Source organism: Mannheimia kashgarensis (assembly GCF_041807705.1).
Classification (GTDB): domain Bacteria; phylum Pseudomonadota; class Gammaproteobacteria; order Enterobacterales; family Pasteurellaceae; genus Mannheimia.
The window spans coordinates 1-46,348 of sequence record NZ_JBGTYY010000017.1; the positions used below are offsets into that span (position 1 = coordinate 1).

Consider the following 46,348-nt stretch of genomic DNA (forward strand, 5'->3'; position numbering starts at 1 on the left):
CAAATCAATCAAGCGACTGCTGTATTTGACGACACTTTAAAAAAGTTCAATGACATCAAAGGGATAGGTGCAATCACGAGTGCAACTTTGATGTCAATGCTCCCTGAACTCGGCAAGCTCAACCAAAAGCAAATCGCTTCACTGGTTGGTGTTGCCCCACACCCGAAAGAGAGCGGTAGCCAGAAATGGCATAGTCGCTGTTCGGGTGGGCGACAAGCGGTACGAAACGTATTTTATAATGCGGCGAATGTCGCCCGCCAACACGAACCGAAGTTCAAGGCATTTTATGAACGGCTGATTGCTCGTGGCAAACCGTTCAAAGTGGCGGTAAACGCCTGTATACGTAAGCTTTTAACCGTGATTAATGCCATCGTCCGTGATGGCTCACAGTGGAATGCTCACGCGGTTTAATTAACGAATTTGTATCTCGCCAAATATTTTGGGGGATACAGTTGCTACATTACATTATGCTTTCCAGTTCTCAGCTAAACCACGAGAGATACGACTTACACTACCTGCACCCTGTGCCAAGATTAAATCACCATCTTGGATAATTTGATCCAATACTTCGCCGAGCTGCTCGGTATCTGATACTAAAATCGGATCAACTTTGCCTAAATTACGGATTGAACGGGCTAGAGCTTTACTGTCTGCCCCAACAATCGGTGATTCACCAGCCGCATACACATCTAATAAAATCAACGCATCAACTTTAGAAAGCACTTGCACAAACTCATCGAATAAATCACGAGTACGAGAATAACGGTGAGGTTGGAATACCATCACGACACGTTTTCCTTCCCAGCCTTGACGAGCCGCTTGAATGGTTACATCAACTTCTGTTGGGTGATGACCATAATCATCAACTAACATAATTTTACCGTTCGGGCGAATAAATGAACCAAGCTGATCGAAACGGCGACCCGCCCCTTGGAAATCCGCAAGAGCGGCTAGAATGGCTTCGTTTTCAATCCCTTCCTCTTTAGCAACAGCCAGTGCCGCCGTTGCATTTAATGCATTATGAGTACCCGGCACATTGAGCAATACATCAATACGCTCCCCCGTTGGGCAAACAACGGTGTAATGCCCCTGAAAACCTGTTTGTTGATAATCTTCAATACGATAATCCGCTTTTTCACTAAAACCATAAGTAATCACTTGGCGACCAACGCGAGGGGCAATTTCCATTACAGTTTCATCATCTGCACACATCACAGCTAAACCGTAGAAGGGTAAGTTACGCAGAAAACGCACATAAGTATCTTTCATTTTTTCAAAATCGCCACCGTAAGTGTCCATATGATCTGGCTCAATATTCGTTACCACAGACACCATTGGCTGCAATTGTAAGAAAGAAGCATCACTCTCATCAGCTTCTGCAATTAAATAACGGCTTGCACCTAAATGAGCATTTTTGCCTGCTGATTTCACTAAACCACCATTTACAAAGGTTGGATCTAATTTTGCCTCTGTATAGATCATTGAAATCATTGCTGTTGTGGTTGTTTTACCGTGTGTACCCGCAATTGCAATGCCGTGTCTAAAACGCATAATTTCCGCTAACATTTCTGCACGACGAATCACAGGGGTTCTTGCCTCACGAGCCGCAATAATTTCCGGGTTAGTTTCATCAATTGCCGTTGAAACAACTACTACGCTTGCACCTGAAATATTTTCGGCTTGATGCCCGATGAACACTTTCGCCCCTGCTGACGATAAGCGTTGTGTTACAGCACCATCTGCAATATCTGAGCCTGAAATTTGGTAACCTTCGTTTAGTAATACTTCTGCAATACCACTCATGCCTGCACCGCCAATCCCAATGAAATGGATTTGGCTAACACGACGCATTTCCGGCACTAACTTTTTAACTTTATCTTGGAAATTTTTCATCTTTAATCCTATATGCTCTGCAAGCGGTCAAATTTTTTGAATCTTTTGCAAAAAAACGCAAAAATTTGACCGCTTGTAATCCAACTAATTTGCTTCTTGAATAATCACTTCCGCCACACGCTGTGCTGCAGTTGGTGTCGCTTTGGCTCTCGCTCGCATTGCCATATCAAGTAATTTCTGGCGATCAGCAACCAATAGCTGTAAAGCATTTAACAATGATTGAGAGTTGAAATCTTTCTGCTCAATAATCACGGCTGCTCCAGATTCCGCCAAGTAATTCGCATTTAAAAATTGTTGCCTATCTTTATGTTGGAACGGCACAAAAATAGCAGGTAAACCAACAGCAGCAATTTCGCAAACGGTTAAAGCCCCTGAACGGCAAATGACTAAATCTGCCCATTCGTAAGCCGCTTTCATATCATCAATAAACTCTGAAGCGATACCATTACCTGTTTGTTGGTAAACTTCTTCAATACCTGCTAAATTGCCTTTTCCAACCTGATGGCTGATAAACACATTATTACCCAACATTTTTGCCACTTCCGGCACAGTTTGGTTAATCACTCTTGCCCCTTGACTACCGCCCATCACTAAAATATTAATAGGATAACCACGCTCATTAAAGCGTTCGTTTGGCAAAGGCAAAACAGATAAATCTTCACGCACAGGGTTGCCCACTATTTCTGCATCTTTAAATGCAGTAGGAAACGCTTGCAGCACCTTACGAGCAATTTTTGAAAGCCATACATTCGTTAAACCAGCTACCGCATTTTGCTCGTGTAAAATGACTGGCACACCACATAATTTTGCTGCAATACCACCCGGCCCAGAAACATAACCTCCCATTCCTAGCACCGCATCAGGCTGATAATTTTTAATGATTTTACGAGCCTGCATTACCGCTTTAAAAATCGCAAAAGGAGCTTTTAGCAATGCCCCTAGACCTTTACCACGCAAGCCAGAAATTTCAATAAAATCAATGTCTATGCCGTGTTTTGGCACAAGAGTGGCTTCCATTCTATCTTTCGTGCCGAGCCAGCGAATTTGCCAACCTTGTTTTTGTAGCTCTCGTGCTACAGCTATTGCAGGAAAAACATGTCCTCCCGTTCCACCTGCCATCACTAATAATTTTTTAGCCATCTTTAACTCTTTTTGATAGGAAAACTCGTTATTTTACTTGATTTATCTCTATTTAAGGAAATACAAGCGGTTAAAATTTTGTATTTATTTACAATTTTTGAACCAACACAGCCTTTACTACACTGTTTTAATTTTAGCGTGCCCAATTCGTTCCGCTCTATTTTCGTGGTCTATTCGGAGTAATACCGCAATCGCAATCGACATAATCACTAAACTTGAACCACCATAGCTCACTAATGGGAAGGTTAAACCTTTAGTTGGTAGTAACCCTGATGCTACACCTAAATTTACAAAACCTTGTAAGAAGATCCAAATCGCAATACCAAATGCCATATAGCCTTTAAAACGTTCTTCTAAAATTAAAGACTCTTTACTGATTTTTAATGCTCTCATTGTAAGTAATACTAATAACAACACAATGCAAATAACACCGAAGAAACCAAATTCTTCTCCAACAACTGCCATCACAAAATCGGTATGAGCTTCAGGTAAATATTCTAATTTTTGTACTGAATTTCCTAAGCCTTGTCCCCAAAATTCGCCTTGTCCGAATGCCATTTGAGAATTAGAGAGCTGGAAGCCGTCTCCATACGCATCAGCAAACGGATCCATAAAGGAAGTAACACGCTTTAGACGATACTCTGAGGTTAAAATCAGCACCGCAAATAATACTGTTCCTACCACGCCTAAAAACATAAATTGCATAATTTTCGCTCCCACAATGAAAAGCATTGAGAAAGTGAGAACGAATAACACAAAGGTACTTCCCAAATCGGGCTGTAAAATTAAGAGAAAACCGAACACAAATAAGATAACCGCTGGTCGCCAGAAGCTAGCTTTCTCTTTACGGATTTCATCATATTTACGCACATAAAAACTGGCAAAATAACAAATTACCGCTAATTTCGCTAATTCCGCAGGCTGAAAGTTAAGGATACCCAACGGAATCCAACGCACCGCACCATTAATCGAACGCCCGAAAATCAATACGGCAATCAAAAAACTGATGGCGATAAAAAACAACGCTACATTATATTTTTCCCATTTTTCGACAGGAATTTGTACAAAAATATAGCAAAAAATAATGGAGGCAATGATATATAAACCATCACGAATAGCAAAATAGAATGGATCGTCATTAAGCCTTGTGCTCACAGGGATAGAAGCGGACGTAACCATCACAAATCCGATTACGAGTAACCCTAAAAATAACCAAATTAGGGTTCTGTCATAAAGCGAATTAGAAGGAGTTAGTTTGACCCATTTATCCCATTCTGTTTTAAATTTTTCTAACATTATGCATCTTGTCCTTGTGCCAACGAAACAAATACATCGCCACGTTGTTCAAAATTTTTAAACTGATCTAAGCTCGCACAAGCAGGAGAAAGTAAAACCATATCGCCTTTTTTAAGCTGTGGGTGAATAGCTGCAACCGCTTCTTGCATTGTTTCGACTAACACACTTTGGTCGCTTAACTTTGCTAATTCCTTGCCATCTTGCCCGAAACAGTAACAAACAATATTTGGCTTATTAATTAACGGCTTGAGTTCAGAAAAATCGGCTGCTTTGCCATCGCCACCGAGTAATAAATAAAGCGTACCGGCTACGCTTAGTCCATTTAATGCAGCGACTGTGCTCCCCACGTTGGTTGCTTTGGAATCATTAACCCAACGCACGCCATCATTTGTTGCAACTGCTTGGAAACGGTGAGGCAATCCACCATAAGTTTGTAGTGCTTTGACTATACCCTCACGTGGAACATTCGCCGCCTCTGCCAATGCCATTGCTGCAAGTGCGTTCATCTGATTATGGCGACCACTAATTAACATTTGGTTAGTATTAATAATGGCAGTATCACCTGCATAAAGCACACCATTACGCATTGTGTATTCTGCATTCTGCTCTGCAAAACGAATTAAATTTTTGACCGCTTGTTCAGGATAGGTTTGAGCATCTTCACCGTTTACGATGATGTTTTCCGCATTATCATAAATACGCAATTTGGCATTACGGTAATCGGCAATCGAGTCGTAGCGATCCATATGATCTTCGCTAATGTTTAAAATAGTAGCTGCTTTTGCTTTCAGTGAATGAGTGGTTTCAAGCTGGAAACTGGAAAGCTCTAACACAAAAAGATCATAATCTTCGTCTAATAAACTTAAAACAGGCACACCAATGTTGCCGCCCATTCCGACTTTCAAACCTGCTTGTTTTACCATTTCATTAGTTAAGGTGGTTACCGTGCTTTTTCCGTTTGAGCCAGTAATTGCAATAATCGGGGCTTTTGCTTCACGACAAAATAGTTCCACATCTCCCACCACTTCAACACCCGCTTGAATAGCTTGTTGGATTTCAGGTGTTGCAACCGCTAAACCCGGGCTAATCACAATTAAATCAGAGTTAAGCAACCATTCACTATTTAAACCACCTGTGTGTAACGGAATGTTTTTATCTAATTGATCTGCACCTGCAGGGTTTGCTCGAGTGTCAATAACTTGAACTTTAGCATTTCTTTTTACTAAGAAATCAGCACAAGACAATCCTGTTTTACCTAATCCGATGACTGTTACGATTTTATCTTGATATGGGTTTTGCATATTTTCTTCTCTCAATCTATGTTACTTTTCTTTGCCACAAAGCATTTATGTTTTGAACGTTGGCTATGCCAACGGCACGAAGTGTGAGCGTAGCGAATAAAGAAAAGTAACCAGAAGAAAGGCAACCTTACTTCGTTGCTATTCCTCACTTTGTTGAAATTTTCTTAACGAAAAATACCCCTGATGTTCGCTTCGCTCTCGCTCGGGATTATTTTTCTAAAAATTTCAAGTCGTTCGGGCAACTCAGAAGGGAAATAGCCATCTTTCTGAGTCAATTTATCTTGTTATTTAAATAGCATAAGGCACATTTATAAAATGCACCTTATTTATTATTTGAATTAACGCAGTTTCAATGTTACTAATCCTATTAATACTAACATTAGCGTAATAATCCAGAAACGGACAATCACTCGTGGTTCAGGCCAACCTTTTAATTCAAAGTGGTGGTGAATCGGCGCCATTCGGAAAATTCGTTTTTGTCGTAGCTTATAAGAACTAACCTGTAAAATAACCGAAAGGGCTTCAATCACAAACACACCGCCCATCACAACTAATAGTAATTCCTGGCGAACTAATACGGCGATAATGCCTAATGCTCCGCCTAATGAAAGTGAGCCTACATCGCCCATAAATACTTGAGCGGGATAAGTGTTATACCATAGGAAGCCTAAGCCAGCTCCAACAATTGCCGTACATAAAATTACTAATTCCGAGGTATTTGGAATAAATGGAATATGCAGATATTGTGCGAAATTGAAGTTACCTGTTGCCCACGCAATTAATGCAAACGCAGAGGCGACTAGAATAATTGGCATAATCGCTAAGCCGTCTAAACCGTCAGTTAAGTTTACCGCGTTACTTGTACCAACAATCACAAAATACGCTAAGATGATATAAAAGAGACCTAATTGTGGCATTACATCTTTAAAAAACGGCACAACTAATTGAGTTGCTGCCGTATCTTTACCTACTGCATACATACCCACTACTGCCACTAATGCGATGGCAGATAACCAAAAATATTTCCAACGGGCAATTAAACCATCGGTATTTTTGCGGGAAATTTTACGATAATCATCAACAAAGCCTACTACACCATAACCAAATAATACAAATAAGGTAAACCAAACATAAGAGTTACGCAGATCCGCCCAAAGCAATGTACTTACACCAATAGAAATCAGGATCATAATGCCACCCATTGTTGGTGTACCACGTTTTTTGAAATGGCTTTCAGGACCATCATTACGCACTTCCTGACCAAATTTTAAGATCTGTAAACGGCGAATCACCTTTGGACCGATCCAAAGCCCGATCCCCATTGCGGTTAATAACGCCATAATGGCACGGAAAGTGATATAAGAGACAACGTTAAACGCTGTGTTATATTGCACTAATATTTCTGCAAGCCAAACTAACATTGTTTAGTCCTTAAAAATAATAAAATTAAAAATGGATATTAAATTGTTTACAAAGCTCGGAAATCACAGTTTCCATTTTTTGGCTGCGAGAGCCTTTTGCTAATAATACAAGCGGTTGTTTTTCTTCGATTTTTTGCAAAATAATCGGCATTAAAAATTCAACCATTTGTTGTTTATCGGTAAAATGATGTTGTGGATTTTGGCTGATAACCGCACTCTCTTTGCCAAAACTTAAAATCAAATCCAGCTTCGCTTGTTGAGCAAAATCGGCTACGTCTTGGTGGCATTTGCCACTTTCTTCGCCTAATTCTGCCATATCACCTACCACAAAAATTCGGTAAGCAGGGTAGTTTTCCAGTACTGAAATAGCAGATCTCATCGAATCCACATTGGCATTGTAAGTATCATCAATAAACAAGCAGTATTCATTAATTTGTACAGGATACAAACGTCCTTTTACCATTGAACGTTGTTCAAGCCCTGCTTTAATTGCCTCTAAACTTGCTCCCACAGACATTGCAAGGGAGGTTGCCGCTAACGCATTACTTATATTATGGCTACCTAAATAAGGCAATTCGATCTCTATTTCACCTTGTGGTGTGTGGAGAGTAAAACGTGATCCATTTAGCAGTAATTCCACATCATCAGCCCAGTAATCAGCGTAAGAATCTGAGTCTGAGCCAACATAAGAGAAAGATTGGATTTCGTTTGAGCCAATCTCTTTCTGCCATTGCGGATAGTAAAAAGCTAAATTGATAATCGCTTTTCCACCTTCTTTTAAACCACGATAAATTTCGCCTTTTGCCTGTGCTACACCTTCGAGTGAGCCAAAACCCTCTAAGTGAGCGGCTGCAACATTATTTACCAAGCAAGCGTCAGGTTTAGCAATCTCGGTGGTATAAGCAATTTCACCAATATGATTAGCTCCCAGCTCAATCACCGCATATTTATGCTGTTCGGTTAAGCGAAGCAAGGTCATCGGTACACCTAAGTCATTGTTTAAATTGCCAAAAGTGTATAAAACCTCCTCTCCACAAGCGGTCATTTTTTGCAGAATTTTTGCTGTCATCTCTTTGACGGTTGTTTTACCTGAAGAGCCTGTCATCGCCACCGTTTTCGGATTCAGCTTTGCTTTTAACCACTTCGCTAATTTACCTAAAGCAAGACGAGTATCTGCTACCACAATTTGTGGCACGTTAATTTCACATTCACGCTCAACTACGACTGCCACACAGCCTTGAGTAACGGCATTCTCAAGATAGTGATGAGCATCAAAGTTTTCGCCTTTTAATGCAAAAAATAAGCCATTTTCAACCGCTTGTCGGGTGTCGGTACTGGTGGTTTCTACCACAGTTTCGCCATTGCCGATCAATTTGGCATTTAGGATTTCAGCAATTTGTTGGGTGGTTAGTTTTATCATTGATTTATCTTTTTCTTTATAAAATTAATTACGAGCATTTTGTATTTGTCACTTTCTTTGCTTCGCCAAAGAAAAGTGACAATTAAACAAGATATTTCCTTGCCGTTTCCTGATCCGAAAAATGCAACTTCTCCATCCCAATAATCTGATAATCTTCGTGGCCTTTGCCGGCGATTAAAATCACATCACTAGCTTTTGCTTGCTCAATAGCCACTTTAATTGCCTCTTCACGGTTATGGATAATTTGTTGTGGTTTATTAAAACCTTTCACAATATCCGCCATAATTTTTTGGTTATCTTCCGTTCTTGGGTTATCATCCGTTGCAATCACTTTATCGGCTAATTGTTCCGCAATCGCTGCCATTAGTGGGCGTTTGCCTGCATCACGATCGCCGCCGCAGCCGAAAATGCACCAAAGTTCGCCTTCGCAATGTAGGCGAGCAGCTTGGAGTGCTTTTTCTAGAGCATCAGGTGTGTGAGCATAATCTACAATCACCATTGGCTTATTTGGGCTTGTGATACATTCCATTCTGCCAGCCACACCAACTAATTGCGGGGCTGTTTTGATGAGTGCTTGAATATCAACACCTAAGGCAAGCAGTCCCGCAAAAGCCGTTAAAATATTGCTTACGTTGAAAGCCCCAATTAAGCGGCTGTGTAATTCACCATTTCCCCAGCTGGATTCAAATTCAATGGTTGCACCTTGTAGGGTAAATTTTACCGCAGTCGCTTTTACAAATTGTTGGTTCGTGCTGAAATTTGGATTGACACTTACCGCAACCGCATTAGGTAATTTACTAAGCCTTTCAGCCCCGATTTCATCATCAGCATTAATCACTTGAGCTTTTGTTTTAAGCTCACTGAACAAACGAAATTTCGCCTCTGCGTATTCTTCTATTGTATTGTGGTAATCGAGATGATCTCGGCTTAAGTTGGTAAACATCGCCAAATCAAACTCTAAGGCTTCAGCTCTAAATTGTGCTAAACCGTGAGAACTCACTTCCATCGCACAGAAATCTGCTCCAAGTTCTACAAAATCAGCAAGGTTACGTTGAATTTCAATGGCTGAACCTGTTGTGTTTACAGCTTCTTGTACCTTACCGTATAAACCATTGCCGATTGTTCCCATTACTGCCGATTTTCCACCCAATAAATTATGCCATTGAGCCAGCAGTTGAGCGGTGGTCGTCTTTCCATTTGTGCCGGTAATCCCTGCTAATACTAATTTCTGTGATGGATTATCGTAGAAAGCTCCGGCAATGGCAGATAGTACTTTTGGTAGCTGTGGAACATAAATAACTATGCAACAAGCGGTTGAATTTTCGTTACATTTTGCGATTTCACCATGCTCATTATCTGCTTCCGCTAAAACAATTTTCGCCCCTTTCTCAATCGCATTTGCAATAAATTTTCTACCATCAACTTGATGACCTTTAAGTGCAACAAATAAGTCACCTTGTTGCACTTGGCGGCTATCTAAAGTCATTTGCTTTAGCTCGATGAGTTCTTCAACCCACGCATTGAGTTGTGTAATGAAAGGAAGTAAACGTTTCATAGCTCACCTTAATTGATACTACGTTCTAATTTAATTTCACGCACGGCGCTTTGGGTGACTTCCGTTAGGTTATCCGGCTTAATATTACGCTGTTTGAGCGTATAGCCCATAATCCGAGAGAATAGCGGTGCTGATACAAAACCACCGTAGTAATTACCGCCTTTTGGTTCATTAATGAGTACTACCAAAGCAAAACGTGGATCGCTTGCTGGGGCGATACCTGCAGTATAAGCGATATATTTCTCCACATATTTGCCTTTTTCCAGCTTACGGGCTGTACCAGTTTTGATAGCAACACGGTAGCCATCAACCGCTGCACGATGTCCACCTTCACCTTTAGCTGCAACGCTTTCCATCATTTGCACGACATCACGGGTGGTTTTTTCAGGCAGAACACGTTCGCCAATTACAGGCGGATCAACTTTGGTAATAGACAGTGGGCGATAAATCCCAAAACTGCCTAAAGTAGCATAAGCACGAGCTAGTTGAAGTGGCGTAACATTCAAGCCGTAGCCGTAAGAAAGGGTTGCCCGCTCAATATCTGCCCAGCGTTTACGGTCTCCGTTTGTGCCTCGCTGTTCGCCCAAGCCTAATCCTGTATCTTTACCAAAACCAACTTTGGTGTAAGTATCCACTAACGCATTCGCAGGCATTCTGAGTGCTAACTTACTTACCCCAATGTTACTTGATTTCTGTAAAATCCCTGTTAGCGTTAGGCTATCTCTTGGCGCAACATCTTTAATCGTATGTCCGTTTACCACAATAGGTCTTGTGCCGATCACTTCGTCTTTATAAGTCACTTTATTATGTAAGGCAGTTAATACTGTAAAAGGTTTTACGGTTGAACCCGGTTCAAAAGTATCGGTAATCGCACGGTTACGCATAAGTTCCGGCTTAAAGCTATCACGTTTGTTTGGATTGAATGACGGGGCATTTGCCATCGCCAATACTTCGCCGGTTTGCACATCAACTAATACTGCTGTACCGGATTCAGCATTATTTTCCTGCACGGCTTTCTTAATTTCTCGGTACACCATAGATTGCAATTCTTCATCAATACTGAGCATCACATCTTGCGGATCATATTGCTTTTCTGAGCGAATATTTTCAACAATATTGCCTTTAGCATCTTTACGAATAACTTGCTTACCATTTTTACCGACGAGTAAAGAGTTAAAGCTACGCTCTAAACCTTCTGAACCATTCATATCATCTTTGTCAGTAAAGCCAATAAGTTGAGAAGCCTCTTCTGACAATGGATAAAAACGGCGGGATTCGACTTTAATCATTAACGCATCAATATCAAGCTCTTTCGCATACTCACTAATCGCTTCCGATTGATGGCGAGATAAGTAAACAAAACGTTGGCGATACTTACTGTAAAGCTCATCCATCACATTATTGTAGGAGCGTCCAATTTCTTTACTTAATGCTTGAAACTTTTGATGTTCTAATTCCCTATGCTCATTATCTAAACGAAGAAAAACAGAGCTGGGATTATTTCTCACTTTCTCTATTAAAGTGTTGTAATCCAAGCCTGTAACCTGTGCCAGTTGCGTCCAATAGCCTTCACTTTTAGTATTTAAAATAGAGCGAGGATCAAAATCTACTTTCTCTTTTGAAACATTTTTCTTCTCAATAAATTTATTCACACTGGCTTCAATTTTGCTTTTTGAAGCTTCCATTTCCATCGCTAAAGCTCGCCAGCTTTCATTGGAGCGTCTTAGCTTGGTGTCAAAATATTCTCTAGGATCAAGCGTTAAAGAATACATCGGCACACTAATTGACAGGAAACGTCCGTTTCGGTCTAAAATTCTTCCTCGAGTAAATTGTAATTCTTTAGTACGAAGCGAGCGATTATTTGCTTCTTTAATTAATCGTTCAGAATCAATAATTTGAATATAAGCAGCTTGAGCCAACAGCCCTACCACCATTACTCCCATTAATAGTGTCACTACCCAAAAGCGTTTCGGTAAAAAACTTGGTAATTTTTTACTTTCTGATTTAGGCGGCTCTGCAATTGGGGCTTTTTGTTTAGGTTTTACTTTGACTGATTTGACCATTTTCTATTCAACTAAAATTATTTCTTGTTCTTTTTTAATTGGCTGCAAGCCGAAAGATTGAGCTGCGGCATCAACTCTTGCTCTGCCACTACGGCTATTTTCTTCTAATAATAAATTGGTATATTGGCTTTCCAACTTCTGATTAGCAGAAATTAGCTGCCCTTGTTCGCTGACGGATAAACGGGTTTGGTGCGTTACCCAAATTGTTGCAACTGCGGAAATAACCACACCAATGAGCAGTAAAATCGCTACTTTATTATGGCTAAAAATATCGTCAATAATAATTTGATGTAACGGATAGCGTTCGTTAGACATTTTCATTCCTATATTTGGTACTTTTAACGTTTTTCAGCAATGCGTAATACAGCACTGCGTGAGCGAGCATTAGCTTCAATTTCTGCTTCGCTTGGCATAATCGCTTTTCCAATAGTTTTAAGCGGAATATTTTTATTCAATTCAGCTTCTAAGATTGGTAAACCTCGAGGTACGTCCATACCTTTACTATGTTTACGCATAAACTGTTTGACCATTCTATCTTCAAGAGAATGGAAGCTGATAATCGACAAACGCCCCTCTGGAGCTAATACCGTTAATGCAGAGTTGAGGGCTTTTTCGAGTTCGTCTAATTCGCTATTGATAAAAATGCGGATAGCTTGAAAAGAGCGAGTAGCTGGGTGTTTATGCTTATCTTTAAACGGCACAGCATCGCTAATAATTTGAGCGAGTTGTAGGGTGCGAGAAATTTTCTCGCTTGCAGATTTATTGTAAGAAACGATCGCTTGTGCAACGCGCTTTGCAAAGCGTTCTTCGCCAAACTCTTTGAGTACCCAAGCTAAATCTTCTACAGACACTTGAGCCAGCCACTCGGCAGCAGATAAGCCTTTGGTGGTATCCATACGCATATCAAGAGGTCCATCACGCATAAAGCTAAAACCACGCACTGCTTCATCAAGCTGCGGCGATGAAACGCCTAAATCGAGCAGAATACCGTCAATTTTGCCGACTAATCCCAGTTTTTCACAAATTTCAGGAATAGCTGAAAAAGCAGTGTGTTCAATCTGAAAACGAGGGTCATCAATGGTTTGAGCTTCTGCAATGGCTCGAAGATCACGATCTGTTGCAATTAAACGCCCATTTTCGCCAAGTTTAGATAAAATTAAACGAGAATGCCCACCACGCCCAAAAGTACCATCAATATAGATACCGTTAGGCTTAATTGCTAAGCCATCAACGGCTTCGTGCAATAATACTGTAATATGTTTTGGTGTTTCGCTCATCTTTCTTTCCAATTACTATAGCGAGAGATTTTTTAAGGCATCACAATCCAACATTTCTGCTGAACCGCCAAACGCAAGATCTTCAGCAATTTGGGCTTGCCATTGTTTGTCTTGCCAGATTTCGAATTTGTTTAATTGACCAACGAGCATAATTTGCTGCTCTAACTGAGCGTGTTGGCGAAGTGTCGGGCTAAGTAAAATACGACCTGCCGAATCCATTTCACATTCGGTGGCAAAGCCTTGCATTACACGCTGAATACGGCGTTGAGCCGGGTCAAAATTAGATAATGCCAGTAATTTCTGTTCAACAACTTCCCATTCGTGCAAAGGATAAAGTAACAAACAAGGCTGGCGAATATCTACGGTGCAAACCAAAATACCGTGATGTTTTTCTAAAAGCTCAGCACGGTAACGGGTCGGAATTGCGATCCGCCCTTTACTATCAATGCTGATTGAACTTGCACCACGAAACATTTTTGATTCTTCGCCCTAGTTAAATAATGTAAAATTTAAGAAAAAGATCCACAAAATACCACTTTTTCCCACTTAACTGGAGGATTTTATCTATTAGTGATACATCTATCAAGGAGTTTTATTTATTTACAAAACAAAAGACCTATCTAAGAAAGATAGGTCTGCAAATATTTGATGAAATTATACCGCTTGTTAGCGTGTTAATGTTGATTTCACAACAGTGATAATGCCATAAATAACCCAATAGAAGATGATTGAGCAGAAGAATAGGGTGGCAGTATAAGGCAGCCAATAATAGATCCCCAGTACTTCTGCGGTTCTACATTCTAAACGTTGGTAATCATTTAATTTTGTGAGATCGCTACAATCAAAAGGAATGTAGGTAAAAACAAAATAGCTAATAATTGCGATAATGAATGCAAATAAAATACTCAATAGAATCTGTTTTTTATAATCCATTTCTACTTCTTCCGTAATTTACTAGCGGTTGTTTTTGTCCGTTTTTTTGCAGATTTTTTGCCTGTTTCCTTTTTGTATTTTTTAACCGTTTTAGGCTCTTTGAAAATAGGTTGCTCAGCAACTTTCGCTTTTTTCTCCGCTGTTTTTCCTGTTTTCTTATTGCCCGTTAAGAGTTCAAAATCGATTTTTTTCTCGTCCAAGTTTACGTTAATCACTTTCACTCTAACGGCATCGCCCAAGCGGTAAATAATACCACTACCGCCAACTAAACGTTGTCTGTCTGCGTCATAATGGTAGTAGTCATTATCTAAAGTTGAAATATGAACTAAACCATCAATAAATAGCTCGTTAAGTTTCACAAATAATCCGAAGCCGGTTACGCTTGAAATGACCCCATCAAACTCTTCGCCGATATGGTCTTGCATAAATTCACATTTCAGCCAATCTGCCACATCACGAGTGGCTTCATCGGCTCGGCGTTCGGTGGCAGAGCATTTATCGCCAAACTCGTCCATATCATCTAGCTTGTAGTGATAACCGCCGCCATCGGTGTAATAGCGTGTATTGCCCTTGCCTTTTTCGATTAAATATTTAATCACACGGTGTAATAACAAATCTGGGTAACGGCGAATTGGCGAAGTAAAGTGAGCATACTCAGTTAATGCCAAGCCAAAATGCCCGATGTTATCTGCTGCATACACCGCTTGTTTGAGCGAGCGGAGTAACATCGTTTGAATGAGCTCTTTATCCGCACGTTCGGCTATTTGCTCTAACAATACGACGTAATCTTTAGGTTGTGGATCAAGCCCAACGTCCCACGTTAAGCCGCATTCACGCACAAAGGATTTAAAGCTCAGTAATTTTTCTTCGCTTGGTTTATCGTGAATTCGATAAAGTGCTGGCTCATTCGCTTGCTCAACAAAGCGAGCTGCTGCAATGTTTGCCAAAATCATACACTCTTCAATGAGTTTATGGGCATCATTGCGGATAAGCGGCTCAATACGTTCAATTCGTCCTTGCAGGTTGAAAATAAATTGATTTTCAATGGTTTCAAACTCAATCGCTCCTCGTTTTTGACGAGCTTTCATTAAGGTTTGGAACATCGCATAGAGTTCTTCAATGTGTGGCACTAATGGTGCATAGCGTTCACGTAAGGTTTCATCGCCCTCTAGCATTTTCCAAACTTTGGTGTAAGTTAAACGAGCGTGTGAATTCATTACCGCTTCATAAAATTTGTAATCAACCAACTCCCCTTTGTTGGAGACCGACATTTCCGCCACCAAACAGAGGCGATCAACCTGTGGATTTAATGAACATAAACCATTTGAAAGCACTTCAGGTAACATTGGAATGACTCGATTTGGAAAGTAAACCGAGTTGCCCCGATTAAGTGCTTCCAAATCTAATGCCGTTTTCGGGCGGACGTAATAGCTCACATCCGCAATCGCTACCCATAAACGCCAACCGTTACCCTCTTTTTTGGCAAAGACCGCATCATCAAAATCACGAGCGTCTTCGCCGTCAATGGTAATAAGTGGTAAGTCTCGTAAATCAACACGCCCTTGTTTAGCTTCTTCTGGCACTTCTTCGCTGGCAAATTGACGAATCTGTTTTTCTACACCCTCTGGCCAAACGTGCGGAATATCGTGATTGCGTAAGGCAATTTCAATTTCCATACCCGGTGCGAGATTATCGCCTAAAATTTCGGTGATAACACCAACAGGGCGGTTAAAGCTGGCTTTGCGTTCTTGCAGTTCTACCACCACAACCTGCCCCATTCTTGCACCCATACGATGTTCGTCAGGGATTAGAATATCTTGATTGATACGGCTATCATCAGGCACAACAAAACCGATGCCACTTTCAAGGAAGAAACGCCCCACAATCTGCTTTTTACGAGCTTCTAGCACACGCACAATACGCACTTCTTTTCTGCCTCGTCTATCTGTACCATTAGGCTGTGCTAACACAAAATCACCGTGCATCACTCGCACCATTTGAGCATTTGGAATAAACCAATCTTCACTTTTAGTAGCTAATTTTTCGTGCCCTTCAACTTGTAGAAAGCCGTAACCATCACGATGACCGATTACCGTGCCTTTAATCAAATCCATTTTTTCAGGCAAGGCATAACGTTTTCCTTTGGTGAAAACGAGTTCGCCATCATTTTCCATTGCACGTAAACGGCGGCGAATACCTTCCATACGTTCTTCATCATAAATATGAAAAACTTCCAACAGCTTATCACGGCTCATTGGGGCGTTATGTTCGCGAATCGTATTTAAAATAAACTCACGGCTTGGTACCGGATTTTCATATTTTTCTAATTCTTGCTGATAATTAGGATCGACTACCATAGTTTCCTCCTTTATTTTAATCTCTCCTTATTCTAACTGACTTTTCTTTATAATGTGTAAAAAATTGTCTTCATACCTTTTTATAATATTTTGCTATATAATGGCATTTTCATATAAATCAATAAGGAAATAGCATGACATACCCTGTATGCCCTGAATGTAAAGGTGAAAATACCTACCACGATTCTATTCAATTTGTTTGCCCCGATTGTGCTTATGAATGGAATGGTGAAGAAACAGAACAAGATGAAGATGTGTTAATTGTAAAGGATAGTAATGGTAATTTATTATCTGACGGCGACGATGTATTATTAATCAAAGATCTTAAATTGAAAGGATCGTCAGAAGTTTTGAAAAAAGGTACTAAATTCAAAGGGATTCGTTTAGCAAAAGGCGATCACAATGTGGATTGTGGCAAAATTATGCTGAAGTCTGAATTTTTGAAGAAGGCCTAGTTACTAGGTTTACAAGCGGTCATTTTTATCCTGAAACTTACTACTTACTACTAATGAGGAATATTATGTCTATTAAGAAATTTTTATTCACACTTACAGCTATTTCACTATTTACGCTTAATACCCAGGCAGCAGAAAATAATCAAGCAACAAAAACTGGAACAAATAAAACCGAGACTAAAAAAATGGAAACAAAGCAAACTGAAGATAAAAACCTAACAGCATTTAACCAAAATGTAAAAATTCATTTGATCCAAAGGGGAACAGCCAAACAGATAACCAAGATATCGTTGTATTAACCTATGAAGTTAATAATCTCGGTAAAAATCTAAATTGGTTATCGGCTTTTACTATCAATGATCAAATTTTCTTTGTTCAAGAAGTACAAACCAAGTTAGACAAGGCAATTGCAGTGAAAAAGAAAGAAAATATTACGGTTGTCTTGCCTATTGAAACATTACCGGAAAATGTAAGATCCGTATTCACCTCACTTGAGACACCAATTGGTCATATTACTGTTGCCAAACAGATTGATTTTACTAATGGTAAGAAAATTATTGTGAAGGAATAATAAAACAAACCCCATTTAAATTGACTTAAATGGGGTTATTTTTTTACCTTATTTAGGTAAACATTTGCTAAACTCATCAGCTAAAGATTGTAAAAATTCAGGATAAGCGGTTGCACTTAGCTGAACTTTTGCACCTAGTGGGTCTAATTGTCCTACATTTACTTGCGTTTCTTTTGCTAATGTTTCAATCACTTTTGGGGTAAATTGCGGCTCAGCAAATAAACATTGAGCTTTATTTTTAGCGATATTTTTCTTGATTGCGGCAAGCGTTTTTGCACCCGGTGCAACTGTTGGGTTGATGGTAAATGAACCCAATGAATTTAAGCCATACTCTCTTTCAAAATAGCCATAAGCATCGTGGAATGTGTAGTAGCCTTTTGCTTTAACTGGCTCTAATTGCTTCACAATTTCTGCTTTCTTAGCGGCTAAATTTGCCTTAAATTTTGCTAAATTATCGGCAATTTTCGTTTTTTGCTCCGGTAATTGCTCGCTTAAACGTGTAGCGATTTGTTCCGCCGCTAATACACTAGCTTCACTTGATAACCAAATATGCCAATCTTCATCGTGGTTATGTCCGTGATGATCGTGGCTGTGGTCGCGTTTATGATCGTGACTATGTTTGTGTTCGTGACTATGTTCGTGATTATGTTTATGCTCGTGCTTATGATCGTGGTCTTTCTCTTTTTTACTGTTCTTTTCTACGATCTCCTCAATCGCATCAACATCTTCAAGAGTTAAAACTTTCTCTTTCGGGAGCTTTTCGATACTTTTTTCTAAGAAACTTTCTAAACCATCGCCCACCCAAACCACTAATTGAGCAGATTGTAACTGCGATACATCAGATGGTTTTAAGCTGTAATCGTGCGGAGAAGCGGTTACTGGTAATAACACTTTGGTTTCAGTTATACCATCAGTAATCGCATTCGCGATAAAACCTAACGGTTTGATACTGGTTAATACGTCTGCTTGAGCAACTCCTGCTCCTAAAACGGCTAAACCGATTAATGTTCTCTTAAACATAAAATCTCCTTTTATAAATTTGAAGTAGGTGTATTTTAGCAAAATCCAATAAAATTTCTATAAATTTTTTATGGGTATTTTTCATCGTCATTTTTCTATATACTTGCAAAAAATTTCAGAAATATGACCGCTATGAAATATAAAAACTTACGAGAATTTCTTGATTTGCTTGAAGCACAAGGCGAGCTAGTTCGCATTAAGCAAGAAATCGATCCTTATTTAGAAATGACCGAAATTGCAGACCGCACCTTACGAAAAGGTGGGCCTGCATTACTGTTTGAGAACCCAAAAGGTAGCCAAATTCCCGTTTTATGTAACTTATTTGGTACGCCAAAGCGTGTAGCAATGGGAATGGGGCAGGAAGATACCAAAGCCTTGCGTGAATTAGGCAAACTGCTTGCCTTTTTGAAAGAGCCTGAGCCGCCAAAAGGTTTCAAAGATTTAATTGGGCAACTTCCTCAATGGAAACAAATTCTCAATATGCCACCGAAAGTGTTAAGCCGTGCGGAATGTCAGCAGGTGGTAATTTCAGGTGATGATGTTGATCTCACTCAGTTACCAATTATGCACTGTTGGAAAGGCGATGTTGCCCCACTTGTAACTTGGGGACTGACGATTACACAAGGTCCTTACAAAAAACGCCAAAATCTAGGTATTTATCGCCAGCAATTAATCGATAAAAACAAGCTGATTATGCGTTGGCTTTCCCATCGTGGCGGTGCGTTAGATTTCCAAGAGTGGAAAGCGGAAAATCCTGATAAACCATTCCCTGTATCTGTTGCGATTGGGGCAGATCCTGCTACGATTTTAGCTGCGGTAACGCCTGTGCCGGATACGCTTTCGGAATACGCATTCGCAGGGCTTTTGCGTGGCAATAAAACTGAGGTGGTTAAATCCATTTCAAACGATTTAGAAGTACCGGCAAGTGCAGAAATTGTGCTGGAAGGCTATATTGATTTAGAAGAAACCGCCTTAGAAGGTCCTTACGGCGATCATACCGGCTACTACAACGAGCAAGAATATTTCCCTGTATTCACTGTTACCCATATTACTATGCGAAAAGATGCGATTTATCACTCTACTTACACTGGCAGACCACCTGATGAACCGGCAGTGTTAGGCGAGGCATTAAATGAAGTCTTTATTCCGATTTTGCAAAAACAGTTTCCGGAAATTGTCGATTTCTACTTGCCGCCAGAAGGTTGTTCTTACCGCTTAGCGGTGGTAACAATGAAAAAACAATATGCCGGACACGCCAAACGGGTGATGATGGGGGTTTGGTCGTTCCTACGTCAATTTATGTACACCAAGTTTGTGATTGTGTGCGATGATGATGTGAACGCCCGAGATTGGAAAGATGTTATCTGGGCAATTACCACCCGTTGTGATCCTGCGCGAGATACCACACTAATTGAAAACACGCCGATTGATTATCTCGATTTTGCCTCGCCAATTGCAGGGTTAGGCTCAAAAATGGGGATTGATGCCACCAATAAATGGGCGGGTGAAACCTCAAGAGAGTGGGGAACGCCAATCAAAAAAGATGACAATGTGGTGAAACGCATTGATGAGATTTGGGATTCTCTTGGCATCTAAGACAACATTTAACCGCTTGTGTCACACTGTTCTTCACACTACAAGCGGTTAAATTTTTTGATCTTTTTACCATTCTGCTCTTGGTTGCCATCAGGTTACGATTCTTTATTTTGAGCTAACCATTCCGTAGGTGAAAGCCCTAATTCCCGCATAAAGACACGGCTGAGAGCAGCATTATGGCTATAACCGACTTGCTCTGCCACCAATGCTACGGGTATCCCTTTTTGTAATAAATGCTGGGCAACCGCTACTCGCCAGTTAGTGAGATAATCCATCGGTGAAACCCCCATAATTTGTTTAAAATAAGCGGCAAAGCGTGAGCGAGACATTAATGCCACATTTGCTAACTCCTCTACATTCCAATCTCGCTCTGGTGCATTGTGAATAGCTAACAGCACTTTCCCCAGTTGCTTATCTGCCAAGCCTTTTAACAAACCTGTTTGAATATACCCTTTTTTTAAACATTGGCGGGCAACTTTCAAGGTAAAATAGGCACATAAATGATGGATCATTGCCTGATAACCACACCCTTTCTGATTCACTTCACTAAAAATTTGATCAGCTAAAACCCCCAATTCCGGATACTGTGCCAACTCTAAGATCACAATATTGTGCAAGGTATGGGTTAATGGGTTGCGAATCCCTTTGCCAAAATCAAAATTAATACAAAATATATCTAACCCACTATCATCTAACGGGTGCAAACTATGCAAAATATTGGTCGGTGAAAAAATAATCGCAGGGCGTTCAATCGTAATAGGGCGTTCGGCAGCCTGATTTAAAATAAAACGTCCTTGGCGAACGAAATGTAAATAGCCTTTATTCTCTTCATTAAAAGTCCCGATTTGGCACAACTGACCTAGATGAAATAAGTCCGTACGAAACTGAAATTGGGTAAAAAGATGAGTCAAACTATCCACATTAAGCTCCTTGGGTAAAGAATTGAGACGAACGGTTAAAACAGGAGAAATGCGATCACTATAATATCAACCCGTTCGGTAACGCAAGTTATCGTTACAATTTGTATATCTATTAATGAGGATAAAATGATGTCACAAGAACAATTTGAAGAAATCAACCAAGAACGCCGTCAAGCCCTTAACCACGGCTCTCGTATTGCAATGGCAGCCAGTGTATTAGGTGCATTAGGTATTGCATCAACAGCAAATGCAAAACAAGCCAGTGCAGAAAAATCACCTTATGCCGAGCCGGAACAATACGGTTTAAAACGCCATGGAATGACCATTGATCCAAAACGTGTGGCATTAGTAGTAGTTGATCCACAAATTGACTTCCTAAGCCCGAAAGGCGTGATGTGGGGTGTGTTAGGTGACTCAATCAACGAAAACAACACTGTAGCTAACATTGAAAGCTTATTTAAAGCAGCAAAAGCTGTCGATATGCCAACCTTTGTTTCGCCACACTACTATTACCCGACTGATCACAAATGGGAATTTGGTTCACCGGGCGAACACTTTATGCACGACAGCGGAATGTTTGCAAGAAAAGGTCAATACACCATGGAAGGCTTTGAAAATTCAGGTGCAGACTTTATGCCTGAGTACAAACCATACATTTTTGATGGTAAAACAGTAATCACCTCTCCACACAAAATCTTTGGCCCGGAAACCAATGACTTAGTGTTGCAATTACGCAAACGTAAAATCGACCAAGTGATTTTAGCCGGTATGGCGGCCAACTTATGTATTGATTCACACTTGCGTGAGTTAATTGAGCAAGGTTTTGAAGTAACAGTGGTGAAAGATGCAACCGCAGGGCCTCGTATTCCTGAAGGTGACGGCTATCTTGCAGCATTAACCAACTATCGTATTATCGCAAATGACCTCTGGACCACTGAAGATGCCGTGAAAAAAATGACGGCAAAAGCATAATATTCGTTTTACAAGCGGTTAAATTTAGCACTTTTTTTGCAAATTTAACCGCTTAGATTTCACGCTTATCTCCAGTACTCACACCAAATCTCGTTATTTCTTCATTCTTACCTTTTTACTCCAATATTCATACCCACAAATAACAGCTACCCTACAATAATTACCTTGCCTTTTTCAAGGTTAAAGTGCGATAATAACCCGTTATTTTTGGCTTGAAAAAGCAATAGAAAATTGCAAAAAATAAAGCAAAAATAACCGCTTGTAATAGAGATAAACAAGCCTTAAGTGATTGATTTTGCAGTTTCTTTAAGACAAGACAAAGTAAACGTGAGACAACTATCAATGCACTATCGGGAATGAAGACAGTCGTGAGATAGACATTAAATCCATTCCCTTATTAATGGGTCAAAATGGCCGTGTAAGACAAAAACAAAATAATGAGAAAACACAATGAAAAGAATGTTAATCAATGCAACTCAAAAAGAAGAGTTGCGTGTTGCCCTCGTTGATGGGCAACGCTTATTTGACTTGGACATTGAAAGCCCTGGTCACGAACAGAAAAAATCCAATATCTACAAGGGTAAAATTACCCGTGTCGAACCAAGCCTTGAAGCTGCATTCGTGGATTACGGTGCAGAACGCCACGGCTTCCTACCTTTAAAAGAAATTTCCCGAGAATACTTCCCGTCAGACTATGTGTTTAACGGTCGCCCGAATATCAAAGATATTATTCAAGAAGGGCAAGAAGTGATTGTTCAAGTCAGCAAAGAAGAGCGTGGTAACAAAGGAGCAGCCTTAACCACCTTTATTTCGCTTGCGGGCAGTTACTTAGTCTTAATGCCGAACAACCCTCGTGCCGGTGGTATTTCCCGCCGTATTGAAGGTGATGAGCGTTTAGAACTCAAAGAGGCTTTAGACTGCTTAGATGTACCGGAAGACGTGGGCTTAATCGTTCGTACCGCAGGTGTCGGCAAATCGCCGGAAGAGTTACAATGGGACTTAAAAGTCTTGTTACACCACTGGGAAGCGATTAAAAAAGCGGCGGAATCTCGCCCAGCTCCGTTCTTAATTCACCAAGAAAGTGACGTAATTGTGCGTGCAATTCGTGACTATCTACGCCGTGATATTGGCGAAATCTTAATCGACAACAAAAAAGTGTTCGAGAAAGCTAAAAACCACATTCGCCTTGTTCGTCCTGATTTCATCAACCGTGTGAAGTTATATGAAGGCGAAGTACCACTATTCAGCCACTATCAAATTGAATCGCAAATTGAATCGGCATTCCAACGTGAGGTGCGTTTACCATCAGGTGGCTCTATCGTTATTGATGTCACAGAGGCATTAACCTCGATTGATATTAACTCTTCACGCTCAACCCGTGGTGGCGATATTGAAGAAACGGCTCTTAACACCAACTTAGAAGCGGCTGATGAAATTGCCCGTCAGTTACGTTTGCGTGACTTAGGTGGTCTGATTGTGATCGACTTTATCGATATGACACCGGTTCGCCACCAACGTGAAGTGGAAAACCGTATTCGTGAAGCGACACGCCAAGACCGTGCGAGAATCCAATTTGCCCGCATTTCCCGTTTCGGTTTGTTAGAAATGAGCCGCCAGCGTTTAAGCCCCTCATTAAGTGAGGCTTCATCTCATATTTGTCCTCGCTGTCAGGGAACAGGTAAGGTGCGTGATAATGAGTCAATCGCACTTTCGATCTTACGTTTATTAGAAGAAGAAGCGATCAAAGAAAACACTGCACAGGTTCACACCATTGTGCCGGTGGAAATCGCCAGCTACTTACTTAACGAAAAACGTAAAGCGATTTCCAGCATTGAGAAACGCCACGATGTACAAATTGTGGTTGTACCGTCTGAAAGCATGGAAACCCCTCACTTTGCGGTATATCGTCTGCGTGAAAATGAAGTAACGCCAACCTTGAGTTACGATCTCACCAAACATTATGAAACTCGTACAGAAGAGGAGCATCCTCACCATCACCACCACGATGATGTGTTAGTCACCCGTAACGAACCTGTGATTACGGTAGAATCTGTATTACAAAGCTCGGAGCTGAATCTTCAGCCTTCCCCAACACCAGTCAAGCCTGCTAAACCATCGTTATTGAGCCGCTTAATAGCAACAATTAAAGGTTGGTTTGCGACGGAAGAAAAAGAAGAGAAAAAACCGAAACCAAAAGCTCGTAATCAGCGAGATCGTCGCCAACGTCGTGAACGCCCGAACCGCAATACAAAAACGGAAAATCAAGAGCGTAAACAACAGCAAAATCAAGCCACTTCGCAAGAAGAAAAAGCTACTCGTGCAGAGAAAAAACAACGCCGTGCGGTCGTTGAAGAAGTTGCTAACGTAACTGGAGTACAGGAAAGCCGCAATAATCAACGTGAAAACCAAGCAGAACGCCGCCAACGCCGTGAATTACGCAAAAAAGTGCGTGTTGAAACAGCAGAGGTTGTAAGTGAGAAATTAGTGCCTGCAACAGTAGAAACTGTTGCAACTAAAGTAGCTGATGTTGAAGATTTGCAAAAAAGTGATGACAAACACTTATATTTGAACGTTGGCTTAGCCAACAGCTCCGAAGGAGCGAGCGTAGCAAGTAATATTCAACCGCTTGTAGCTACAGAAACCGTTGCTGAAAGCAGCTCTGAAAATCGTGATAACAACCGCCAACGCCGTTTGCCTCGCCATTTGCGTGTAGGTAATCAGCGTCGCCGAGAAAATCAGCGTGGTAATACAACTACTGCTATGCCATTAAGCTCAGCCGTTGCTTCGCCTGAACTTGCTAGTGGTAAAGTTTGGGTACAATTTGCAGCACCGGTAAAAACAGAAGAAAAAGCGCAATTCTTATCTGTTGATCAAATGCTTGAACAACAAGAAAACAAGTCTGTTGAAGCCGAGAAAAAAACAACCGGGAAGAAAACACATTCTGTTAGCCCATTAGGTGGGTTTGTTACTCAGCCGACTAATCGTGATTTAGTCAAAGAAAAACAAGCAGAACACACTAAGTCTAAAGTAGAAAAAGCTTTAGAGCCAGAAATTCAAAAATCAGAAGTAAAAGAACATATTGCCCCATTTGGCAGTGTTGTTGCTCAGCCTTCTGAACGTGATTTGGTAAAAGAGAAGAACGAGCGTGTTAGCAAATTCCAATCAAAAGCAACTGTTGCTCCAGCCATTGAAACAGAAATGCAACAAGCAATTGAAGTGCCAGTTTCAACCTATGAAAGTAACTACAGCTTTAATGGTCGATTAGGTACATTCTCTCGTGCTGAACATATCAAAGCTGAAATGACCGTTGCTACCCCACCAACAGAAAATTTAGACTCTTTGACCATAACAGAATGGCAACACTCTAAATATTACTTCTACGGAAAAGGTTTCGGCGGCTACACCAGTGCAGTCAGCCAAGTACAATCTGCACCCCGCTCAACCAATATTGAGTAAAAATCACTAAACAAAAATGCCTATTGATTAAAAATTGATAGGCATTTTTTATGATAGTGAACTTTTTATGATTTAATCAGACTAAGTAACTACATTGCAAAATGTATTTGTTTATTTTTAATTTAAGGAACTCGGAATGAAAAAAACAATTTTATCTTTATTAGTATTAGGTACAACGATGACGCTTGCTGCTTGCGATCAAGCAAAAGAGGCTGCACAAGCAACCGCAGATAAAGCCGCTGAAGTAAAAGAAGCAGTTGTTGAGAAAGCAACAGAAGTTAAAGAAGCAACAAAAGAAGCTGTACAAGCAACCGCAGATAAAGCAGAAGAAGCTAAAAACGCTATTGTTGAAAAAACCACAGAAGTTAAAACAGTAACTGAAGCGAAAACTGATGAAGTAAAAGCAGTTACTGAGGCTAAAACTGATGAAGTAAAAGCAGCAGCTAAAGAAGCCGTACAAGCGACCACAGATAAGGCTGAAGAAGCAAAAAATGCAGTAGTTGAAAAAGCTACAGAAGCGAAAGTAGCAGCTGAAGCAAAAATGGAAGAATTAAAAGAAGTAGCTAAAGATGCTTCACAAACAGCTTCAGATAAAACAGAAGCTGCAAAAAATGCCGTAATTGAAAAAGCTGAGGAAGCTAAAGCAGCAACAGAAACTAAAGCTACAGAGCTAAAAGCTGCTGCTAAAAATGCTACACAAGCAACCGCAGACAAAGCAGAGGCAGCTAAAAATGCCGTAGTTGAAAAAGCAGCTGAGTTAAAAGAAGTAACCGAAACAAAAGCTGAAGAAGTAAAACAAGCGGTAGAAAATAAATAATTCCGTACAAAAAAGCTCTGCAAATGCAGAGCTTTTTTACAACTATTTGAAGCAAGAAGAGCTAAACTCTACTCTCATAAGTTTGGCTCTTCTTAATTATAAATCTTTCGGAATACGGATTTTTTGACCAGGGAAGATTTTGTTTTCGTCTTTAATCACTTCTTTATTTGCTTCTACAATAGCTTTATATTTTGCACCGTTGCCGTATGCTTTCGTTGCGATTTCCCATAATGTATCGCCTTTTTGGATAACATAAAACTCATCATCGCCAGCTAACTGCTCTTCTCTTGCAAGTTGTAAAGCATCAATATTCACGTTAGTAATACCCGCTACGTTACCTGCCATCAATACTGCTTTCTCAACTGCTGCAGCACTTGAAGCGATACCGGAAATTTTCGCTACGCCATTTTCAACGGTTACATTCACATTTTCCACGCCTGGATTATCTTCCACCAAATGCTCAGTAACTGCTTTTGAAGCATCTTCCTCTTTATTAAATAATTTACGACCGATATTACTAACAAAATCAAATAAACCCATAGTAAGTTCCTTATAAAATAGACAAGTGGGATAAGTATTCTACACAATTTCTAACTACTGAAATAGTGCATTACCCAATTAGAGCAAGCAAAATTAAATTAGTTCATCTTTAATATCAATAAAAGCAGACACAAAAGCATCACTTTTTGAACGTTGCTTTTGCCAATGGCAACAAGGCTATGAATAATTTTCAGATATTTTTCGCAAAAATAACGGCTTAGATTTTATATTTACGCAATTTTCAGCTAAAATCTAAGGTTTAAATAGCTTTTAGATTTTCTAGGATATTCTGTGAAACAAGTGCAATTTTATCTCTTAAGCCAAGAAGGCTCAGCCGAGATCTCAGCCGCTGAAGCTCAGGCTTGTGAACTTGCCGCTCAAGCGTGGCGATTAGGTAAGCGAGTACTAATTGCCTGTGAAACAGAACAACAAGCCTTGAAGATTGATGAAGCACTTTGGGCAAGAGATCCCGATTCTTTCGTACCCCATAATTTATCGGGCGAAATTACCACTTACCCAACACCGATTGAAATTTCTTGGAAAGGCAAACGCAATGCACAACATCGGGATTTACTCATTTCATTACAAACGGAACTCCCCGATTTTATTAACAGTTTCAATCATATTATTGATTTTGTGCCTGTGGAAGAAACCGCTAAAGCACAAGCCCGTGAGCGTTATAAACAGTACCGCCAACTGGGCTGGCAATTGGAAACCGTACAATGTTAAACACCCTAAATTGGCAAGCTAAAGCCTTTGAGCAACTTTCTACTCAAGAGCTATTTGAAATCTACCACGCCCGCACAGCCGTTTTTGTGGTGGAGCAAAACTGCCCCTATCAGGAAGTGGACGATAAAGACCTACAAGCGGTGCATTTATTTGCAAAAAACACCAAAAATCTGACCGCTTACTGCCGTTTAATTCCGAGTGAAAAAGGCACTCATATCGGTAGAGTGTTAGTGGTAAAAACTGAACGAGGAAAAGGCTTGGCAAGAGAATTAGTACAACGGGCTATCCATTACAGCCTTGAGCATTTCCCTCATCCGCCGATACACGCACAGGCTCAAAGCTATCTGCAAAGGTTTTACGAAAGCTTCGGCTTTCGAGCGGTGTCGGGGTTATATTTGGAAGATGGGATTGAGCATTTGGATATGGTGTATTCCACCTAGCACGAGCCGTGCGAAGCTAGCTGATCCCAGCCTCTCCGAGGCTGAAAAAAGCCAAGAGCCGTAAGCGGCTCAACTATGAGTAACCCCACACGGCTCGTGTGGGGTAAAAGAGCGGTTGGATTTTTAGGAAAATTTGCAAAAAATCGCTCAAAATAAACCGCTTGCAAAACATAAATTGATAACACCCATCTCTGACGGGTGCTGAAATAAATAGGCACTCGTCAGGAGTGGCTCTATCGAGGGTGAATATGATAGATAATATTTTAAATACTTTTGATATTACAAATATCATGGCTAATATTATTTGGATTGCTATTGGTGCATTTTTACAATTCATGATAAGTAAAATGCTCAATAAATTAAAAAGGATTTTTTCATATGATGAAAATAAAATTATCAGAAAATTATCTGAATCTGAAAAATATCTCCTTAAGGAAGAGAGCCCTCTATTATCCTGTTCTGAAGAAGTTTTAGAAAAACTGGAAAAATTAGAGTTAATTAGAATTACTTATCCCGATATAAAGGTAACTGATGCTTCTGGAACAATTCTTTTATATAAAACTCAAGACAAAAGTTCCCCTAATATAGTGCTAACAGATATTGGTATAAAGATTAAAAATATATTAAATAAAACAAAGAGAACAAATAGATGACAAAACAATTCACAATGGAAGATCGTTTTAACCCTTCCGCTGTAGAGCAAGCTCTCTACCAACACTGGGAATCGCAAGGCTATTTTAAACCGAGCGAAGATTTATCCGCACCAAGCTACTGTATTGCTATTCCGCCACCGAATGTAACGGGTAGCCTGCATATGGGGCACGCGTTCCAGCAGACTTTGATGGATACGCTGATCCGCTTTAACCGTATGGAGGGGAATAATACCCTTTGGCAAGCGGGAACAGACCACGCAGGGATTGCTACTCAGATGGTGGTAGAGCGTAAAATCGCTGCCGAAGAAGGCAAAACCCGCCACGATTACGGTCGTGAGGCGTTTATCAACAAAATCTGGGATTGGAAAGCCTATTCGGGCGGCACAATCAGCCAGCAAATGCGTCGCTTAGGCAACTCAATTGACTGGGATCGTGAGCGTTTTACGATGGACGAAGGCTTGTCGAATGCGGTGAAAGAAGTGTTTGTTCGCCTACACGAAGAAGGCTTGATTTACCGTGGCAAACGCCTTGTAAACTGGGATCCGAAATTGCACACTGCGATTTCTGATTTGGAAGTGGAAAACAAAGAGAGCAAAGGCTCGCTCTGGCATTTCCGCTATCCGCTTGCAGGCGGTGCAAAAACCGCTGACGGATTGGATTACTTAGTGGTGGCAACGACCCGTCCTGAAACGATGCTGGGCGATACGGCGGTGGCGATTCACCCCGAAGATGAACGCTATCAAGCTCTGATTGGTAAGAGCGTGGTACTGCCTCTGGCGAACCGTGAGATCCCGATCATCGCCGATGAGTATGTGGATCGTGAATTTGGTACGGGCGTGGTGAAAATTACCCCTGCTCACGACTTCAACGACTACGAAGTGGGCAAACGCCACAGCTTGCCGATGGTGAATGTGATGACGCTGAACGCAGATATTCGTGCGGAAGCAGAAATTATCGGTACAGACGGTAAACCGCTTGCTGACTACGCTGCCCCAATTCCTGCCGACTATCAAGGCTTAGAACGATTTGCGGCTCGTAAGAAAATTGTTGCCGATTTTGAAGCACTCGGTCTGTTAGATCAAATCAAACCGCACGACTTAAAAGTGCCTTACGGCGACCGTGGTGGCGTGCCGATTGAGCCAATGCTGACCGACCAATGGTATGTGAGCGTGAAACCGCTTGCCGAAGTAGCAACCAAAGCGGTGGAAGACGGCGAAATCCAGTTCGTGCCGAAACAGTACGAAAACCTCTACTTCTCTTGGATGCGAGATATTCAAGACTGGTGTATCTCTCGCCAACTTTGGTGGGGACACCGCATTCCGGCGTGGTATGACGAAGCGGGTAATGTCTATGTAGCTCGTGATGAAACGGAAGTGCGTGCAAAACACAACTTGCCTGCGGATTTAGCCCTCCGCCAAGATGAAGATGTGCTGGATACTTGGTTCTCCTCAGGCTTATGGACATTCTCAACCTTAGGCTGGCCGGAGCAGACCAAAGAACTGAAAATGTTCCATCCGACTGATGTGTTAATCACCGGCTTCGACATCATCTTCTTCTGGGTTGCACGAATGATTATGTTCACGATGCACTTCATTAAAGATAAAAACGGCAAACCGCAAGTGCCGTTCAAAACCGTGTATGTAACGGGCTTAATCCGTGACGAGCAAGGGAAAAAAATGTCAAAATCTAAGGGCAATGTACTTGACCCGATTGATATGATTGACGGCATTTCCCTTGAAGATCTCTTGGAAAAACGCACTGGCAATATGATGCAGCCACAACTAGCGGAGAAAATTGCCAAAGCGACCCGCAAAGAATTTGCGGACGGCATTGTGGCACATGGTACAGACGCTTTGCGTTTCACCTTGACGGCTCTTGCCAGCAACGGGCGTGACATCAACTGGGATATGAAACGCTTAGAGGGCTACCGCAACTTCTGCAACAAACTGTGGAATGCAAGCCGTTTCGTACTGACTAACGACAAATTAGATTTAAGCGAAGGCGAAGTGGAATTTAGCCTTGCAGATCGTTGGATTGAAAGCCAATTCAACCGCACAGTGGAAACATTTCGCACCGCACTCAGCCAATACCGTTTTGATTTAGTGGCAAATGCGATCTACGAATTTACTTGGGATCAGTTCTGCGACTGGTACTTAGAGCTAACCAAGCCAATCTTCTTCAAAGGCACGGACGCACAACGCCGTGGAGCAAGCCGCACGCTAATAAATGTGTTGGAAAAATTACTGCGTTTAATCCACCCGGTAATGCCATTCATCACCGAAGAAATTTGGCAGAAAGTGAAAGGCTTTGTGGGCATTGAAGCCGATACCATTATGTTGCAAAAATTCCCGCAATTTGACCCGCTTGCAATTGACGAACAAGCCGAGCACCAAATCAACTTCATCAAAGAAGTGATTGTGGCGGTGCGTAACATTCGGGCGGAAAACAATATCGCCCCAAGCAAAGGCTTAGACCTAATCGCTCGTAACTTCTCGGCGGACGAAATCGCCATCTTGAATGCCAACGAAGTATTGCTAAAATCAATGGCAAAACTCGATAGCGTTAAAGTGCTGGCAACCGGTGAGGGCACACCGCTATCAGTAGCGAAATTGGTGGCAAATGGCGAGATCTTGATCCCAATGGCTGGTTTCATCAACAAAGACGCTGAACTGGCTCGTTTAACCAAAGAGATGGACAAACTCAAAGGGGAAGTGGCTCGCATTGAAGGCAAACTCTCAAACGAAGCTTTCGTGGCAAAAGCTCCAGAGCAAGTCATCGCCAAAGAGCATGAAAAAATGCAAGAGTATCTAAGTGGTTTAGAGAAATTGCAGGTGCAGTATTCAGAGATTGAAGCACTGTAATTAATTAACAAGCGGTCAGAATTTTGTAAAATTTTGCAAAAATCTGACCGCTTGCTTACATTAAGGAAATAAAAATGTCTTTAATTGAAATACCAACACAGACACAATTTAAAGCTATTCCTAAAACAGAAATCTTCAAATTTAAAGAAATCTATAATAAAAATGCTGCTATTAATGAGGCAAATAAATTAAAAGAAGAAGCCTTTGGTAAATTGGATATGTTTAAGAATAAAACAACCAAATTAATCAAAAGTTTTGTTGGGAAAAAATCGCCTCAAGAAAATGATGATATTGATATTTCTTATGAGGGCTGTTTCTTAAAATCATATTGGAATATTATGGCTGAACGCTATACCGAATATGAATATGATCGAGAAGAAAAAATCACTATTTCAAATACAGACGCAAAACATATTAGTATTATTAATGAGAATGCTGATGAACTTGCAAAATATCACGTTCATAATGGTAGTATTACCTTAAAATTAACTGAAAATTGTGTAAGAGAGAATATTCTTTCACAAACTTTTGATAATGAGAATGGTAATATTGATGATAATTTCCATAATAAATTCATTAATAAATTTAAACCAAAGAAATATGATATTGTATTAGATAGCGATAATTTAATTAAACCTGCTCTATCAAAATCGGATATGGTACAAAAAATTAATAATCGTTTATTATCCAAAATTAAATCTAATTGAATTATTAGCGACACTATTCGTTACCATAAATTTGAGCTTTATTTATTACACATTCATATTTTTAAGTGTTATAAAAAATCAACACAAGAAACCGTTTATATGAGAATTAATTCGGTAAATGGAGAAAGATTAGAAAATGAGAATAATCTTGAAGTATTATCAAGCGATAAATTTAGAGAGGTGATTATTGATATTGCAGCCGAAACAGCAAGCTCATTTTTACCGGGAAGTGGCGTGCTTATTAAATTAGTAAAATAAATATCATTATTTTGCACCTTACTCAGTGATATAGTAATAAAACAGAGTAAGGTGCAACTTGTTAATATGAATTTATAAATATCTCGTTAAAATCTTCTCTAAACGATCATAGCCAGCTTGAGTGAAATGCAATCCATCGTGGCATAAGGTTAAATCTAAATTCCCTTCTTCATCAGCAAAGTGTTCCCACGTTTTTACATAAGTAAGATAAGCAGGGACATTCGCTTCAAAATAATCATTTAGCACTTTAATTGCTGCATTATTTGTGGTGGTAATGTTATTTACCGGTGTGGCTTCCAATAAAAAGTATTGAGCATTTGGATTAATTTTGCGAAGATGCTGGATAATTTCTTCAATCCAGTCAAGCACTTGTTTTGGTGAGTATTCAAGCTCTTTAACAATATCATTCACACCTAGAAAAATAAAAACTTTATCGCCTAAGTGCTCAATATGTGCAGGCTTCATAATCACATCTAAATATTGGCGAGTACTTGTGCCGGATAAACCTAAATTTGCTGTTGGTTTGCCGGCTAAATTTGGCGTACCCTGCTCCATATCTCCCCACATATCGAACAATGAATGTCCGATAAGAGTAACCTCTGCCGTTTTTTCAAACTCTGCTTTTTTAGTTTGATAACGGTTAAAAATGTCTTGATCGCTAAGCATAGTGTCTCCTCACCGATGGTTGAAATATCACTCCATTATTATACACATTTTAAAATATTTACTCCAAGATATATTGACTAAAAATTCGTATAAAAAAGCCACTTAATGATTAAGTGGCTTGTAAATTAATTAAACATCATAGGTGGTTGAAGCAGTATTACCGCCACGTCCCGTCCAGTTGGTATGAAAGAACTCACCACGAGGTTTGTCGGTACGCTCATAAGTGTGAGCTCCGAAGTAGTCACGTTGGGCTTGTAGTAAGTTAGCCGGTAAACGCTCTGAAGTATAACCATCTAAGAAAGTGATTGCAGATGCCATACAAGGCACAGGCAAACCAATCTCTACCGATTTTGCTACCACTTTACGCCAATCAGCCAAGCAGTTTTCTAAAATCTCTTTAAAGTATGGGTCTGAACCTAAGAAGACTAAGTATGGGTTTGCTTCGTATGCATCACGGATATTGCCTAAGAAACGGCTACGAATAATACAGCCCTCACGCCATAATAACGCTGTGCCACCGTAGTTGATGTCCCAACCAAACTGCTCAGATGCTTCACGAATTAACATAAAGCCTTGTGCGTAAGAGATGATTTTTGAAGCTAATAACGCACGGCGAACGGCTTCTATCCACTCTTTTTTATCACCTTCAACTTTACCAATCTCTTTGTTGAACAATCTTGAAGCTGCCACACGCTGATCTTTAAATGCCGATACACAACGAGCAAATACCGATTCGGTAATCAAAGTTAATGGAATACCGAAATCAAGGGCATTGATACCCGTCCATTTACCTGTCCCTTTTTGACCTGCTGTATCAAGAATTTTCTCTACCAATGGCTCGCCATCTTCATCTTTGTAAGCAAGAATATCAGTGGTAATATCTACTAAGTAGCTGTCTAGCTCAGTGTTTTTCCACTCTTTGAAGATTTCGTACATTTCATCATAGCTTAAACCTAAACCATCTTTTAAGAATTGGTAGGCTTCACAGATTAACTGCATATCGCCGTATTCAATGCCGTTGTGAACCATTTTCACGAAATGACCTGCACCATCACGTCCAACCCAATCACAGCAAGGCTCACCTTGATCGGTTTTTGCCGAAATCGCTTGGAAAATAGGCTTAACATAAGGCCACGCAGATTCATCACCACCCGGCATAATAGACGGTCCGTGTCTTGCACCCTCTTCACCACCTGAAACACCAGAGCCAATAAAGCGGATGCCTTTTTCTGCTAAGGCTTGCACACGACGATTGGTATCTGGGTAATTTGAGTTACCGCCATCAATAATGATATCGCCTTCTTCTAAGTGTGGCACTAACGCATCAATAAATTGATCCACTACCTCACCTGCACGCACCATTAACATAACACGGCGTGGTTTTTCCAATTTAGCGGCTAAATCTTCTAACGAATACGCCCCGATTATGTTTGTGTCTTTCGCAGGTCCTGCTAAAAACTCGTCCACTTTGGAAGTAGTGCGGTTATATGCAACGACTTTAAAGCCGTTGTCATTCATATTCAAAATTAAGTTTTGACCCATTACGGCGAGTCCAATTACGCCGATATCGCCTTTTTGTGACATTGTTTGCTCCTGTTGTTTTTTAATTTGGTAAGCGGTTGAATTTCATTAAAATTTTGCAAAATTCTTTATAAATTTGACCGCTTGTAAATATTAAATCTATCTATTGTTTTAATTAGCCTAAAACAAACTCCACCGCCATTTGGCTATGCAATGCTGCGGTATCAAAAAACGGTAATTCGCTGTCTGATTGTTGAATTAATAAGCCAATTTCGGTACAGCCTAAAATCACACCTTCCGCCCCTTGTGCTTGTAGCTGCTTAATGGTTTCTAGGTAGAACGCTTTTGAGCTTTCTTCAATTTTGCCTAAACAGAGTTCATCAAAAATAATGCGGTGGATTTCCTTTTGAGCTGTTTCATCTGGCACAAGTGGCGTAATGCCACGCTCTATTAATTCATCACGATAAAAATTATCGCTCATTGTAAACTGTGTGCCAAGTAGGATAACTTTGCTCAAGCCTTTTGATTGAATGCTATCTGCAACGCAGTCTAAAATATGCAGAAAGGGAACAGAAATATTATCGCTAATCTGCTTCGCCACCTTGTGCATTGTATTGGTGGCAAGCAAAATGCCCTCTGCTCCAGCTTGTTCTAATAACTTGGCTTGCTCTGCAAGAATTTCGCCTGATTGTTGCCAGTTACCCTGTTTTTGATGTTGCACAATTTCTTCAAAATTCACACTTGAGAGAAGAATTTTAGCACTAGAATTACCGCCTAATGCTTGATTAACCGCACGGTTAATATTGATGTAATAAGAAACCGTACTTTCCGCACTCATTCCACCTAAAATGCCAAGTGTTTTCATTAAACTTATCCTCTACTTATCTCTATAATTTGTGATTGCCCTGTTTCCAGTGAGCCAAGCCATTGCCAACGCTCACGTCCAACCAATTTTCCATTATCTATAGAAAATGTGGTTACACAACGCCCGAGACGATTTTCTAATCGTTGATTTAAATGCTGATAGCTAAACTCAATTTGGCAATCTGAAATCCATTTGCCAATTAAAAATCCTTTTAAAATCTCACCACCTTGATATTCCGCCCATATCATTTTGTCTTGTTGAAAATAGTGAAAATACGTTTGATTGCTCACTTCGCCATTTTCACTATTTTGCACGGCAGTAAAGATTTTATTGTTAAGATTGAACATAACTAAAATTTCCGTTACAGATTTTTAGCCGCATCACTATCCAAATACCACTCCGTTACCCCATTTTTTGCTTTAATTTTCGCCGCTGGGTAAGGTAATTCTTCCACAGGGGTGGTTTGGATTTCTTTTAAAATTTCTGCTTTTGAGCTGCCTGTAACTAAGTAAGTAATGCGTTTGGCTTTTTCAATCAATGAAGCCGTTTTAGAAATGCGGATTTGCCCTGTTTCTGGGTGTTTAGCAATTACTGCCACATTTTGATCGTCAAAATCGGTTTGATGTGGGAAAAGTGAAGCCGTGTGGCCGTCTGTTCCCATTCCTAAAATAATCCAATCGAAGGCTAAATCAGGCACACAAGCGGTCAATTCTTGCGAAAATCTTGCAAGTTCTTGCTCTACATTTTCTTCGCCACGAATACGGTGGATATTTTCCGCAGGAATTTCAATATGATCGAACAATAGTTTTTGTACTTCGCCATAGTTGCTTTCAGGATCGGTTGGGTGAACCATACGATCATCGCCCCACCAGAAATGGAGATTTTGCCATTGGATTTCAGTATTAAATGGCGATTGTGCTAAAGTTTTAAACAATAATTTCGGGGTTGAACCACCTGATAGAGAAATATGCACAGGGCGATTTTGTTCGCTATAGGTTTTAAACTCTTGGGCGATTTGTTCAACTGCAGCTTGGGCGGTTGGGAAAATAACTTTATTCATAATTTACCTCGTTATATCCCCCCTCTTTGCTAAAGAGGGGAACTGAAATTTATACCTTTTTCTTCAATATATCCGTTGGTTTACGCCACACTTTACCGTGTCTTGCGATAAGTTTATCCGATTCCGTTGGTCCCCAAGTGCCAGATTCGTATTCATACACACGTCCACGATTTTCTTTGTATTTTAAAATCGGTTGTACAAATTTCCAACAAGCGTGTACTGCATCAGTACGGGCAAAGAGCGTTGCATCGCCTTTTAGAGCATCAAGTAATAAACGCTCATAAGCGGTAAGTAGGCTTGATGTACTGCCTAAATCAGAATAGCGGAAATCCATTGAAACTTCTTTTGCTTCAAAGCCTGCACCCGGTTTTTTCAAGCCGAAACGCATTGAAATGCCTTCATCTGGTTGCACACGAATAATCAGTTTATTCTCTGGTGCATTTTGGCTGAATACTGGGTGTGGTGTGGTTTTAAAGTGAATCACGATTTCGGTTACACGAGTTGGTAAACGCTTACCTGTACGCACATAGAAAGGTACACCAGCCCAACGCCAGTTATCAATTTCACATTTTACTGCCATAAAGGTTTCAGTATTAGAATCTTCAGGCACACCTTTTTCTTCTAAATAGGCAGGCACTTCTTTACCATCAACTGTACCACGCCCGTACTGCCCTAATACTACGTTATGTTTTACATATTCTTCAGTGAGTGGGTGTAAGCAATGCAATACTTTTGCCACTTCATCACGCATTGAGTTTGCATTAATAATGGCTGGTGGTTCCATTGCCACCATTGCTAAAACTTGCAGTAAGTGGTTTTGGAACATATCACGCATTGCCCCAGAATCATCATAGTAACCACCTCGATCTTCTACCCCGATGGATTCTGCACCAGTAATTTCCACATAGTCGATAAAGTTACGGTTCCAAAGTGGCTCAAATAAGCCGTTAGAAAAACGTAGCACAAGCAAGTTTTGTACCGTTTCTTTGCCTAAATAGTGGTCAATACGGTAGATTTGGTGTTCGGCAAAATTTTTGTGAATTTGAACATCTAACTTTTTCGCAGTTTCAATATCGTAACCAAAGGGTTTTTCCACAATAATACGCTTCCAGCCTTTTTCCTCTGTGGTTAAACCATGAGCGGCTAAACACTCAGGAATAATGCCGTACAAACTTGGCGGAGTTGAAAGATAATAAAGTGTATTGCCTTCAGTTTGGTATTTTTCGTGTAATTCATCAAGACGAGGCAGCAATTTGGCATAATCTGCCGCATCGGAGGTATTTAGTGCTTGATAATAGAGATGCTCGCAGAATGAATCTAATTCTTCTCCCTCTGCTTTTTCAAATTTGATTAACGCCTCACGCATTTTTTTGCGGAACGTTTTGTCGGTTAAATCCGAACGGGAAACGCCTAATACGGAGAAGTGCTCGCCCAATCTTCCAATTTTGTATAAATTATAGAGTGCAGGAATCAATTTACGGAAAGTTAAATCGCCTGAGGCACCAAAAATGACTACGCAACTATTTTCAGCATTCATTTAATAATCCTATTCTTTCTAATTGTTAAAATATTGTTGGGTACAAGATTATCATAAAAATTGCTAATGGGAACTACCTATTTGAATAAAAATATTTTATCCCAATTTAGCGAGCTATTTTTAACCATCACAAAGTAAGGATTAATAAAGGTTTCACGCTGATTATAGGTTAATGGAGCAAAATTAAAGTCGAAAACTGATCCGCCCACTTCCTTAAGTAACACTTCAGCAACCGCAGTATCCCACTCGCCTGTATCGCCAAAGCGAATATAACAATCTGCCTTGCCTTCCGCCACCAAGCCCGCTTTTAAGCTACTTGAACCATATTGTAAGAACTGAGCTTCACGCCCGCCCATTGCTTGCAATGCTTTATCAGCGTGCATTTGGCCACCCACCGCAATTACTAACGGTTTTTCAGTTTGTTGTTCTGCCTTTACAAGCGGTCGAATTTTGCCATTTTCTTGCAAAAATGCACCGCTTGCTTCCATCGCAAAATAGAGTTTATCTACGATTGGAGCATAAATCACCCCTAAAACGGGCTGATTTTTCTCACCTCTTTTCTGCACTAAACCAATCACAATCGAAAACTGATCGGTACGATTAATAAACTGCTGAGTACCGTCTAATGGGTCGATAATCCAATATTCTTGCCATTGATTACGTTCTGTCAAAGCAATATTACAGCTCTCCTCCGACAAAACAGGCACATCAGGCATAAGTTGTTTTAAACGCTCGGTTACAAATTGACTGATAAATAAATCTGCCTCTGTAACAGGCGTATCATCTGCCTTAATTTTGACCGCAACCGAACGAGCGTAAAATTGTTTTAAATGTTCGCCTGCTTCTTTCGCAAGAGCGATAACATTATCCAGTAATTGTTGATTTAATGTTTGCATTTTGCTTTCCCCAAGATCTATTTTTATTTATTTTTCTGTTTCAAATAGTCTCTTAACATAAACAAGGCGGATAAATTCCGTGATTCCGCAAAACTCTGATCTGCCAATAGTTCGTCAATATTATCCAGCGGATAACGTACAATTTCCAATGGTTCCGGCTCATCGCCTTCTAATTTGGACGGGTACAGCTCTTCCGCCACAAAAACGTGCATTAAGCCATACATATGGCTTGGCGAGCTATAAAGCGAACGCAGAAAATCTAACTTTTTCGCCCCAAAGCCGATTTCTTCCTGCAATTCTCGATTAGCACTCTCAATCGGCTCTTCGCCTTCATCAACAATGCCTTTAGGAAAACTTAACTCATAACGCTCAGAGCCAACCGCATATTCTTTAATCATAATCAGTTCATTATTTTGAATCGGAATCACCATTACCGAAGAACGGCGCTGTGGTGTTAAACGCTCGTAAACTCGCTCTTCGCCATTGGAAAATCGTAAGTCCACCGATTGCACTTCAAAAATGCGAGTTTTGGCAAGGATTTCTACTTTTAGAATGTCAGGAAGCTGCTTTTTCATTTTATATTACCTTTTTAGAGTTATTTTAGTTGAAAAAACACATTTTCGCTCTAATATTTCAACTATTGTTTTGATTTTAAGGCAGAAAATGAAAAATAAACACGAAAAAGAGGAAAACGATGCCGAAGTTCGGCTAGATAAATGGCTTTGGGCAGCCCGTTTTTATAAAACCCGCTCGATTGCCAAAGCAATGATTGAAGGGGGCAAAGTCCATTACAACGGACAACGGGCGAAAGTCAGTAAAACAGTGGAAATTGGGGCGACGATCAAACTTCGTCAAGGTAACGAAGAAAAAGAAGTGGAAGTGTTAGCCCTCAGTGACCAAAGGCGAGGGGCTCCGGAAGCCCAACTGCTCTACCAAGAAACTGAAAAAAGCGTAAAACACCGTGAGGCAATGGCGTTCGCTCGCAAAGCAAATGCTCTTTCAATGCCCCACCCAGACCGCCGCCCGAACAAAAAAGAGCGACGAGATTTAATTAAATTCAAAGAGCAAGAATTTAGCTAAGCCCTTGCAATCAGAAAAATAATCCCTATATTGAATATCCTAAGTAGGGGCGAAAAATTTTTCGCCCCCTATTTATTATTTTAGGCGGTAATTTGCAAATTTTTTCGTAAAAACGACCGCTTGCAACGAGGAATTAAAATGAATTACACCAAAGACAACGACAAACTTTATCGCTACCTATTCAAAGAACGTGCGGTGCGTGGCGAATGGGTGCGTTTAAACGACACCTTTACTGAAACACTAAACACTCATCACTACCCGAAAGCGGTGCAGAATTTACTGGGCGAAATGTTAGTAGCAACCAGCCTTTTGACCGCCACAATGAAATTTAACGGCACCATTACTGTGCAGATTCAAGGTGACGGCCCGTTAAAATTGGCGGTTGTGAACGGTAACGACCAACAGCAACTCCGTGCCTTAGCCCGTGTTCAGGCAGATATTGCAGACAGAGCCTCGTTAGCGGAAATGATCGGCAATGGTGTATTAGTGATTTCTATTATCCCGACCGATGGTGAACGTTATCAAGGGGTGATTGCTCTCGATAAACCAACCATTCGTGAATGTTTAGAAGATTACTTCGCCCGCTCCGAGCAATTACAAACCCACCTCGTTATCCGCACAGGCGAATTTGAAGGCAAAGCAGTGGCAGGCGGTATGTTGCTACAAATTATGCCGGACGGCACAGGATCACGAGATGACTTCGAGCATCTAGCCACGCTCACTGAAACCGTAAAAGATGAAGAGTTATTTGGTTTAGAGGCAGAAGAATTGCTCTATCGCCTCTACCACGAAGAGCAAGTAGAAGTTTACCCGTCACAAGATACCGAATTTAAATGCGGCTGTTCGAGAGAGCGTTCAGGTTCCGCATTATTACTGGTGCCGACAGAAGAAATCGAAGAAATGTTGGCGGAAAAACAAGGCGTGATTGATATGCAATGTGAATGTTGTGGCACACAATATTTCTTTGACAAAGCGGCGATTGAAAGCTTTAAGGAAGAAACTGAAAAATTAAGTAAGTTAGGGTTAAATTAAGCTAAACAAGCGGTCAAATTTCTTGTCCTTTTTGCAATTTGCAAGAAACTACGAAATTTGACCGCTTGCATTTTACTTATTTGAGCCTTCTGGGTGTAACCCAATCCCTTTGTGGCGTTCTTTTAGTTTAGCATTGACCTCTGCCCAAGATAAATCAGCATTGTGCAGCAACACAGTTAAATGATACGCCAAATCTGCCACTTCAGAAACTAATTCTTCGCGATCATTTTTTATTGCCGCAATCACACTTTCTACTGCCTCTTCCCCTACTTTTTGGGCGATTTTCGGTGTACCTTTGGCATAAAGTTTAGCGGTATAAGAACTTTCCGGATCGGCATTTTTACGCTCTGCGATCATTCGTTCTAATTTGCTGAAAAAGATCCAGTCCGGTTGTTCTTGTTCAAACTGATGAAAACAGCTCTCCGCCCCAGTGTGGCAGGTTTCGCCGATAGGGTTGGCGAGGATTAACAGGGTGTCGTTATCACAATCCAAACTCATATCCACCACATTTAGGAAATTGCCCGAGGTTTCGCCTTTCGTCCACAGCCGTTGTTTGGTACGAGAATAGAAAGTCACTCGCTTTTCGTTGAGGGTTTTAGTTAAAGCCTCTTCATTCATATAACCAAGCATTAATACTTCGCAGGTTTGGGCGTTTTGGACGATAACGGGCAATAAACCGTCCACTTTTTGCCAATCAATATTTTGCATGTTCACTTCTCTCTATTGGTCATTAATTAAAAGTCTTTTCTAATTTCAGTAAGGCTCTCTTTCGATCAACTCCACCGCCATAACCTACTAAATCACCATCGCTACCTATCACACGATGGCAAGGAATAATAATAGAAATTTGATTTCGCCCATTAGCTGCAGCTATGGCTCTAATCGCACTGAGTTTACCCATAGACTCTGCTTGCAATTTATAGCTGCTGGTTGACCCATAAGGAATATTCAATAATGCTTGCCAAACACTTTTTTGAAATTCTGTGCCAATAATATCAAGAGGAATGCTAAAATTTTTTCTTTCTCCAGCAAAATATTCACTAAGCTCTTGCGTAAGTTGAATACTTTGTTCAGTGGTTTGAAAAATAAAATTCGCTTTGAGATTTTTTTGTAAAGCCAACAGCTCGCTTTCTAACATTTTTCTATCGCAGAACTCTAATAAACACAGGCCTTTTTCCGAGAATATAGCTAACATTTCACCCAAAGGAGTCTCAATATAATTAGCACTTAAGGCTTGTTTAAACTTTTCGTTGATTTGATGTAATAAATAATCAACACGTCTTAAACGCACATATTTTCCTAAAGATATGCCAAGTGCTTTTTGAAAATCTTTTTTAAATACCAATAATTCAGCCTCTGAATTAAAGGGAAAAAGAGAATAAGATTTTGGCGGATTATTTTGGGTAACCAACCAATCGGCTATCGTTTTCCACTGACTTGGTAAAGCGGAAACTATATCCCATATTTGCATTTTTTCTTCCTTTTTTGACCGCTTGCCCCTATACGAGCCGTATGGGGTTATAACCTGAGCCGATCTGCGACTCTATTTATTCAGCCTAGCATAGTTCGTTCTAGGTTATAGTCTAATTTCTACCCCTTCCGCCGCCAAATATGCCTTCAGCTCACCAATATCAATAATCCGCTTATGAAACACACTTGCTGCCAACGCACCGTCCACATTTGCCTCAATAAAGGCATCACGGAAATGCACCATTTCGCCTGCACCGCCTGAGGCAATCAAAGGCACATTGCAAACTTCACGCACTTTTTTCAGTTGCACCAAGTCGTAGCCGTTGCGTACGCCGTCTTGGTTCATCATATTCAGCACGATTTCGCCTGCTCCTCGCTTTTGCACTTCCGCCACCCAATCCAACAATTGCCATTCGGTTTGGAGGGTGCGTTTTTCATCGCCAGTGTATTGATTGACCCAGTATTTGCCCGTTTCTTGCTCGAGCCAGCTATCAATGCCAACCACGATTGCTTGCACGCCAAAACGATCTGCCAAACGGCTGATAAGTTCAGGTTCCGCAAGGGCTGGCGAGTTGATTGAGATTTTATCCGCACCGAAAGCAAAAATCTGTTCCGCATCGGCAATGGTTTTAATTCCGCCTGCCACACAGAACGGAATATCAATCACTTGTGCCACACGTTCCACCCAGCTTTTATCCACCGTTCTGCCGTCACTTGAGGCGGTAATATCGTAAAACACCAACTCGTCCGCCCCCTCTTGGGCATAGCGTTGAGCAAGTGGCACAATGTCGCCGATGATTTCGTGGTTGCGGAACTGCACGCCTTTCACAACTTGCCCGTCACGCACATCTAAACAAGGAATTATCCGTTTTGCCAACATTCGATTGCCTCCGCTACATTAAATTTACCTTCCAACAACGCACGACCGACAATTACGCCAGCCACGCCCGTGCCTTTTAAAGCAGCAATATCTGCAAGTGAGCCGATACCGCCTGAGGACTGAAATTGAATCTCTGGGTATTTGGCACAGATTTCTCGATAGAGATCCACATTTGAACCTGCCAGTGTGCCGTCTCGTGAAATATCGGTGCATAAAACGTGTTGCAAGCCCACGGTTTGATAATCTTCAATCAACTCCTCGAGCGACACACCACTTGCCTCTTGCCAGCCGCTAATCGCAATGATTTTTTGACCAATTGCATCAATGTTCACATCCAGTGCCAGCACAAATTTCTCCGCACCGTACTTTTTGAACCAGCCTTTAACCGTTTCACGCTCTTTCACCGCAGTCGAACCAATCACCACACGGTTTGCCCCCACTGCCAACAAATCCGCCACATCTTGCTCGGTACGGATACCCCCGCCTACTTGGATTTTGCAGTGGGTTTCACGAATAATCTTGCCGATAAGTGCGGTCTGTCTTTGAGCCGGATTTTTTGCTCCCGTAAGATCGACCAAATGCAACTGCTCTACCCCTTGTGCCAAGTAATCGGCAAATTGGGCAATCGGGTTATCAGTATAAGTCGTCTGTTTCGCATAATCGCCCTGATGCAGACGAACTACTTGCCCATCGATAAGATCGAGGGCGGGGATAATGATGGATTTTTGCATATTATTGTTCCTGTGTGCCTAGCACGAGCCGTGCTAGGCTGAATAATCCCAGTCGCGCTACGACTGTCTCTCTAAGCTACGAAGTAGCTTGGTTTATCTAGCCCCATACGGCTCGTATGGGGTACAAGCGGTCAAATTCTTCCAAAAACTTGCAAAAAACCGACCGCACTTATTTCTTCACCTGTTTCGCCACGTGTTCAATCACCGCAGCGAAATCAATCGCATTTTTCTGAGTAATCACCGGTTTGCCGGTCTCTGCCTCCAAACTTTCCCGAGCCACTTTTGCAACATTTCCGCCCCGTTTGGCAACGGTTTTATTCTCTTCTAAGCCTTGTGGGTGGCTGATTTCGGTAATATCTTTGGTTGCTGCTTCGGCAAGCATATTCAGCACCAGCTCGGTGGTGGTCATATTGTCTCGTAGGCTTTCTTTTTTCAGCCCTTTGAAATCCTTATATTGGCGTGTAGTCATACCGCTCCACGCCTGTGTGATTTCATTGGTGAGAATCGCAAATTCTCTGCCCGCTTGCACACCGTGATCTTGCCAAGTATCCGTCAGCTCTTTTCGCACCTGAATAGCTTGCAAGCGTTGGTTAATCCACTCACGGGAATAGCCCTTTTTCAAGTAAGTGGCTAAGGCTCGGTCAATGGTCAATTCAGGATCGATAATCTCATCAATCCGCTCTTTGCCGACTTCCGCCAGCCACATTTTCAACGGCTCGGCTTTAGGGCTTGGCACAGACTGAATAATACGGAAAATGCCTTGTAAATCCGTGGCATCGGTTTTATACATTTTTCCATCAGAGGCTTGGAATTTCAGTTGTACGATTTTTTCGTACAACTCAATTCCGCCTTCTTCGTCCTTGATTTTCCGCTTTAAATCACTCCAATAACGGCGTGGATTACTGCTCTCTGCCAGCACCTGCACCACATCAACCACCGAGAAAAACCACTCTTCTTTTTCGTTATCCCACACCGAGCGGATTTGGCTGTTTTCAAATAACTTAATTTCATTCATCACTTACCCCTCAAAACACCTGTTTAAATTTCCAGATATTTTAAGCTAAACCTTGGCACAATCAAGTTACTTTCTTTAACTTTTCGAGCGAGCTCACAAAATTAAATATTCTCCACAAAATTCCGTAACAACTTCGCCCCAGCCGCTCCAGAACGCTCTGGGTGGAACTGTACGCCATAGAAGTTTTTATTTGCAATCGCCGCCGAGAAATCTACGCCGTAGTCGCAGGTGGCGATGGTGTTTTCATTCGGTAGCACGCCGTAGCTATGCACAAAATAGAAATGGCTGCCTTGCTCAATGCCGTGAAATAGCGGGTGGTCGGCTTGGTACTGCACCTTGTTCCAGCCCATATGCGGCAACGGTAAACCGCATTCAGGCAAGCGTTCGGTTTTGCCATTCATCAGGTTTAGCGTTGCCACATCGCCCTCGTGGGAAAATTCCGTCATTAACTGCATTCCCAAACAGATGCCGAGCATCGGTTGGGTGGCGTTGCGAATGGTGTCAATAAGTCGGCGATCATGCAAAATCGCCATCGCTGCCGCTGCTGTTCCCACACCGGGGAGCAACAATTTATCGGCAGATTGGATTTTGCCGAGATCTCGCGAGATCTCAGCCTGAATGCCAAGACGGTCAAAAGCAAATTTGACCGAAGACAGGTTGGCACAGCCTGTGTCGATGATGGTGAGTTGCATATTATTCCTATTTTTTGAATTCTTTAAGAAAATTAGATAATTGTTCTAATCCATCAAAAGTACCCGGTACTTTCTCTGGTTGGGATAAAATATTACTAAATATAATATTTTCAAATTTCTCTAATAGATTAATTTTGGGGCTGTCCTAGATAACTAACCTAAACCCCCTTTAACCAATTGTTTTAAAAGGAATATTTGAGATTTTAAGTCACTGTGATTAAAACGCCATTCGCATTCTTTCAAATATAGCTC

Annotated in this window: 46 protein-coding genes and 1 pseudogene; 16 read left to right on the top strand and 31 right to left on the bottom strand. The window is 40.9% G+C overall.

Features of this window, described 5'->3' with window-relative positions:
* A partial coding sequence (locus ACERCF_RS07660) for a transposase (RefSeq protein WP_373625203.1) occupies window positions 1-411 on the top strand: 411 nt, incomplete at its 5' end.
* 54 nt (window positions 412-465) lie between these two features.
* Here the strand turns inward: ACERCF_RS07660 and murC are convergent.
* The 13 genes from murC to rnr form a co-directional block, all read right to left on the bottom strand.
* On the bottom strand, window positions 466-1,893 hold the full coding sequence (gene murC, locus ACERCF_RS07665) for a UDP-N-acetylmuramate--L-alanine ligase (protein WP_373625204.1): 1,428 nt from the start codon (window positions 1,891-1,893) through the stop codon (window positions 466-468).
* A gap of 84 nt (window positions 1,894-1,977) precedes the next feature.
* The gene (gene murG / locus ACERCF_RS07670) at window positions 1,978-3,033 is read right to left on the bottom strand and encodes an undecaprenyldiphospho-muramoylpentapeptide beta-N-acetylglucosaminyltransferase (protein ID WP_373625205.1); all 1,056 of its coding nucleotides are present in this window, start codon (window positions 3,031-3,033) and stop codon (window positions 1,978-1,980) included.
* Window positions 3,034-3,150: 117 nt separating this feature from the next.
* Window positions 3,151-4,329, bottom strand: a complete 1,179-nt coding sequence (ftsW, locus tag ACERCF_RS07675; RefSeq protein ID WP_373625206.1) for a putative lipid II flippase FtsW — start codon at window positions 4,327-4,329, stop codon at window positions 3,151-3,153.
* On the bottom strand, window positions 4,329-5,630 hold the full coding sequence (murD, locus tag ACERCF_RS07680) for a UDP-N-acetylmuramoyl-L-alanine--D-glutamate ligase (protein ID WP_373625207.1): 1,302 nt from the start codon (window positions 5,628-5,630) through the stop codon (window positions 4,329-4,331). The genes ftsW and murD overlap by 1 nt, the downstream gene beginning before the upstream one ends.
* A 338-nt stretch (window positions 5,631-5,968) precedes the next feature.
* On the bottom strand, window positions 5,969-7,051 hold the full coding sequence (mraY, locus tag ACERCF_RS07685) for a phospho-N-acetylmuramoyl-pentapeptide-transferase (protein WP_373625208.1): 1,083 nt from the start codon (window positions 7,049-7,051) through the stop codon (window positions 5,969-5,971).
* A 25-nt stretch (window positions 7,052-7,076) separates the two neighbouring features.
* Entirely contained in the window at window positions 7,077-8,471 is a 1,395-nt protein-coding gene (gene murF / locus ACERCF_RS07690; RefSeq protein WP_373625209.1) for a UDP-N-acetylmuramoyl-tripeptide--D-alanyl-D-alanine ligase, read from the bottom strand.
* A gap of 82 nt (window positions 8,472-8,553) precedes the next feature.
* Window positions 8,554-10,026 (bottom strand): UDP-N-acetylmuramoyl-L-alanyl-D-glutamate--2,6-diaminopimelate ligase, encoded by a 1,473-nt coding sequence (gene murE / locus ACERCF_RS07695; RefSeq protein WP_373625210.1) that lies wholly within the window; start codon window positions 10,024-10,026, stop codon window positions 8,554-8,556.
* Window positions 10,027-10,034: 8 nt separating this feature from the next.
* Window positions 10,035-12,089: a penicillin-binding transpeptidase domain-containing protein gene (locus tag ACERCF_RS07700; protein ID WP_373625211.1), complete on the bottom strand. Its 2,055-nt coding sequence runs from the start codon at window positions 12,087-12,089 to the stop codon at window positions 10,035-10,037.
* A gap of 3 nt (window positions 12,090-12,092) precedes the next feature.
* The gene (gene ftsL, locus ACERCF_RS07705) at window positions 12,093-12,404 is read right to left on the bottom strand and encodes a cell division protein FtsL (protein WP_373611746.1); all 312 of its coding nucleotides are present in this window, start codon (window positions 12,402-12,404) and stop codon (window positions 12,093-12,095) included.
* Window positions 12,405-12,427: 23 nt separating this feature from the next.
* The gene (gene rsmH / locus ACERCF_RS07710; RefSeq protein WP_373611747.1) at window positions 12,428-13,366 is read right to left on the bottom strand and encodes a 16S rRNA (cytosine(1402)-N(4))-methyltransferase RsmH; all 939 of its coding nucleotides are present in this window, start codon (window positions 13,364-13,366) and stop codon (window positions 12,428-12,430) included.
* A 15-nt stretch (window positions 13,367-13,381) separates the two neighbouring features.
* A complete protein-coding gene (gene mraZ, locus ACERCF_RS07715; RefSeq protein WP_373625212.1) occupies window positions 13,382-13,840 on the bottom strand; it encodes a division/cell wall cluster transcriptional repressor MraZ in 459 nt (152 codons plus the stop codon).
* 192 nt (window positions 13,841-14,032) lie between these two features.
* Window positions 14,033-14,299, bottom strand: a complete 267-nt coding sequence (locus tag ACERCF_RS07720; protein ID WP_373611749.1) for a hypothetical protein — start codon at window positions 14,297-14,299, stop codon at window positions 14,033-14,035.
* Window positions 14,300-14,301: 2 nt separating this feature from the next.
* Window positions 14,302-16,656: a ribonuclease R gene (gene rnr / locus ACERCF_RS07725; protein ID WP_373625213.1), complete on the bottom strand. Its 2,355-nt coding sequence runs from the start codon at window positions 16,654-16,656 to the stop codon at window positions 14,302-14,304.
* Window positions 16,657-16,790: 134 nt separating this feature from the next.
* Here rnr and ACERCF_RS07730 point away from each other — a divergent pair, with 134 nt between their 5' ends.
* From ACERCF_RS07730 to ACERCF_RS07740, 3 genes are all read left to right on the top strand, one after another.
* Window positions 16,791-17,111, top strand: coding sequence for a zinc ribbon domain-containing protein YjdM (locus ACERCF_RS07730; protein WP_373625214.1), 321 nt, complete (start codon window positions 16,791-16,793; stop codon window positions 17,109-17,111).
* Between the two features lie 65 nt (window positions 17,112-17,176).
* Window positions 17,177-17,410 (top strand): hypothetical protein, encoded by a 234-nt coding sequence (locus ACERCF_RS07735; RefSeq protein ID WP_373625215.1) that lies wholly within the window; start codon window positions 17,177-17,179, stop codon window positions 17,408-17,410.
* Between the two features lie 113 nt (window positions 17,411-17,523).
* Window positions 17,524-17,682, top strand: coding sequence for a hypothetical protein (locus tag ACERCF_RS07740; RefSeq protein ID WP_373625216.1), 159 nt, complete (start codon window positions 17,524-17,526; stop codon window positions 17,680-17,682).
* A gap of 48 nt (window positions 17,683-17,730) precedes the next feature.
* Here ACERCF_RS07740 and znuA read toward each other — a convergent pair whose 3' ends face one another.
* Entirely contained in the window at window positions 17,731-18,702 is a 972-nt protein-coding gene (gene znuA, locus ACERCF_RS07745; protein WP_373625217.1) for a zinc ABC transporter substrate-binding protein ZnuA, read from the bottom strand.
* A gap of 132 nt (window positions 18,703-18,834) precedes the next feature.
* Between znuA and ubiD the strand changes: the two genes are divergently transcribed.
* The gene (ubiD, locus tag ACERCF_RS07750) at window positions 18,835-20,298 is read left to right on the top strand and encodes a 4-hydroxy-3-polyprenylbenzoate decarboxylase (protein ID WP_373611755.1); all 1,464 of its coding nucleotides are present in this window, start codon (window positions 18,835-18,837) and stop codon (window positions 20,296-20,298) included.
* Window positions 20,299-20,393: 95 nt separating this feature from the next.
* Here ubiD and ACERCF_RS07755 read toward each other — a convergent pair whose 3' ends face one another.
* On the bottom strand, window positions 20,394-21,218 hold the full coding sequence (locus ACERCF_RS07755) for an AraC family transcriptional regulator (RefSeq protein ID WP_373625218.1): 825 nt from the start codon (window positions 21,216-21,218) through the stop codon (window positions 20,394-20,396).
* A gap of 126 nt (window positions 21,219-21,344) precedes the next feature.
* Here ACERCF_RS07755 and ACERCF_RS07760 point away from each other — a divergent pair, with 126 nt between their 5' ends.
* From ACERCF_RS07760 to ACERCF_RS07770, 3 genes are all read left to right on the top strand, one after another.
* The gene (locus ACERCF_RS07760; RefSeq protein WP_373625219.1) at window positions 21,345-22,190 is read left to right on the top strand and encodes a cysteine hydrolase family protein; all 846 of its coding nucleotides are present in this window, start codon (window positions 21,345-21,347) and stop codon (window positions 22,188-22,190) included.
* A gap of 450 nt (window positions 22,191-22,640) precedes the next feature.
* Entirely contained in the window at window positions 22,641-25,646 is a 3,006-nt protein-coding gene (gene rne, locus ACERCF_RS07765; protein WP_373625220.1) for a ribonuclease E, read from the top strand.
* A 136-nt stretch (window positions 25,647-25,782) separates the two neighbouring features.
* Complete coding sequence (locus tag ACERCF_RS07770) at window positions 25,783-26,463, top strand: hypothetical protein (protein WP_373625221.1); 681 nt, start codon at window positions 25,783-25,785, stop codon at window positions 26,461-26,463.
* 96 nt (window positions 26,464-26,559) lie between these two features.
* Here ACERCF_RS07770 and lysM read toward each other — a convergent pair whose 3' ends face one another.
* Window positions 26,560-27,003 carry a peptidoglycan-binding protein LysM gene (gene lysM, locus ACERCF_RS07775; protein WP_373611761.1) on the bottom strand — a complete coding sequence of 148 codons (444 nt, stop codon included), beginning with the start codon at window positions 27,001-27,003 and terminating at the stop codon, window positions 26,560-26,562.
* Between the two features lie 291 nt (window positions 27,004-27,294).
* On the opposite strand from lysM, the gene ACERCF_RS07780 reads away from it, so the two are divergent.
* From ACERCF_RS07780 to ACERCF_RS07805, 6 genes are all read left to right on the top strand, one after another.
* Window positions 27,295-27,732, top strand: coding sequence for a DNA polymerase III subunit chi (locus ACERCF_RS07780; protein ID WP_373625222.1), 438 nt, complete (start codon window positions 27,295-27,297; stop codon window positions 27,730-27,732).
* Window positions 27,726-28,172, top strand: coding sequence for a GNAT family N-acetyltransferase (locus ACERCF_RS07785; protein WP_373625223.1), 447 nt, complete (start codon window positions 27,726-27,728; stop codon window positions 28,170-28,172). The genes ACERCF_RS07780 and ACERCF_RS07785 overlap by 7 nt, the downstream gene beginning before the upstream one ends.
* A gap of 248 nt (window positions 28,173-28,420) precedes the next feature.
* Window positions 28,421-28,825: a hypothetical protein gene (locus ACERCF_RS07790; protein ID WP_373625224.1), complete on the top strand. Its 405-nt coding sequence runs from the start codon at window positions 28,421-28,423 to the stop codon at window positions 28,823-28,825.
* Window positions 28,822-31,686, top strand: coding sequence for a valine--tRNA ligase (locus ACERCF_RS07795; protein ID WP_373625225.1), 2,865 nt, complete (start codon window positions 28,822-28,824; stop codon window positions 31,684-31,686). Before ACERCF_RS07790 ends, ACERCF_RS07795 begins: the two co-directional genes overlap by 4 nt.
* 74 nt (window positions 31,687-31,760) lie before the next feature.
* On the top strand, window positions 31,761-32,393 hold the full coding sequence (locus ACERCF_RS07800) for a hypothetical protein (protein WP_373625226.1): 633 nt from the start codon (window positions 31,761-31,763) through the stop codon (window positions 32,391-32,393).
* A 99-nt stretch (window positions 32,394-32,492) separates the two neighbouring features.
* Complete coding sequence (locus ACERCF_RS07805; RefSeq protein ID WP_373611768.1) at window positions 32,493-32,651, top strand: hypothetical protein; 159 nt, start codon at window positions 32,493-32,495, stop codon at window positions 32,649-32,651.
* 72 nt (window positions 32,652-32,723) lie between these two features.
* Here ACERCF_RS07805 and ACERCF_RS07810 read toward each other — a convergent pair whose 3' ends face one another.
* From ACERCF_RS07810 to nudE, 8 genes are all read right to left on the bottom strand, one after another.
* Window positions 32,724-33,317: an SGNH/GDSL hydrolase family protein gene (locus ACERCF_RS07810; protein WP_373625227.1), complete on the bottom strand. Its 594-nt coding sequence runs from the start codon at window positions 33,315-33,317 to the stop codon at window positions 32,724-32,726.
* Between the two features lie 129 nt (window positions 33,318-33,446).
* Window positions 33,447-34,901, bottom strand: a complete 1,455-nt coding sequence (gnd, locus tag ACERCF_RS07815) for a decarboxylating NADP(+)-dependent phosphogluconate dehydrogenase (RefSeq protein WP_373625228.1) — start codon at window positions 34,899-34,901, stop codon at window positions 33,447-33,449.
* Between the two features lie 112 nt (window positions 34,902-35,013).
* Window positions 35,014-35,703: an aspartate/glutamate racemase family protein gene (locus ACERCF_RS07820; protein WP_373611771.1), complete on the bottom strand. Its 690-nt coding sequence runs from the start codon at window positions 35,701-35,703 to the stop codon at window positions 35,014-35,016.
* Between the two features lie 5 nt (window positions 35,704-35,708).
* Window positions 35,709-36,050, bottom strand: coding sequence for an avidin-fold protein (locus ACERCF_RS07825; protein ID WP_373611772.1), 342 nt, complete (start codon window positions 36,048-36,050; stop codon window positions 35,709-35,711).
* A 14-nt stretch (window positions 36,051-36,064) separates the two neighbouring features.
* A complete protein-coding gene (gene pgl, locus ACERCF_RS07830; protein WP_373625229.1) occupies window positions 36,065-36,763 on the bottom strand; it encodes a 6-phosphogluconolactonase in 699 nt (232 codons plus the stop codon).
* A 49-nt stretch (window positions 36,764-36,812) separates the two neighbouring features.
* Window positions 36,813-38,300, bottom strand: a complete 1,488-nt coding sequence (zwf, locus tag ACERCF_RS07835; RefSeq protein WP_373625230.1) for a glucose-6-phosphate dehydrogenase — start codon at window positions 38,298-38,300, stop codon at window positions 36,813-36,815.
* 77 nt (window positions 38,301-38,377) lie between these two features.
* Entirely contained in the window at window positions 38,378-39,196 is an 819-nt protein-coding gene (cysQ, locus tag ACERCF_RS07840) for a 3'(2'),5'-bisphosphate nucleotidase CysQ (RefSeq protein WP_373625231.1), read from the bottom strand.
* Window positions 39,197-39,219: 23 nt separating this feature from the next.
* On the bottom strand, window positions 39,220-39,771 hold the full coding sequence (nudE, locus tag ACERCF_RS07845) for an ADP compounds hydrolase NudE (RefSeq protein ID WP_373625232.1): 552 nt from the start codon (window positions 39,769-39,771) through the stop codon (window positions 39,220-39,222).
* A gap of 88 nt (window positions 39,772-39,859) precedes the next feature.
* Here nudE and hslR point away from each other — a divergent pair, with 88 nt between their 5' ends.
* Both hslR and hslO read left to right on the top strand, forming a co-directional pair.
* Window positions 39,860-40,276 (top strand): ribosome-associated heat shock protein Hsp15, encoded by a 417-nt coding sequence (gene hslR, locus ACERCF_RS07850; protein WP_373611777.1) that lies wholly within the window; start codon window positions 39,860-39,862, stop codon window positions 40,274-40,276.
* 138 nt (window positions 40,277-40,414) lie between these two features.
* Window positions 40,415-41,308 carry an Hsp33 family molecular chaperone HslO gene (hslO, locus tag ACERCF_RS07855; RefSeq protein ID WP_373625233.1) on the top strand — a complete coding sequence of 298 codons (894 nt, stop codon included), beginning with the start codon at window positions 40,415-40,417 and terminating at the stop codon, window positions 41,306-41,308.
* Window positions 41,309-41,380: 72 nt separating this feature from the next.
* On the opposite strand, the gene hisIE is transcribed toward hslO, so the two are convergent.
* The 7 genes and pseudogenes from hisIE to ACERCF_RS07890 all read right to left on the bottom strand — a co-directional run.
* Window positions 41,381-42,016, bottom strand: coding sequence for a bifunctional phosphoribosyl-AMP cyclohydrolase/phosphoribosyl-ATP diphosphatase HisIE (gene hisIE / locus ACERCF_RS07860; RefSeq protein WP_373625234.1), 636 nt, complete (start codon window positions 42,014-42,016; stop codon window positions 41,381-41,383).
* A 22-nt stretch (window positions 42,017-42,038) separates the two neighbouring features.
* Window positions 42,039-42,779: a methylated-DNA--[protein]-cysteine S-methyltransferase gene (locus ACERCF_RS07865; RefSeq protein WP_176807514.1), complete on the bottom strand. Its 741-nt coding sequence runs from the start codon at window positions 42,777-42,779 to the stop codon at window positions 42,039-42,041.
* Between the two features lie 105 nt (window positions 42,780-42,884).
* Window positions 42,885-43,658, bottom strand: a complete 774-nt coding sequence (hisF, locus tag ACERCF_RS07870; protein WP_373625235.1) for an imidazole glycerol phosphate synthase subunit HisF — start codon at window positions 43,656-43,658, stop codon at window positions 42,885-42,887.
* Window positions 43,640-44,389: a 1-(5-phosphoribosyl)-5-[(5-phosphoribosylamino)methylideneamino]imidazole-4-carboxamide isomerase gene (gene hisA, locus ACERCF_RS07875; protein WP_373625236.1), complete on the bottom strand. Its 750-nt coding sequence runs from the start codon at window positions 44,387-44,389 to the stop codon at window positions 43,640-43,642. The genes hisF and hisA overlap by 19 nt, the downstream gene beginning before the upstream one ends.
* A gap of 169 nt (window positions 44,390-44,558) precedes the next feature.
* Complete coding sequence (locus tag ACERCF_RS07880; RefSeq protein WP_373625237.1) at window positions 44,559-45,404, bottom strand: BRO family protein; 846 nt, start codon at window positions 45,402-45,404, stop codon at window positions 44,559-44,561.
* Window positions 45,405-45,505: 101 nt separating this feature from the next.
* On the bottom strand, window positions 45,506-46,096 hold the full coding sequence (gene hisH / locus ACERCF_RS07885) for an imidazole glycerol phosphate synthase subunit HisH (RefSeq protein ID WP_373625238.1): 591 nt from the start codon (window positions 46,094-46,096) through the stop codon (window positions 45,506-45,508).
* Between the two features lie 153 nt (window positions 46,097-46,249).
* A pseudogene (locus ACERCF_RS07890) lies at window positions 46,250-46,348 on the bottom strand (IS1595 family transposase); the annotation flags it as partial.

Bases quoted from the DNA above. Each gene is read 5' to 3' on its own strand.
- murC (WP_373625204.1), bottom strand. From the start codon at position 1,893: ATGAAAAATTTCCAAGATAAAGTTAAAAAGTTAGTGCCGGAAATGCGT.
- murG (WP_373625205.1), bottom strand. From the start codon at position 3,033: ATGGCTAAAAAATTATTAGTGATGGCAGGTGGAACGGGAGGACATGTT.
- ftsW (WP_373625206.1), bottom strand. From the start codon at position 4,329: ATGTTAGAAAAATTTAAAACAGAATGGGATAAATGGGTCAAACTAACT.
- murD (WP_373625207.1), bottom strand. From the start codon at position 5,630: ATGCAAAACCCATATCAAGATAAAATCGTAACAGTCATCGGATTAGGT.
- mraY (WP_373625208.1), bottom strand. From the start codon at position 7,051: ATGTTAGTTTGGCTTGCAGAAATATTAGTGCAATATAACACAGCGTTT.
- murF (WP_373625209.1), bottom strand. From the start codon at position 8,471: ATGATAAAACTAACCACCCAACAAATTGCTGAAATCCTAAATGCCAAA.
- murE (WP_373625210.1), bottom strand. From the start codon at position 10,026: ATGAAACGTTTACTTCCTTTCATTACACAACTCAATGCGTGGGTTGAA.
- ACERCF_RS07700 (WP_373625211.1), bottom strand. From the start codon at position 12,089: ATGGTCAAATCAGTCAAAGTAAAACCTAAACAAAAAGCCCCAATTGCA.
- ftsL (WP_373611746.1), bottom strand. From the start codon at position 12,404: ATGTCTAACGAACGCTATCCGTTACATCAAATTATTATTGACGATATT.
- rsmH (WP_373611747.1), bottom strand. From the start codon at position 13,366: ATGAGCGAAACACCAAAACATATTACAGTATTATTGCACGAAGCCGTT.
- mraZ (WP_373625212.1), bottom strand. From the start codon at position 13,840: ATGTTTCGTGGTGCAAGTTCAATCAGCATTGATAGTAAAGGGCGGATC.
- ACERCF_RS07720 (WP_373611749.1), bottom strand. From the start codon at position 14,299: ATGGATTATAAAAAACAGATTCTATTGAGTATTTTATTTGCATTCATT.
- rnr (WP_373625213.1), bottom strand. From the start codon at position 16,656: ATGGTAGTCGATCCTAATTATCAGCAAGAATTAGAAAAATATGAAAAT.
- ACERCF_RS07730 (WP_373625214.1), top strand. From the start codon at position 16,791: ATGACATACCCTGTATGCCCTGAATGTAAAGGTGAAAATACCTACCAC.
- ACERCF_RS07735 (WP_373625215.1), top strand. From the start codon at position 17,177: ATGTCTATTAAGAAATTTTTATTCACACTTACAGCTATTTCACTATTT.
- znuA (WP_373625217.1), bottom strand. From the start codon at position 18,702: ATGTTTAAGAGAACATTAATCGGTTTAGCCGTTTTAGGAGCAGGAGTT.
- ubiD (WP_373611755.1), top strand. From the start codon at position 18,835: ATGAAATATAAAAACTTACGAGAATTTCTTGATTTGCTTGAAGCACAA.
- ACERCF_RS07760 (WP_373625219.1), top strand. From the start codon at position 21,345: ATGATGTCACAAGAACAATTTGAAGAAATCAACCAAGAACGCCGTCAA.
- rne (WP_373625220.1), top strand. From the start codon at position 22,641: ATGAAAAGAATGTTAATCAATGCAACTCAAAAAGAAGAGTTGCGTGTT.
- ACERCF_RS07770 (WP_373625221.1), top strand. From the start codon at position 25,783: ATGAAAAAAACAATTTTATCTTTATTAGTATTAGGTACAACGATGACG.
- lysM (WP_373611761.1), bottom strand. From the start codon at position 27,003: ATGGGTTTATTTGATTTTGTTAGTAATATCGGTCGTAAATTATTTAAT.
- ACERCF_RS07785 (WP_373625223.1), top strand. From the start codon at position 27,726: ATGTTAAACACCCTAAATTGGCAAGCTAAAGCCTTTGAGCAACTTTCT.
- ACERCF_RS07790 (WP_373625224.1), top strand. From the start codon at position 28,421: ATGATAGATAATATTTTAAATACTTTTGATATTACAAATATCATGGCT.
- ACERCF_RS07795 (WP_373625225.1), top strand. From the start codon at position 28,822: ATGACAAAACAATTCACAATGGAAGATCGTTTTAACCCTTCCGCTGTA.
- ACERCF_RS07800 (WP_373625226.1), top strand. From the start codon at position 31,761: ATGTCTTTAATTGAAATACCAACACAGACACAATTTAAAGCTATTCCT.
- ACERCF_RS07805 (WP_373611768.1), top strand. From the start codon at position 32,493: ATGAGAATTAATTCGGTAAATGGAGAAAGATTAGAAAATGAGAATAAT.
- ACERCF_RS07810 (WP_373625227.1), bottom strand. From the start codon at position 33,317: ATGCTTAGCGATCAAGACATTTTTAACCGTTATCAAACTAAAAAAGCA.
- gnd (WP_373625228.1), bottom strand. From the start codon at position 34,901: ATGTCACAAAAAGGCGATATCGGCGTAATTGGACTCGCCGTAATGGGT.
- ACERCF_RS07820 (WP_373611771.1), bottom strand. From the start codon at position 35,703: ATGAAAACACTTGGCATTTTAGGTGGAATGAGTGCGGAAAGTACGGTT.
- ACERCF_RS07825 (WP_373611772.1), bottom strand. From the start codon at position 36,050: ATGTTCAATCTTAACAATAAAATCTTTACTGCCGTGCAAAATAGTGAA.
- pgl (WP_373625229.1), bottom strand. From the start codon at position 36,763: ATGAATAAAGTTATTTTCCCAACCGCCCAAGCTGCAGTTGAACAAATC.
- zwf (WP_373625230.1), bottom strand. From the start codon at position 38,300: ATGAATGCTGAAAATAGTTGCGTAGTCATTTTTGGTGCCTCAGGCGAT.
- cysQ (WP_373625231.1), bottom strand. From the start codon at position 39,196: ATGCAAACATTAAATCAACAATTACTGGATAATGTTATCGCTCTTGCG.
- nudE (WP_373625232.1), bottom strand. From the start codon at position 39,771: ATGAAAAAGCAGCTTCCTGACATTCTAAAAGTAGAAATCCTTGCCAAA.
- hslR (WP_373611777.1), top strand. From the start codon at position 39,860: ATGAAAAATAAACACGAAAAAGAGGAAAACGATGCCGAAGTTCGGCTA.
- hslO (WP_373625233.1), top strand. From the start codon at position 40,415: ATGAATTACACCAAAGACAACGACAAACTTTATCGCTACCTATTCAAA.
- hisIE (WP_373625234.1), bottom strand. From the start codon at position 42,016: ATGCAAAATATTGATTGGCAAAAAGTGGACGGTTTATTGCCCGTTATC.
- ACERCF_RS07865 (WP_176807514.1), bottom strand. From the start codon at position 42,779: ATGCAAATATGGGATATAGTTTCCGCTTTACCAAGTCAGTGGAAAACG.
- hisF (WP_373625235.1), bottom strand. From the start codon at position 43,658: ATGTTGGCAAAACGGATAATTCCTTGTTTAGATGTGCGTGACGGGCAA.
- hisA (WP_373625236.1), bottom strand. From the start codon at position 44,389: ATGCAAAAATCCATCATTATCCCCGCCCTCGATCTTATCGATGGGCAA.
- ACERCF_RS07880 (WP_373625237.1), bottom strand. From the start codon at position 45,404: ATGAATGAAATTAAGTTATTTGAAAACAGCCAAATCCGCTCGGTGTGG.
- hisH (WP_373625238.1), bottom strand. From the start codon at position 46,096: ATGCAACTCACCATCATCGACACAGGCTGTGCCAACCTGTCTTCGGTC.